The organism is Roseibium sp. AWQ4_290, from assembly GCF_056160985.1.
Window position 1 is genome coordinate 1 of record NZ_JBSWYG010000021.1, and the last position, 56,648, is coordinate 56,648.

Consider the following 56,648-nt stretch of genomic DNA (forward strand, 5'->3'; position numbering starts at 1 on the left):
TTGGACGAAAAAACTACCTCTTCATGGGTTCAAAAGGCGGCGGCAAATCCGCGGCTATCGCCTATACCCTGATCGAAACGGCCAAACTCAACGGCATCGACCCGCAAGCCTAGCTGACCTGGGTTCTGGCACAAATCGCCGACCACAAGATCAATCGCATCAACGAACTCATGCCTTGGTGTTACGCTGCAAAAGCAGCGTAACAGAGCGCGTCGCCGCCATGAAGACCGGCTTCACCGGGCGGACACTGTCGCGATGCATGTTCGCACGGAGGAGAACTGAACCACCAGAGGCTTAGTCTTGGGGCTCCTCAGAGCCTGCGTTGCAGGTGTAGTCCGGCGCTTCGATACTGTTTTTGAATGGATCGGTGAGAGCGTCGGTATACTCACCGCGCAACAACCGTTTCGGGGGCAGCAGGTGGGTCCTGAAAAATCTGCTCATCGCGGCAAGCCTGCGGCCACGGGCTGTCAAAACAACACAGCCGTTGTCGATCTCGATGGTGCCGGATTCCTCCTGTTCCGTCAGCCGGACGTCCACCAGTCTGTATTCGTGCATATATTCCTTGGTAAAGACATCTTCGAACCGGTCGGCTCTGATAGCCCCGCCTCTTTGATCCAGTTTTTCCAGAATGTAGAAGGACAGGGAACGGTCGACCACGGTTGGGATAGAAATCGCAAAGGCATATCCACCCAGCAGCCAGATTGCGACGAGCTGGCTTTTCTCAAATGTGCTGAGCCGGGCGCATAGGTGGCTTCCGAACAGGAGGAGTGCAGCCAAAAAGGCCGCTATCAGTGCGTCAACAAGCGCTGCATAGAAAACGACATTGACTGGAAAATACCAGACGTGCAGGCAATAGGCCCCCAGCAAGAACAGAATAAACGCCAAAGTAGCGATAAGGCTGGAGACAATTTTCAATATGAGTTGGCCTTGTTGCGGAGAATGCGGTCCGGAGTGTGGCTGGTTCAAAAATCACACGGCGACAGGCTGCGACGGTTGCTTTGCGATTTTTGACGGATTGGTGTTCTCTTCCAACAGGATTTCATCGATAAAGTCCCGGTAATCCAGCTCTGACGTTACAGTGCCGCTGCGAACGACGCCTGTAAGCATGAGGGTCATCAGGGCGAGAACACCCGTCTGCATGAACATGAGAACGAGGATACCAAAGGCCACGGAAAACCAGCCCGGTGTTGAGTACCCGATGGTTTTCAGAATGATCGCAGCCGCCCCACCGGCAACAGACAAGAGAGCTACCAATGCTGAGGCGATTCCAACGCGCACCAGCACGTCTTCTGCGAAGACCATCATTCCCTTGAAACCGTGAAGAGCCAGGCCGACGAAATTCATTTTCGATTTCCCGGCGTATCGCGGACCCCGGTCAAGAGGACATGTCTGAAGGCGCAGCTTCGAGGCCAGAACAGCAGAGGCAACATGAATGGAGGTTTCCGGCATTGAAGCAAGGCGTTTTACGCCTTGCGGCGCAACGGCCATGAAATTTCCGAAGCTGATGGTTCTGCCGGTGACCAAACGAAACAGCCGTTTGTAGATGGAGTAGAATGTTTTGAAACGGGCCGTCTCCACCCTGTTTTTTCTTCGTGCAACGACAACGTCGACAGTTTCGGAACGCAGTTGTGCCAGCAAACTCCCGATAGAACCGGGAAGGTCTTCCCCATCAGAATCCATCACAACGACGCGCTGGTGATCCTGAAGATGCGCTGAAACGTAGCCAAGACCTATGGCAATTGCTTTCTGATGGCCGACGTTGCGTCTTAGCTTCAGGATAGCGCCCCGCACACCAGCCTTCTCCAGTCCAGACCGATCAAGGGGCTGATGAACGGAACCGTCATCAACCGCAACAACATATACGCGGTCTTCGAACTCCGAGTGCAGCTCCATGAATAAGCGGCTGCTGGCGTCAAAGTCCTCGTAGACCGGCGTTACAATGACGACGTGTGCGTCGCTGGGGATCATGTCAAGCTACCTGTTCCTGAAATAGGCGATAGTGCGTTCCAAGCCTTCTTTGAGCTGGATTTCTGCGGTCCAGTCAAGATGCTGACGTGCAAGTGAGATGTCTGGTTGCCGTTGTTTTGGGTCATCGTGCGGCAACGGGTGGAACACCAGCTTTGAAGGCCCACCAATAAGCTCCAGAACCGTTTCCGCCAGTTCCCGAATTGTAAATTCAACTGGATTGCCAAGATTGACCGGGCCGGTTGTGTCTGCGGGGGTCGCCATAAGGCGAACGAAGCCCTCAATCAAATCGTCGACAAAGCAGAAACTGCGGGTTTGCTGCCCGTCTCCATACAGGGTGAGATCCTTGCCCTGCAGGGCCTGAACGATGAAATTGCTGACGACCCGTCCGTCATTTGGGTGCATTCGGGGGCCATACGTATTGAAGATTCGCGCGACCTTGATGTCCATGCCATGCTGGCGGTGATAATCGAAAAAAAGGGTTTCGGCACAGCGCTTCCCCTCGTCGTAGCATGAGCGGACGCCGATTGGATTGACCCGGCCCCAATAGTCCTCCCTTTGCGGATGAACTTCCGGATCACCATAAACTTCGCTCGTTGAAGCCTGGAAAATGCGCGCACCCGTTCGTTTGGCCAGTCCAAGCATGTTGATTGCGCCATGCACGCTTGTCTTTGTCGTCTGGACGGGATCGCGCTGATAGTGAACGGGAGAGGCGGGACATGCAAGATTGTAGATCTCATCGACTTCTACATAGATGGGAAACGTAACGTCATGCCTCTGAAACTCGAAATGCGGGTCGGAGAGCAAGTGAGATATATTGTCTTTGGTGCTGCTATAAAGATTGTCCAGGCACAAGACATCTGCCCCGTCTTTCAACAAGCGTTCGCACAGGTGAGATCCAAGAAAACCCGCTCCACCGGTTACAAGTGTTCTTTTGCGGTTAGATACTTTCATTTCGTCGATGCCTTAGTCGCATTGGCTTGGTTGGCGTGTGTATTGCCCAGGACCGCTAGTGTTAGTCAGAGACGGGAGCAAAAAACAAGTAGCCCGACTTTTCTTGCGGAGCAGGTCTGTCATATGGACTGCAGTGTTTTGCAGTCCAGCATCCGTCACCATCTCTGGGACGAACACCGTAGACTGCATCGGGAACCACCTCTGTGGAGGGCACTGTCAGCAGTTGGAACCGGGTTAGCCCTTTCAGTGAGAACCCGCCTTGATTGTTAGCCAGTCCAACAATGAGGAGTACACTGACCACCTTAAGAAGCAACCCTTGCTTGAAGATCGGTGCCCCGAATACAACAAGCGCGACTGCTGGTGCTGCGATCATGAAAATGCCGATGCCAAACCGGTCAGTTGGTGCTTTTATGAACCAGAGCGTTAACGCCGCCAAAACCAGACAAACAAGCGTTATGCTTTGAAGTGTTGGCAATCGCTTCGTCTTGAAGAAGTGATGCAGAGCGAAGCCCAGTACAAAAACGACTGCGGTACACAGCGCCATGTAGAGGAGAAAATGTGTGTGTGCCATGAGCCAGTAATTTTCGAGCCAGGACCAGCCCTCCAGCGAAGAGAGACCACTATGGGGGTGCCGGGCCCAGGCCGTAACCCAGTTTGCTTGCAAAGCGGCTTCTTGCTTTGACGCCCATGGAAGAACGAAGCAACTCCAAGAAGCGGGGAAGAGGAGGCACCCGCTAGTGACAATTCCGCGAAGTGTCCAGATCACTGCAAAAACAAGGGGAAGCCCTGAAATAGCCAAGGCGCGTGCCATGGTCATGGATGCTGGTGTCAGCGTTACAAGAACCACAAACACCACCCATAGCACGATCAAGATACTGCTCACTTTGAGTGCTACGCTCATTGCAGAAATGATCAGAAAAGCAAAAAGAAATGCGTCAAGCTTGTGTCGATTTTTGAGTGATGAGCGGTCCGCCTGCCCAACTTCCAAGATGTAGACCCCTAAAAGAATGGACAAGGCGAAAACAATACCGGCGGGACTGTCCGCATAGCCGTATTTCCAGTTGAAGTAACCATCGAATACAAGGACATTCACGGCTACTAGCAACGAGATCATACGTGTGGCGGGGTTGGACTGATTCACTGCAAAAAAAGTAAAAGACAGGAATGAAACGAAGAATATTGCACTCATGTAGGAGAGAAGTTTGAAACTCTCTCCGATCCAAAAGAGTGCATTTATGTATTCTAGAAAAGAGCTGAAACCAAAGCGGCCATGCAGATTGGCGAGCCCGAATACGACTTTGTGATCGCGCAGCCACAACTGGTGTGGCAGGTGGTAGAGGCCTGCGTCTGGTCCAGGCTGCATGTCAGCAGCGAGTGGGGTACAAAGTGCTGCCAGCAGGCTGAGATAAAGAATGGACTTTCTTTCAGAGTGGCTGCTTGTAATCAGGCCTGCAACCAACAGCGTGCCGAGCGTCGTGTAGGTTATCGAGACAGCGACAGGGCTGAAAAAATTTACAATTAAAGATGCAAAGCCTGCGGCAAAAGCTCCGAGAAGAGGAAGGAGGAACGGGGGTAGCGTTGCTCCGTGAAATCCGAATGCTTTTTTGGATGTGGCCCAAAATCCCAATCCAATGAGTGAGAGGGCTGCCGCGAAGAGCGGGAACAGGAAAAGATCGATCAACATTTTGGGGTCATTGGCAACAATTGTGTTTCCGTTGTTCCACTACCTTTTATCTTTCTCTTTAGCATGGTTCGTGAACAGGCTTCGCTGTATTAAACCACTTTTCGAAAATGAAAAGCTTTTCTGTCCGGTGCAGTGTCCTAGCCGTCGGGACCCTTTTTGCTGCAATTCCGCTGGAAGAAACTCAGCAGAAAATCCAAAAAAGCTCACAACTGCGTCCCGCACCGGTCAAACCAACCCTTTGATAGGGGAGAGGGGGCTGCCCCCCTGGTTTAGAGCCCGAGGCTTGGGTTTGTGGCGCCGCGGAGGATCTGGGTCAGGAAGCCGTAATCAGCGCCGCCGGTGCGGGTCTTGCGGGTGACGATGTCGACAATCTTGCCGTCTTCCAGTGTGTAGTTGCCGATGTCCTGAACATAGCCATCCTTGTCGAAATAGATCGCAACGACGCGCTGTTCGACAATGTCGGGGGCCAGAAAGGCGGTGGTCGCCGTTTTCTGGGAGATATAATAATAAGCATCGCCGCTGAGGCTGGACGTAGTCGACGGGGACCCGAGAACCAGTTCCACCTGCTCGCGGCTGGAGCCGACCTGCACCTGGTTGAGCATGGAAGTGGTGACCACATGTCCATGTGTATAGGTGGAGGTGAAGCAGCCACCAAGCGGCAGCGTGGCCAGAAGCGGAAGGAACAGGGCGCTTGCCTTGAGGTTCATCTAAGAAGTCCCGTTTCGCCAGACCTGTCTGGCTTATCTTGAATTTCGTTGCTTTTAAAAGTCACTATCTTGGGATAGGGCACAAGGCAACACCTGAGTTACAAGGAACCCGAGATGGTTTTTGGCTTGTTCCGCCGCCGGTCCCGAGACGCAGAGCACAAGATCTACTGTGAAATCGTGGCTCAAGCGCGGCAACCGGTGTTTTACACAGACTTTCTTGTGCCCGACACGATCGACGGGCGTTTCGACCTGATCGTGCTGCATGCGGTCATGTATTTCCGCCGGATGCGCGGTGAAGACGCAGAGGCATCCGGGTTTGCGCAGGAGGTGTTTGACCTGTTTTTCCAGGATATGGACGCCTCCTTGCGCGAAATGGGCGTAAGTGACACCCGGGTGCCGAAAAAGATCAAGGCGATGGGCGAGGCTTTTTATGGCCGTGCTGACGCCTATATGCCCGCCATTGACGCTCGGAACGCGGACGCCCTGGCAGCGGCAATCGGCCGGAACCTCTTTCCCGGGCAGGAAGAGCCCATCGCGCAAATGCGTCTGGCGCTTTATACCTTGGAGGTCGCAGACCGCTTGTCCAGCCAGCCGGCCGCAGACCTTTTGTCAGGGGGACTGGACTGGCCCGATCCGGCCCCTTTTTCCAAAGCGCCTGTTTAGATGCGGCTGCGCGCCCTTAATGCCCGCACATTGAAGGCGTCAGAAGACGCATGAAAGATGAAGCAGAAAGAACAAGAATGACAAACCCAGCAGAGAGCTTTCCCTATTCCTTTCCCGTCACGGCAAAGCGGGTGGTGGACAAGGACGAGACCTTGACGGTTCAGCCGGACGAAGCTGCCTTGAAGCATATCGCCAGCACCTATGACCTTCTGGGCCTTCCGGCTCTGGCAGCCCGCTTCACCTTGAAGCCCTACCGGAAGGAAGGGGTTCGGGTGGTTGGAACCCTCAAGGCCCGGATCCGGCAGACCTGTGTTGTCTCTCTGGAGCCGTTTGAAACGGACCTTGCGCTGGAAGTCGACCGCACGTTTGAACCCGTGTCCAGCCGTCCCCGCAAGATCAAAGATCTGAATGACGACGGTGAGATCGAAATTGACCTGGACTCTCTTGATCCGCCCGATGTGATGATGGATGGCGTTCTGGATCTCGGCGCTGTCATCTGCGAGGAATTGGCCCTGTCGCTCGACACCTTTCCCAGAAAGCCCGGAGCGGAATTCGGCGGGGGCACGGAAGCAGAGCTCGAGGTTGAAGACGACAGCGGAGCAGAGCCATCCCCCTTTGCGGCGCTGAAGGCGTTGAAAGACAAAGCCGAAGACTGATTTGGAAAGCGAATGACTAAGGAATATGTGTACAAGGTCAGTTTTGCAGACCGGTTTTGACATTCAGTTCTGCAAGACTTCATGAAAACGGTTGTCACCCGGACCAAAACCGTTATGTTCGCGCCCGATCCGGGCCCTCCGGAAAAGGCCGTACTTCCTGGGCGTCCCATCCGGTGAGGCCTGCAATAGCGAAACGTTAAAAGACCTTTTGAATGGCGAACACAATTCCGATTTCCTTGGATGCCATGGGCGGTGATAACGGGGCAGACGTCGTCATTCCCGGAGCGGAAATCGCACTCGTGCGCCACCCGGATATCCGGTTTCTGCTATATGGCAATGAGGAAGTCATCCGCCCGCTTCTTGATCAATATCCGCGTGTCCGGGAGGCTTCGGAGCTGCATCATTGCGACATCTCGATTGCAATGGACACCAAACCCAGCCAGGCGCTGCGGCAGGGCCGTTGGCGCTCCAGCATGTGGCGCTCGATCGAAGCGGTCAAAACCGGGGATGCCCGGGTTGCCGTGTCTGCCGGCAATACCGGTGCATTGATGGCGATGTCAAAATTTTGCCTTCGCACCATGGCCAATATCGAGCGCCCCGCCATTGCGGCCATCTGGCCGACCACGCGTGGGGAGTCGGTTGTTCTGGATGTGGGGGCGACCATTGGCGCCGATGCCCAGCAGCTGATCGATTTTGCGATTCTGGGCGGCGCCATGGCCCGGGCCCTGTTTGGCATTCAGCGCCCGAGCGTTGGCCTGTTGAATATTGGTGTGGAAGAGGTCAAAGGCTTGGAAGAAGTGCGCACGGCAGGCCGGTTGCTGCGCGAAACCCCGCTGCGTTCACTTGACTATGCGGGCTTCGTGGAAGGGGATGACCTTGGCAAGGGCACGGTCGATGTGGTGGTGACGGAAGGCTTTGCCGGGAACATTGCCCTGAAAACGGCAGAAGGCACGGCCAAACAGATCGGCAGTTACCTGCGTTCGGCCATGAACCGGACATTCATGTCCAAAATAGGCTATCTGTTCGCCAAGGGCGCCTTTGATTTGCTGCGGGAGAAAATGGACCCGCGCAAGGTCAATGGGGGCGTCTTTCTGGGGCTGAACGGCATCGTGATCAAAAGCCACGGCGGGACGGATGCGGAAGGCTATGCGTCTGCAATCGATCTGGCCTATGACATGGTGAAAAACGACCTGACACAAAAAATATCCCAGGATCTTGTGCATTACCATCGTGGCCGCTTCGCAGAAGCCGGGCCGGCAGTGGAAGGTGATTTGTGAGCGTAATTCGTTCAATCGTGACAGGCTGCGGCAGCTATTTGCCGGAGAAAATTCTGACAAACAGTGATCTGGCCCGGATGGTGGACACCTCCGATGACTGGATCGTTCAACGCACCGGAATTGGCCAGCGCCATGTGGCTGCCGATGGTGAAGTGACCTCCGATCTGGCTTTTGCGGCTGCGCAACGGGCGCTTGAGAGTGCCGGCCGCGAGGCGGGCGAGATCGACACCATCATTCTGGCGACGGCGACCCCGGACAACACCTTTCCGGCCACATCCGTCACCGTGCAGGCCCGGCTGGGCATCACCCAAGGCTTTGCTTTTGATGTGCAGGCGGTCTGCTCCGGGTTCGTCTATGCCATGACCACGGCGGATGCCTATATCCGGGCGGGTCTGTCCAGGCGCTGCCTGGTGATTGGCGCGGAGACCTTTTCGCGCATTCTGGACTGGGAAGACAGGACGACCTGTGTTCTCTTCGGCGATGGCGCTGGGGCCGTGGTTCTGGAGCGCAGCGAAGGGGCCGGCCTGAACAGCGACCGTGGCGTTCTGACGTCTCATCTGCGCTCCGACGGGCGCCACAAGGACAAGCTTTATGTAGATGGCGGGCCGTCCTCTACCCAGACTGTCGGGTACCTGCGCATGGAAGGCCGGGAAGTCTTCAAACATGCGGTGGGCATGATCACGGATGTGATTGAAGATGCCTATAAGGCCACGGGACTGACATCGGACGATCTGGACTGGTTCATCCCGCATCAGGCTAACAAGCGCATCATTGATGCCAGCGCAAAGAAGCTCGGAATTGCGTCAGAAAAGGTTGTGACGACGGTGCAACTGCATGGCAACACCTCGGCCGCATCCATTCCCCTTGCCCTTGATACGGCGGTGCGGGACGGACGTGTCAAAAAGAACGATCTTGTGATGCTGGAGGCCATGGGCGGCGGGTTTACCTGGGGCTCGGTTCTGTTGCGCTGGTAGCACGCCGGACGCGTTTTTCCGACAAATGTGATCTTGAGGCAGAGTTGCGGTTGACCGGCCCGCTTTGAGGCAATACCGTAAGCGCCTGCGTTGAAGTTCTCTTTCAAAATCAGCCAGATCAATGGCGTCATTGTGGAGGGGTTATGGGCAATCGGACTATTACCCGTGCGGATCTGTGCGAAGCCGTTTATCAAAAAGTCGGCTTGTCGCGCACAGAATCGTCAGAATTGGTCGAACGTGTACTTTCTGAAATTTCAGACTGTCTTGTGACTGGAGAATCGGTAAAATTGTCGAGCTTCGGGTCGTTTGTGGTCCGTTCCAAAGGGGAACGCATAGGCCGCAATCCGAAGACCGGCGAGGAAGTACCGATTTCACCGCGCCGTGTGATGGTTTTCAAGCCGTCCAACGTTTTGAAACAGCGGATCAATGATGCGCTGACAGGACAGGCAAGCAAGTAATCGGAACGGAATGAGCTCTCAGGACAAAAGCCCGGACGCCTTTCGAACAATCAGCGAAGTCGCAGAAGATCTGGACTTGCCGCAGCACGTGCTCCGGTTCTGGGAGACCAGATTTTCCCAGATCAAGCCTCTGAAACGGGGAGGCGGACGGCGCTATTACCGTCCTGATGATGTCGAGCTCCTGAAAGGCATTCGCCATTTGCTCTATGGCGAAGGCTATACGATCAAGGGTGTCCAGCGCATCCTGAAGGAGCAGGGCCAGCGATTTGTTATGCAGATCTGGCGGGAAGACGCCTCGCCGCTCCAGGCCGTGGCCAGTCAGGCAAATGATGCCCAGGAGGCCGTAGCCCCAGCGCCTTCACAGATGCCGGCTCACACAGACGCCTTGCCAAGCGGGGTGCTGGCGGATGACGGGCCGGACGCCGCCCAGGCGCATTCTCAAACTGGTGGGCTGAACATTCTCAACCGTTTGCGGGGCGATAAAGCCTCCCAGGGAGTGGGGCAGGCCGCCGTGTCCCGGGAAGATATCCGTCGGCTACAGGCAACCCTGTTCGAACTGCTGGAATGCAAGCGCACTCTGGACCAGGCGCGCTGACGCTTCTTAGGCGGGCAGAACGCTGGAGCCTGCCGCGTTATTGTGAAGACAAACAGTCTTGCCTTTCACTTTAACTCTTTGATCTCATACATAGCGTCATTCCGGGGTTCACTCTCCTTTAAGCCCTCTTGGGGCGTGTGCTACGACCCCGCATCATAGGCTCAGGAGAGTGGCCGCCGGAATTACGCTATGTATCAGGAGAGTGACCGCCGGAATGACGCTATGTATCAGGCCGCCAAGGGCAGCTTCGCTAAAACGCGATTTGCCACGATGGCGCTGATCCAGCGGTCAACCGGATTTTCTTGGAAAAATCTTACCCATGAGGCGGGAGCCATTGGCCCCGTTTGCTTTCGCGCGCCGGGATTTTTCTATCGGTAGGCTGACCTGAGCTTCCCGGGCGAAATCCCTGAGTTCGGCCATGGACATACGCCCATTCGCTCGTTTGACGGGCTGTGGCCGACTGCTCTCTGGTGAGGGCGGGGTGTCAGGAACAGGAGTGCCGGTGTTCGCCGGTTCTGTTACCGCCAGCCGGGCAGTCAGCGCAGCCGCATCTTCGGTGAAAGCCGTTTCCGGCTCCGGCAAGTCGTCAGGAGAGGGAGTGTGGTCATCCTCGCCGCTATGCGCCACCGGGGTGATCTCCGGCGCGGGGCCGGACATTTCCGGGACAGCATCTTCAGCGGCTTGCGGGGCTTCGTCCGCGCCGCGTTCCTCCGGGGGCGTAAATTTTATCGCCGCAAGCCGGTCCAAGATGGCTGCATCAATCGGGTCACCCGGATCAAGCTTCGGCTCGGGCGTGGTGTCCGGATTGCCAGGGCTTGTATCAGCGAACACCTCTTCCAGTTCGTCTTGCGGCTCTTTCAACCCGTCTTCTGCGAAGGCGCTCTCGTCCTCGTCCAGAGCAGGCGGCGTATAGATATGGCTGGGCGCTAAAGGCGGCTGAAAGGTGAGGGTGGTCCGTGCGGGCCGCACCCCTTCCGCGGGTTGCCGGGTGAGGGTCAGATCAAGAGCGCCGGTCTCCAACTGGCTTGCCTCCCGCACAACGTCCCCGGCCTTCAGGGACTGGGCGACAAAGTCATACGCCTGTTCCACCAGAACGTTCGCAGGTTCCGGACAGGGCGGAATGTCAATCATGTGACCCGTCAGCCATTGGGCGCCGGATGTGGCAACGCCGGTAAGGGCTTCACCCGTATGGGGGTCCTTGCGCACATGGATGAGGCAATGGAGATAGAGCAGCAACGGATTGCTGGCTTCGGCGATCCGTTTGAATGATGCGGCGTCCAGGTAAAATGTGCTTGGGCCCCAGAAGACAGCCTCGGCGTCTGTTTCTGCAAGAATCAGAAGCGCAACCGCCTTTGCCAGCGCCATGGCTTTGAAACTTTCAGCAGCGGTTTCAAACGCGGCTGTTGCTCCACTGGGCTGGCCGTCTTCACTGGAGGCCGTGGAGCGCGGCTGAACAGAAATATGGGTACAGGCGATGAGGTCCGGATCAATGGAGGGTGCATAGCTGACATTGCTTTCAAAGGAAAATGTGTCCAGCGCGATCTGGAGATAGTCATCTTCCTTGAACGGCACCGACTGGGTAATCTGAAGCTGCAGGCCGCCGCACAGAAAACAGAAATCCAGATTCGCAGAACTTGCGATCAGCGAACAGGTTTCGGGCTCAAGGCCGATGCCTGCTGCAGCTTCCTCGACGAGGGCCGTGAGGGCGGGACGGGGGAGTGGCTGGAGGTCCCGGAAAAGGACCTGACAGTCCACGCTTGCAAGCGGGTGCGTTTTCAACGGTTTGACCATAAATGTTCAACGAAATCGGACGAAGCGTAAACAGAATAGGTGAAGAAGTACTTATCAGACTTCGAAACAAATTGATTTGAATTTTAGAGGCCGCGAGGGCTGCAGGGGTGCTGATGGAACTTAAGTGACGCAGCGGCCGGACAGGGCGTGTGGAAACATCGAGCAGGGGGTGCGCATCTGTGCACGGTACAACCGGACAGGATGAGGTTCATCGCATCACCACAGATCAGCATTTCCACATCCGTATCATTGGCACTGGAAAGCAGGCGGCAGCTTTCCTCTGGAACGCCCACCATATGAACTGACTTGAGCACAAGGTGAGATGGGGTCCTGTTCATTGCGGTTGGTATTCCTATCTGACACAGTCAGAGGGGCGGTTTGCGAATGAAGAAGCTGGCCGTTTACGTTATGCAATGTAAATGTTTTCAAGTGTCTGACCGCACACAGGCTTGGAAATCTACGGGCAGACTAGAAATGAGCTGTAAAAACCGGCTGGCAACCGGCAGAAGTCTGCCAGCTTTGGAGCCGGACAGCGGCTGAGGCAGGCGGCAACGGGCGCCAGGGGCGCATCAGGGTAAGCCCATGCAGGAGGCGTAGAAACTGGTTGTTGCCGGCCAGTCCGAAAAGACCCCTTTGACACCCGCATCTCGGGCGAGCACGTCGAGCACTTCCAGCATCTTGCCATCACTGTTAATGGCCGCGCTCACCGTCTGATAGTACCAGCCGCCGCCGCTGGACAGAGGTCCGGAGCGTTCCAGGGTCCAGGTGATCAGGTTGAGCTCGGCGGCCTTGGCCTCCCGTGCGTAGACGGATGGCACGATTTTTCCATCCTCAAGGCTCAACAGAACAAAGAGCGGCGGGGCCAGATAGTTCACCCCCATGGCCTTCAACTCCGCCATGGAAGGTTGGAAGGTCGACGGATCTTGAGGGTCGAGATCCCTGCGCCCATCGAGATAAACGGCCTGTTTGCCGAAGTCCGGTTCGTTTTGGATCCAATAGAGAATGTCATCGAGATTAAAGGACTGGGCAAAGACATCTTCCGGCGGAATGCCCGCGTCTTTGTACGCATCGATCAGTTTCTGGGCATAGGCGGCCTGGGTGAAGCCGTCAAAGGGCATGGCCACTTTGGGCGCTTTCAGCTCGGGGGTGAACTTGACCCCCAGATGCTTGAATAGGGCAATGGACTCCGCGTGCGACAACAGAGTGCCAGTGCCGCCATAAAGCTCCGTGCGCCAGGGTGCCGTGCCTTTTTGGTAGTCGTCTGCCGTTTGGGCCGTCTTGTCGGCGCTGTCCATCTTGCCACGCAAGCTCTTAAACTCGGCAAGGGTGAGGTCCGACGTGCGGCACTCGGCAGAGGCCAGCGTACCATCTTTTGCAGGCGTGAAACCGGAGGTGCAATTCCCGGCAAGGTCCGTGGTCAGAATGTTGGTTGTGGTGTGCAGATCATTCTGGGAATGGCGGCAGACCAGTTCCTTGTCCTTGGTGAAGGTGACGTCGCATTCCAGAATGCCAGCCCCCATCATGGCTCCTGCGCGATAACCTTCTTCGGTGTGTTCGGGAAATTGTAGCGGCGCGCCGCGATGGCTGATGGAAAAAAGGCTCCGTTTTACTGGCTGGCCGATGCAGCTTGCCAGCTTCTCCTTCAAGGGTGTGTCCGCCATCTGGCTGACCAGATAGGCAGGGCGGGGCCCGAGAGAGATCGTGTCTGCAAGAAGAGCGGCTGGAAAGCTGCCGGTTGCAAAGGCAATGAGAAATGTCCAGAAGCGCATCAAAGTCAGCCTTTTGTCCGTTTGTGTATCTGCGCTCAGCTATGCCGTTGCCAGGCAATCCGAAGTCTCTCCGGCCCGCGCACAGAGAGCCCGCGTTTGTAGGGCACTGTGGCATCGGCCAGCTCGATTGTCTTGAACCGATTGAGGAGGAATGAGAAAATAATATCCATATCGAGCCGGGCCAGGTGGTTGCCAAGGCAGAAATGGGCGCCGCGGCCAAAGGCGATGTGCCAGTTGGGCGCGCGGCCGACGTCAAATCTGTCCGGGTCCGGAAACTGGGCCGGATCCCGGTTGGCAGATCCGTAAAGCACACCGAATTTGGTTCCGCGCGCAAACATGCGGCCGCAAATCTCCACCTCTTCGCTCGCGTAGCGGTGGAAAAAGGGCAGGGGTGATTCATATCGGAACATTTCCTGGACCGCTGTCTTGATCAGGGCGGGCTCCTCCCGCAGCCGCTGCATCTGGTCCGGGAAGGTCAGCAGTGCATGAAGGCCGCTACCCAGAACATCGATGGTCGAGCCGTGACCGGCCATCAGGATCAGCATGGCGGTGGAGAAAAACTCGTCATGGGAGATCTGCCCCTGGCGTTCCGCTTCGATCATCAGGGAGAGGAGATCGTCCTTCGGTGCGGCTTCTCGTTTGGCCTTCAGCTCTTGAAGATACAGGTAGAACTCGGTTGTGTTGCGCTCCGCCAGCTCCTTGCGGGCATCGGACCGGTCAATGTCGAAAAACTGGACGATGTTCTCCGACCAGATGCGCAATTGCGGGCAGTCTTCGTCGGGAACGCCCAGAACCCGGCCAATGATGTGGCCCGGGACATGGGCGGCGAGATCCTCGATGAAGTCAATCCCGTCCCGCTCCGCCAGCCCGTTGATCAGGCCGCTCACATAGGTCTGGATGTGCTCGCGAAGCGTGTTCACCATTTTTGGAGTGAACAATTTGAACACTTGTTTGCGCAAACGGTCATGGACCGGCCCGTCGCTATCGAGCAGGGAGAACTGCACAAAGCGTGCATGATGGGGCATGTCATGCCAGTTGCCAGCCCGCTTCTGGGCCGCAATTTCCTCCGCAGATGCGATGTCCTCCATGGACCGGACCATTTTGTCATGCACCACGATCTGACTGACATCCTCAAACCGGGAGGCGAGCCAGACATCGAACGCGTTGAAATAAGTCAAACCGGGCCGGGCGCGAAGATCTGCATAGAACCGGTAGGGGTCTTGCGCGAAGGCGGCCGACAGGGGATCGAATGAAAGGTCTGTGGACTGGCTCATTCCGGGCTCATCAGCGAGGCTTTAAGGGTTTATACTTGCGATTCTTATCACGGTCGAAGATTCGGCCGCGATATTGCAAGAGGTTTAAGGCTTTGTATCTGAGTTTTCGCCAATTTCTTGCGTTTTTCAGAGCTGCACTGTGCAGAACTGGGGATAGCGTGGAAAGGGAAAAACTGACGATACCGGCTTTGGCTGGAGGTTCTTAACGATGCCTTAACGGGTGTCGGTGGGGCGCCGGTGAGTGTGTGGCGACCAAATATGCGTGAGGCCGAAATGCAAGTGCCAAAGGCTTTGAGGGAAGAGTACAATACCTTTTTGAAGGAAACCGGCTTCGACAATCCGGATCCTCAAGCACTGCTCATGGAACTCGCCTCCCTCAGCATGGAAGTTTATCTCAAGGAAATCGCTTGGTTGTCCGAATTTATCGGCAAGGTGACCAGCAATGCCGAAGAAGCGGCTTGAGGAACGGGCTGATCGAAGTCCATCAGGCGCAAGCCGGGATTTGAGAGGCGGCTTGGAGGTTGTCGACCCGCGAACAGGCTGGCCTTTCGCTGCCTTTCCTTCAGATTTTTCAACGTGAAAGACAAAGTGGGTTCAATCCGGATGAATGCGGTACACACTGGAGCCCGGGTTGCTGGCGCTGCATCTGCGGCGTGACTTGCGGCGCAATGATCCGCAGCGGTGGGGAGCCTGTTTATTGCCTCCAGTTTTGAGCGCTCCCTGACCGATGTCTAGCAAGGCTGGTTGGGAGATATGCCGCTTTGCTCTTCATCTTCAGAATACGCTCAGCTGCCGGGCAGGAGAGTGATTGCGTCTTTCCAGGGAATGTTCATGTCATAGTTGTGGCTTTGACTGTATTTGAATACTTAAATAGATTTAGCATCTTGAATGCTCTTGAGGTGGTATATCTAAGGTTGCATCCTAACAAAATTCTGTATTAGGGTGCGAGTGTCGCGCGGATTTTTGATGGTTTCTTAAAATATATAAAATTTTACTGAAATTGAGGCGGCTCTGTTTTCCAAGAAATCTTCAATTTATGGTAAATTAGGTACTTTTTTCTAGTCAAAAAAAACGATACCGATTAAATGTGTCCCCTTGAAGTCAGGGGTTGCTTGGCGCTGTTTTGGGGCCGTGAGCAGCCGGTTTCTCAGGAAGACTGGAAAAAGATCGTCCCGTTTATTCTCACCGTCCGCATCCATTCGGATCAGTTTGTCAGCCAAATGGGGGGTTCCTTGGGACCTGAAGACGTCTCTACGTTGTTTAACGCTTATTCCGCCTGCCGGGCGCGGCTTTATACTCTTGGATGCTCCGTGAGGGTGCTGAGGGACTTCGGCGAGGTTGTGCCGCTGCTTGAGGCGTGCGGAAAGAATGTGACTCCTTTTTTCCACACCCGGTTTTTTGATTTCAACGGCCATAACGGGTTTTGCCATGTAGCGCTGGAGGGCGATGAGCCGGTGTCATTCTATTGCAGCCAGCTGTTCGATACCGGCAGCATGACTTATCTGGCGTATCACCGCACGCAATTGAGCCGGCTTTACGGGCCCGAACATCCGGTCGATCTGGACTGGGTCTGTCCACCGATGACGGACATTCAGGGCAAGGTGATTTATTCAGGAGATGCGCTCAACGTGTCCGGGCATGGCTCGGCCCGCAAGTCTCTGGAGCGTCTGGGGTTGATTGCGCGCATGAACCTTTATCTGGGACTGGCCACCTGGAAGGATGCAACTGCCTGCCTGGGGCTGGCGCGGGCGGACCGGGTGAGCAAGTCCCTCGGCGGCGTCTATGGGGCGTTCCACACCTATCCCTATGCAACGCGCTGGCTCAATCCGCCGGAGGACCGCAAACAGGATGATGTTTTTCTCTTCAATTTGCCAAGAGACGTGCTTTATCTCGCAAAAATAGATTGTCGTGAAACTGGGCCGACGTCGGAAGCGTCAGATTGACCAGAACCGGCTTTGGCGTTCCCAGCCAAAGCTTTTCGATATATCGGTAGTAGCTGACAGGCAGGTGGGTGAGGGCGCCGGGGGGCGCCACGTCCATTTCCACAAGCTCAAACACCCGGTCGCCCTGGGTGGCTCTGGCAAAGCCTCCGGCCACGGCCCGGTCGAATGCCGGGTCCTGATGGCGGATTGCACTGGCAATGTCGCTGCCGAAATGCCCTTCCATCACGTTCTTGATGTAGCTTTCCTTGCCCACATAGCCGATCTGCGGAATATGATCGCCATCGGCAGCGGCCGAAGTGAAGACCACCCGGTGGAATTGAGGCATGTGGGATTGAAAGACGCTGCCAGTATGGCGCAAGAACGCTTCCAGCTCCCGGATATAGTCTCCGGCCAAGCCTTGCATATTCGCAGGATCTACGCGTTTTATATGCATTAATGCGCCTCCGCCTGACGCAAGAGTTCGATCATTCTGTGGCAATTCAGCAGGATCTCGGTTCGCTCTTCGGGTGAAAAGTCCCGCCAGTCCGTACGGCCATCATAGCCTTCAATGACGGAACGCACAAAGCTGCGGATGACAAAACCGCCATCGAAGAGGTCCGCATAGGCTTCTGCCTCTCTGGAAAGAAAGCTGTGCGTATCCATCGCGCTTAGGCCTCTTTCAGGCTGCGGAAGGCCCGCAGCACAACAAAAGTGTAGACCTCCATGGAGAGGGTCTGCTGGCGGCGGCTCAAGAGCATGTCGAGCCGTTCGCGCAGGTCGCTCAAAAGCACGTCATCGCTCATGCGCGCATAGACCCCGGCACCTGACCCGCTGGGGCCGCTGGTCAGCTCATCAATCATGTCTTCAAACAGGGACATAGAGCACAGGTCCGGAATCACGTCTCGACTGGGAACGCGGGGCGCCGCTACTCTGCTGCATCACGACCCTTGGCCATGTGTGCAACAGGAAAACTAACAATTCTTTTCATTTGGGGTAGAGGCAAGGAAATTTGAACAAGAAACCCAGGGAAAATTCGTTAAATGGATAATATGTTGCGTAGATCGTCAAATTTTCTCCTTTTGTGGTGGTAATTTTCCCGAAAGTGACCTAGCGGAATCAAGCGTTGGAGCATGCGTCTCCCGCATCCGGGGCGATGGTGATTCTTGGCTCGTCTGCGACCATGCGTCTCCCTCTCGGGAATGCCGAAGCGCCAGCAGGACGGAATTTTGAAGGGCGACGCCCTGTTCAAACCGGCCCCTTCAAATTCGCCACCGTCCTGTGTCCGGCTTCTGTCTGGCGGGGGACATCCCCGAAATCCCTTTCTTCTGCGCGCAGGACGAGCCGGGTGTTTCCCCCGGATTTGCCCTTGGGAGATTCTGGAAGGGAAAAGCCTATTCAATACAGAAATTTGCCTCAAACGAGAAAGGCAAGAAAGGGAGCGGGCAGCTCCCCGCAGCGCTGGTCAGTGCGGATGGAAGCAATCGGCAAGGGGGCATTTCGCAAAGGAAATCGGTGTTTTGGCAGAGGGGGACGGTCTTGAGCCTTAAGGCCCGTCTCCGTAGCTTGCGCAAACCTGAAAAGAATACTCATGTTTATGCAGCTTGCGCTGCTTGGGGGCTGTCACGATGACATACGAAACCGCACACAGAACCGGCCGCAGAGCGCGCAGCTCTCTCATGACGGCGCTGATGGCGAGCACCATTCTGGGGGCGGCGCCGTCCGCGTCGCTGGCAGAAGACGAAGAGGCAACGGTGCTGGAAACAATCGTTGTAAAAGGGACCAGCTATGAGACGGAAGGCACGGAAAGCTATGCCAGCGAGCTGGTGAGCGTGGGGGAAAAGGAAGTGGTCCCGGTGCGTGAGATCCCGCAATCCACCCATGTGATCACCCGGGAGAAGCTGGAAGATGGCGGCTATACGTCCCTCGATACGGCCTTGAGGGAAACGCCTGGCGTGCTGGTGCTGGCCAATGATGATGGCCGCTCCAGCCTGTATTCCCGGGGCTTTGAATATGACGTGCTCTATTTCAACGGTCTGCCCGCGCCCCTTTCCAGCATTTACGGCACTCAGCCGGATATGGCGATCATCGACCATGTGGAGATCCTGCGCGGGCCGTCCGGTCTTTTTGGTGGCACGGGCGAGCCGACCGGGGCGATCAACATGCGCCTGAAACAGGCCCGGGATGTGTTCGGCGCCTCCGGATCCGTTTCCGGCGGGTCCTACGGCAATATCCGCGGGGATGTGGATGTGACCGGACCCCTGAACGGAAGCGGCACCTTGCGCGGCCGTTTTGTCGGTGCCCTGCAGCATCAGGACAGCTGGGTGGACGGCGTTGAGAACGGGGTCGGGGTGGCCTATGGCACGCTCCAGGCGGATCTGAATGACAGCACCAAGGCCACCCTCAGCGTCAGCCATATGCAAAAGGACATCACCCCTTTCAACGGCCTGCCAACCCTGGCGGATGGCACTTTGCTGGATGTCGATATTTCCACCACCACCATTGCCGACTGGAACCGGTTCAACAACAACGTGACCGATTACATCGCGGAGCTGGAGCACGAGTTTGACGGCGGCGGCCACGCCAAGGTTTCCGGCCGGTTTTCAGACCGCTATGTCGATTTTCTCTATGGCTATGCGGGCAGTTCAGCGGCCGCCAATGGCGACGTGTCGCGCATGTCTTATCTGGGGCGCAAGTTCCATGAGCAGTCACTGGCGCTGGATGCCCATGTCAGCAAGCCGTTCGAGCTGTTCGGCCAGGAGCACAATATCATTGTCGGTGCGGATTACCGAAAGGTGGTCAGCGACATGAAGCAGGCACGCGGCAATATCAGCGGCAGCTTCAATATCTACAACTGGAACACGGCCGTTGCCGAACCGGATCTCGACTATTCCACCGACACAAGCTCCGATCCCAGCCAGTTGGGTCTGTACAGCCAGCTGCGCATCCGGCCCATGGACCGGTTGACGCTGGTCGGCGGAGCCCGGCTCACCTGGTACAATTCGGAAACCACGGACAACACCACCGGCGATGTCTCCGACAAGATCGACATCGACAACCACTTCACCCCCTATGCCGGGGCGACGTTCGACCTGACCGACTATGCCACGGTCTATGGCTCCTACAGCGCCATCTTCCAGCCCCAGTCGGAGACTGACATCAACGGCAACATCATCGATCCGCGCGAGGGGTATCAGTATGAGACCGGGCTGAAGAGCCAGTTTCTGGATGACCGCCTGTTTGCAAGCGCGGCCCTGTTCTGGATCGAGGACACCAACCGGGCGATTTCCGATCCGGACAATCCGGGCGCCTATTTGTCGCAAGGCAAGGTCCGGGTGCGCGGGGTGGAGATGGAGGTGTCAGGCAGTCCGCTGGAGAATTGGGATGTCATGGCCGGCTACACTTATACGGACACCGAAGACCTGGACAGCGGTGAGGCGTTCAGCACCGTTACACCGCGCCACATGTTACAGCTCTGGACCAAATACACCTTTGACGACCGGTTCAACGCACATCTGGACGGGCTTTATGTCGGCGCAGGCTTGCGGGCATTCTCCGACTTTTACAATGTCAGCCGGGGCACGACCATCAAAGCGCCGGGCTATGCGGTCGTGGATGCCTTTGCCGGATATGACCTCAACGAGCACCTGAGCGCGCAATTCAATGTCGATAATGTCTTCGACAAGAAATATTACGAGCGGATCGGCGGCACCACCGTGTTCAATTTCTATGGCAAGCCGCGCACCTTCAATCTCAAGCTGGCGGTCAAGTTCTGACCGCCGCGCCCTGCCGCGCGCCAGCCCGGCGGAGCGTCGAACAGCACGGCCTTCTATCGATTCCAAATATGAGAAAAATGCTCAAAAAAGCTCTGGTCCCCATCACCATGATTTTCCTGTCGTCTGCCTGCGCGCCGCCAGCGGATGCTGGTTCCGGCACCCCGTCCAAGAGCACCACCACCATCACAGTCACCGAAGCGGCAGCGGCAAAAACCAAAGCCGAAGCACCGGCAGAGCCCCTGCCTGCGGCCGTCGCCGTGCCGGGGGCGGTGGCCTATCCCTTCACGCCAAAGGGGCTTGAAACCGGGCTGACCCTCTATGTGTCCAGGCCGGAGGGCCCTCCGCCGCCTCAGGGCTATCCGGTGCTCTATGTCTTTGACGCGGATCTGTCATTCATTCCCCTCACTGGCATTGCCCGCCTGACGGCGCTTTCCGCACGGCGCGCGCGTCTGACACCGCCACTGATTGTCGGCATCGGCTACATGGACCCGGCGGATTTCAAAACACGCCGCACCTATGACTTGACCCCGCCTGCTGACCGCTATGATCTTCCCGAGCGGCCCAATGGCCGCCCCTGGCCAAAACTGGGCGGAGGGGAGGCCTTTGCAAAGGTTCTGATTAACGAGATCAAACCCTTTGTTGCCGCGCGCTATCAAATCGATCCGGACAATGAGACCCTGGCCGGGCATTCTCTGGGCGGGCTCCTGACCCTCCATATTCTTCTGACCCGGCCGGAGGCCTTTGACCGCTATGTGGCGGCCAGTCCGTCGCTCTGGTTCAACGGCCGTGCGACCATGACCGCGCTGATGGCGCGCCAGGAGGAGGGGCCGAGCAAGGGGTCTGGCGGCGGCCAGAGGAAAATTCCCCTGCGCCTCAGTGTTGGTGGCCATGAGGAAAAAATCTCCAGCTGGGCGCTGAAGAGCGGCATGTCTGCGAAAGACCGGCAGGCCTGGCTTGACGCCAATCAGATGGTCACAAACGCGTCGGAGCTTGCCAGCCACCTCAAAAAGGTGGACGGGTTTGTTGATGTCTCCTTTGAAGTCTATTCCGGACTGGAGCACATGCCCGCCAGCCTGCCGGCGCTCTATCATGCGGTGCAATTTGCCGCCGACCCGGATGTGTTCAAAGCGGGCGGGGCTGACAGCGGCAAAGATTAACTTGACTTTTAAACTCAAGTATTAGAGGTAATCAGCAAAGATACACTTATGAGAGCAGCATGTTTGTGCCCGTCAGCCACGGCAATCACTATGTCACGCGCCAAAAACTCGACACTTTGACCCTGACGGCGCCCGGCTGGCAGGTCGTCGAACCGGCGCTGGCAGGGGAGACGAGGCTTTTGCGCGGCAATATCGGCTATTTGCAGCTTCAGCCTGGCTTGAGCGTACATTTCGCCGATACGGAAGAGCTGAAGGGCATGACGGTTGAAAATGTCTGCGATCCGCGGCTCGTCCTGTCGATTTTCCTGCAAGGCCATATCTCGGCCAGTTTTGGCGGCCTGCCGATCCCCATGCCGGTCTACTGCGCTGAGAAAAAGGCGTGGCAGCCAGTGGCGCTTCTCAGGTGGAACGCACAGCCCCAGCCCTTCAGGCGGCAGAGCCGGCGTGGCGACCGCCTGCGGAAAATCGTTATCACCATGACCGCCGGCTGGCTGGCAAAGCTGGCGGAGGCCAGCGGCACCGACCTTCAGGCTCTTGTCAACCTGTCAGGCCAGGAGACCGACGGTCAGACGGTCAGGGAGACGCATCTGAGCGGCACGGATCTGGCCATCCGGTCCTGGGAGCCCTCCGCCCACAGCATTGCCCAGGCCGAGCAGATCCTGAGCCTGCCAGAGGGGCCGGAGCATGTCCGCCGCCTCGCCCTGGAAAGCCGGGTTCTGGCGCTGATCAGCGAGGCGTTCAGCCAGCTGCGCACGCACGGTCAGGAGGGCCCTGCGTCTCGGCTGCGGCCCCATGACCACGAGCGGCTGAAGGCCATTGACCATTTCCTCAACAGTCACACCGGACAGACCGTGTCCGCCTTGGACCTGGCCAAGGGGGTGGGGCTCAGCCTCAACGCCCTGCGCCGCCTGATCCTGACGGCCCGTGGCATGTCGCCGGGCAAATATATCCGCGCCTTCATGCTGGCCTATGCCCGTCAGGCGCTTGAGATGGACGGCGTCTCCATAGCTGAAGCCGCCTATCTGGCGGGCTATTCCTCCCCCGGCAACTTCACCACCGCCTTCAAACGCCACTTCAACATCTGCCCAAGCGCGCTGTCGAAACGGTAGGCTCGGATATCGAAGACAAAGCTGTTTTACCTGCTTACCGGTCTGTTCTGGCCGCTGCGTTTATTGGGATTGATGCTTTGGTTCGACCGCAATGGGACGCTGGCGGCCGCAACGTTCTTGGACTTATCGTTTTTCCGCCTGTGCAGATTGATCGCCTGAGGCTCCACATCTAGCCGGAAATAATCTGCAAGTGGCCTTGAACTTGAGTTGTGAGGTTCCCGTATCCTGAAAAAGCAATTGTGTCCGTCGCAGCGCATGTGTTGATGGGGCGCGGATCGCGCCCAGCACGCTTTTGCTTCTTCAGCTAACGGCAAATGCAACCAGCTCCAGGCCGGATCAATTCGAATATTTCGGGGAATTTTTGAAAAATGGTCGGGCAGGCCGGATTTGAACCGACGACCCCTTCACCCCCAGTGAAGTGCGCTACCAGGCTGCGCTACTGCCCGAACGGGTCCTACCTAGCTTGTTCGCCCGCCAAGCGCAAGCCGCTTGTTCGGGGCGGGTGAGGATTGCGCGGCGCTTGTGCACAAGCTGGCGCGCGGAGGACTGGCAGGGCCTGCCAAGCGGAACACAGGAAAGGGCAAATTGCTGAGGGTAGCGCTCCACAGCCTCAAGACGGGCAAGCGGCTTTGCTGGAGATCTTCAATCCACGCTAGGTGTTTGGAGAGCAAGCCGTGATCGGGCGCCGGAAAGCCCGCATTCAGGTCGTTCCTGAAGCCCGTAGACGGGATGTTCGCGGAGAGGTGGGCCACCGTTTGCGCTCCAGACGGTCGGTGGCAATCAGGCCCCAGGCGAGGCCGTAGAGCATATACATGTGCCGCCAATGGTCCGTGTCGATGATGGCAGACAGGATCAGATGGGCGGTGAAAACCGCAAAGACGCTCTGGGTGAAGGCCGTCCAGGGGCGGGACTTGAACAAAAGCGGCACCAGGGCGCACAGTGTCCACAGGGCCATGATCAGATAGACCGTGCCGCCCAGCCAGCCATAGGTGGTGAAGCCCTTCAGATAGACATTGTGCTCATCCTCGGGAAAATAGTGGTGGAATTGCAGCGGGCCGATGCCGAGCGGGTGCTCCATCACCATCTGGAAGCCGAGGGAATAGCGGGCAAAGCGGCCCAGCCGCGAGCCGTCATAGTCCTGCACCAGCTTGGCCCGTTGGGCGAACATGTCGGCCACCGTGTCGATGGAGAGCGCCACGGCCATCAGACCGGCAAAAGCCAGCACACCGCCGATCCCTAAAACCACCAGCCGGAGGCGCCGGTGCGGGCGGCGCTCGGTGATGAGCGCCAGCGCATAGACAATCAGAACGCCTGCGCACAAGACGCCCCAGGCCCCGCGGGAAAAGCTCAGGAAAATGCCGAGCAGCAAGATGGCGAGTGGTACCAGAAGGATCAGATTCTTAAAGACAGATTCGCGCAGGAGCTTCTGGATCAGCAGCAGGGCGGGCAGCACCAGAAACGGTCCGAACACGTTCGGGTCCTGAAACGTGCCACGGGCCCGGTCATAAAGCGTGAAATAGTCCGCGCCGGGAAAGGCGTGAAAATAGCCGGCAATGCCGATGGCCGCCACCAGCACGGCGCTGATCGTATAGCCGTTCTGGATGATGCGGAAGCGGTCCGGGTTTTCGGCCAGAATGGCGGCATAGAAAATCGCGGTGATGGCCAGAAAACCGGAGACCGCGATATACATCGCCGCTTCCCCAAAATCATCTGCCAACGGCACGGAGGCGATACCGCCGGCAATATAGAGCATCATGCAGATGATCAGCGGTCCGAACTCTGCCCGCAGCTTCAGCCCGCAGGCGAGCCAGACGACGGAGAGCAGCGCCATATAAAGTTCATATGGGGCCGGTTCCTCGATCACAAAGCCGGAGAGAAACGCGGCGAGCCACAGGGCGCCATTGCCCAGGCTCTTGACCTTGAGGCCGATGGGGGCCCGCACCAGCGGCGCAGGACCGGCATGTCCGGCCGCAAGGGTCAATAAGCGTTCTCCGTGTCGAACAGGCGGAACGGGGTCAGGAACAGGATTTTCAGGTCAAACAGGATCGACCAGTTCTCGATGTAATTGACGTCAAATTCCACCCGTTTCTGGATTTTCTCCGGGGTATCAACCTCGCCGCGCCAGCCATTGATCTGGGCCCAGCCGGTGACACCGGGTTTCACCTTGTGCCGGGCGAAATAACCGTCCACCACCGCGTCCCAGCTCCGGTTGTCCGTATGGGCGTTGACCGCATGAGGGCGGGGGCCGACGAGGGAGAGGCTTCCGGCCAAAACGTTGAAGAGTTGGGGCAATTCGTCAATGGAGGTCTTGCGGATGAACCGGCCGACCTTTGTGACGCGCGGATCGCCCCTGGTCACCACTTTCTTCGCGTCCGGATCGGCCATGTCCGTATACATGGACCGGAATTTGAGAACTTCGATGATCTCATTGTTGAAGCCGTAACGCTTCTGGCGGAAGAGGACCGGCCCCTTGCTGTCCAGCAGGATGGCGATGGCCGTTGCAATCATCAGCGGGAACAGGGTGAGCAGGGCCAGGGAGGCAAACACCAGGTCGAACACCCGCTTGGCGACCATATCCCAGTCGGCAATGGGCTTTTCTACCACGTCAACAAAGGGCACCGTTCCGATGAACGAGGCACCGCGGTTGCGGAACTTGATCTTGTCTGTATGGGCAGACAGGCGGATATCGACCGGTAGCACCCAGAGCTTCTTCAAAAGCTCCAGCACCCGCTTTTCCGCGCGAAGGGGAATGCTGACGATCAGCATGTCGATCCGGGCAAGGCGAGCAAATTCCACCAGGGCGCTGATATTGCCAAGTTTCGGATAACCGGCGACCACTGCCGGGGAGCGCTCGTTGGAGCGGTCATCGAAAATGCCGCAAATGCGGATGTCATTGTCCGGCTGGGCTTCCAGCTCTCGGATCAGCTCGGCGGCCGCCTTGCCGCCGCCCACAATGATGGCGCGCCGTTCCAGCCGCCCGCTGGACATCCAGTGGCGCACCAGCAGATAAATGCCAAAACGGAAGGAGCACAGCCCGGCAAGGCCATAGACGAACCAGCCGCCGAGAAAACTGTCGGAGAGGGCGGTTCCGGCCCCAGTTGTGGAGCGCAGCAGGGCGAACATGGCAAAGACCAGCGTCCAGCCCGCCGCCACCCGGCCCAACTGAAACAGGCCCTGGCGCATGACCGGAACCTGATAAAGGTCGGCCGCCTGGAAGAAGGCAACCGTGACAAGCGTGGCGGCCAGAGCCGCAAAGCCGGACGCCCACAGGGGGGCGGCTGCGTCCACGGCGCCAAAGCTGCCAAGCGCCGCGCTGGCCACGATCAACAGAACATCGGTCAGGCGCACCAAGCCCGTCAAAACCGGCACCGAAGCGCCCTTGCCGCCGAGGCTTTGGGCAATCTCAAGCGCTTCTGGCGAGAGGCTGCTGCTGGAGACTGCGTCCTTTTTCAAATCACCGGGTGCGGCGGCCCCTTGCACACTGTGCCGGAACTGCTGTTCCAGGCTCTGGCTAAGGTCTGGTCTGCCGCCCGGCGGTTCGGGTGGAGAAATATCTTTGTCCTGAAATACCTGGGTGCTCATTATCTGTTGCTCGATCTGGCGTAAACAACTTGCGCCTCCGGAGACTTTACGGCCTCTTTGGGCGCGCTGGCCGGAACTGCGCTGGCCGGAACTGCGCTGGCTGGAGCCAGACCTTTAAGCTCCTTGTAGAATGTGGTGATGCGGTCGCTCATCAGGTCTGCGGAAAAGGTTTCGGAAAGGCAGGTGCGAAGTTCCTTTGCGTCCGCGTCCATTCGGTCCGGAGCGTGAAGGGCTGCTTCCATGGCACTGGTCAGTTTGCCGATATGGCCGGGCTCGATCAAGTGGCCGGAAAAGCGCCCGAAGATCTCCGGAACACCACCCACCCGGGTCGCAATGAGCGGGCGCTGCGCGGCAACCGTTTCCAAAATGATATAGGGCATGGCTTCGGCCCGGGAGGGCACGACCACGGTCCGTGCCAGTTTAAACGCCTCACGGGCCGGCAGGGCACCATGAAAGGTGATGGCCTTGTCCAGGCCGAGCAGTTCCGTCATCCTGCGGTAACGGGCCTCGTCCGGCCCTTCGCCGACAATATGAGCGCGTGGGGCCTCTCCGGTCTTCAGGCGTATATTATAAAGCGCCTCAATGAACAGGTCCGGCCCCTTCAGATCGCGCAGCATGCCGATATAAAGAAAGTCATCGGCGGTTTTGGGCATTTCGACGGGAACAAATTCCTCCGCCGCCAGGCCATTATAGACCATCTGTGTCTTGGCGGCCGGGCGTCCGACCTTGCTTTCATAGGCGGCCGCTTCATAGTCGGACACAAAGACAATGCCGTCGGTCAGCCGGCCCAGGGCATGTTCCAGCTTGTGATAGACCCGCCCCTCGAAGCGATTGGGATCGTAATGCAGGCTGCCGCCATGGGGGCAATAAACCCGGATGGTCTTGCTACCGCGCAGGCGCAGCAAGGTGCCGATCAGCCGTGCATAGGCGCCGCCCTTGGCGCCATGGCCATGGAGCACGTCCGGCTTCAGATCACGGATATGGCGGTAGAGCGCCAGCGTTGCGGACAGGTCCTGAACGGACAATTGCCGTTGCATTTGAAAGCGTGCCACCCCAAGGGCAAGCTTTGGTTTCAATTCGTCCAGAAGCCTGGTGTCAAATGCGCTGCCCGTGTTGCTGTCGCAGACCAGCCCGACATCATATCCGGCGGCCGCCTGTGCGGTCGCAAGGTCGCGTATATGGCGGAAAATTCCGCCAATAGGCGAGCGGACACAATGCACGATCCGCATCGGGTTCGTTGTCATGGTGCAATATCCCTGTTTGCATCCTCGGGTTTCTTTGCGAACCCGTAGGATTTCAAGAATGCACCCTAACAAAGGGAGATGAGTCCACCGTTAATTTGCGAGACGTCAGAAATACCGTTCCCGGACATAGATGGTGTCTCCGGGCCGGACCGGGTCCGAAATGGGCACACGGCCGTTTAGAATTTCCCCATTCAGCTGCCGGGTAATGTCCACATTGGACTGCTGGGCCCGAGAGGAAAATCCGCCAGCGGTGGCGATGGCATTCTGCACGGTCATGCCGGCCACGTAATTATACTGGCCTGCAGTTTGCACTTCACCCATGATGAAGATCGGTCGGTAGGTGTCGACTTCCACCGACACATCGGGATTGCGGATAAAGCCCTTGCGCAGCTTTGCGGCAATTTCGGCGGCAAGCCCCTGCTGGGTCTTTCCTCTGGCTGCAACGCTGCCAACAAGGGGGAAGGAAATATAGCCAGCCTGATCAACAACATAGGTGTTTGAAAGGTTGTCCTGGCCGAACACGATGATGCGCAGCCTGTCGCTGGAATCCAAGCGGTAGGGTTGCGTCAGCGTTTCATGAAACGCCGTCGGCGGTTGCCTGTATCCACTGCACGCAGCAAGGCCCAGGCACAGCCCCAGCACAAGAAGCGCTCTCGCTAACATCAAAGACTCTCCTACAATTCCGGCACAGCATCGCCTGTTATGGTTAATCGAGGGTGAAGAGGGATTTGACTTAAGAGCGCGCGCGCCGACGCAGCGCACCGAAAAGATTAACAGCCCGGATGGGTCATTTGCGCGGTGTTTAACCGATCGCTTACCCTAATTCGACATAGTTTGCCGGAATGTGGAGATGAATGACAATGAACGCTGAGCGGCAGGCTTATCCTGAAGACGATATGGCGCTTGACCTTGGGGGCCTCCTCCGGGCCATCGGCCGCTCGCTGCGCTGGCTTTTGCCCCTGACATTCTGCGTGGCCGCAGCCGTTTTTCTCGCGCTGCAATTTGTCGCGCCCAAATATCAAAGCCAGGCGCAGGTCCTGATCGAAAGCACGGACAACAAGTTCCCCGGCGCCTCGCGCGGGGCGGAGGAAGAGCGAGCCGTCCTGGATGCGGAAGGCGTGGCCAGCCAGGTGCAATTGCTGAAATCCGCTGATCTCGCCCGTCTGGTTGCCAAGAAGCTCGATCTTGCCGCCATCGCCGAATTCAATGCCCGGGGCGACCCGTCCTTGATCGGCAGTCTGCTGATCTTTGCCGGTCTGGCGTCCCCGCCGCCGGACAACAGCGTTGAGGAGCGGGTCCTCAAACATTTCTATAAAAATCTCGATGTCTACCAGATTGATGGCACCCGGGTGATCGCGGTTGGCTACACGGCTGAAAGCCCGGTTCTGGCTGCCAAGGTGGCCAATACGATCGTGGACGAGTTCCTGGAGCTCCAGTCGACTGCAAAGCGCCAGACAACGGAACAGGCCTCTGCAGCGCTGGAGCCGCAAATTCTGGAGCTGCGCAAGGAAGTGCAGGCGGCCCGGCAGGCGGTCGCCGATTTCCGGGCCCGGGCAGATCTCCTGATCGGTGCCGACAACATTCCGCTCAATCAGCAGCAACTGGCGGAAACCAGCAGCGACTATTCTGCCGCCCAGGCGTCCAAGGCGGAAGCCCAGGCCAAGGCGGACCTGTTGCGCGAGCTGTTGACCTCCGGCGGGTCGCTTGAAACTGCAAGCGAGGTGCTGAACTCGGCCCTGATCCAGCGGCTGCGCGAGCGGCAGGTCGAAATTCAGTCCAACATTGCCGAATTGTCGATCACCCTGTTGCCGAACCATCCGCAACTGCGCTCGCTTCAGTCGCAGCTGGCCGACTACGACCGCCAGATCCGTTCTGAAGCGCGCAAGATCCTGCAGGGGCTCGAAAATGACGCGAAAGTGGCCAATCAGCAGGCCCTGGCGCTGTCCGCACGGCTGGACGAGCTAAAGACGGCCGCCGCCAAGAGCAATGCGGATCAGGCCCGGCTGAGCGAACTGGAGCGGGAGGCCAATGCCAAAGCGGCGCAGCTGGACCAGCTGATGCTGAGCTTCCAGGAAGCGGATTCGCGTCTGCGGGCCCAGGTGCTGCCCGCTGACGCCAGAATCACCTCGCGCGCGAGTGTGCCGGTCGAGCCGGTGTCGCCGAAGATTTTGTCGAGTACGATTGTCGCCGCTCTGGTGACCTTCATTCTCGGATGCGCCTTTGTTCTGATGCGGGCCTTCTTAAGTGGCAATGCGCTTGTGAATGCAAATGGAAGTCTGGCGGCAGCGCCCGGCCAGGCTCCTCTTCAGCGTGTTTCAAGGGAGGGCCCGGATAGAGGCTTCCGGGAGCCGCTGGGCTGGTCCTCCAACTATGGTCAGGCCTCTGCACGGTACGGGTTTGCGCCCGGGGCAGCGCCGACCGAGGGGCAAACCGTGCCGCGCGCACAAGGCATGCCGGAGGACGGGGAGGTTCCGCTGGTGCCTGAAGAAGGAGCCGAACCGGCCCCGGAAGCGCCGCTCGTGGAACAGACAGAGCGCGAGCCGGAGGCGGCGGCGCCCAAGAGCCGCCTTGAGCTGTACGACCGCAATGTCGCGCCTGACTGGGTGACCCGTTTGCGGATCAACCGGGATCCGGACCTGACGGATATGGAAGCTGCCAACGAGGCCGGGCTGCCACCGGCCGGGGGACCGTCCGGCGCTAAAGACACCAGCACGCCCGGCGCCAGCACGCCCGGCACGAACGTCTCCGGGCAGGCGGAGCCGCAAGATCAAGACGCGAGACCAAGCCCTGACGCCCCAAAAATGTCCGAAGACGGCGCGCAGACGGCTGAGGATGCCGGGTTTGTGAAGAATATTGAGCCACGGGGCAGGATTGTTGTTCTGAGCGTTGACGACAACACGCTTTCCCACGAACTGGCCTTTGATCTTGTGCGCAAGGCGGCCGAAAGCGGCAAATCCGCACTGGTGGTCGAGGTTTTTCCCGAACAGGCCGACCGGAAGGCCGCCGAAGGTTTCTCCGATGTGGTGTCGGGCAAGATGCCCTTTGCCAAGGTTGTCTACCGGGATGCACGGTCCAAAGCCCATATCATTGAGGCGGGCCGACTGGCGATCACCGATGACATGGTGCAGTCCGACCGGTTCAAGCTGGCGCTGGATGCCATCCGGACAACCTATGAGGTTGTGGTGGTGGATCTCGGGGCAATTGACGGCACGCTGGCAAGCGCGCGCATGTTGAGCTTCGCCGACAGGGTGTTCATTGCCGCCAGCGCGCCCGACCACAGCCACGAGCTGCAAAGCGCGGCAAACCTTCTGGCCCACAATACCGGTGCCCGGGTGGATGTGCTAATTGTGGGGGACAGCAATCCCGATCCGCGCCGCAACGGCGACGGCCACGCGGCCTAGATGTGAAGCATCGGGCGATTAGTCTGCCCCATTTGATGTTGGGAAGCAGGCCATTCGGCAAGGCGCGTCGCGCAGCGCTGCAGACAGGTTCCTTTCCATCACCCGAAGCGCTGGTCTCCTTTGCCTGCTGACATCATTGGATCGCACTTGGGGCGGGAGCCACCACGGCACGCAATCCGCCGCCTCAGCAGACAAAGCAGGTCCGGTCAAATCGTGCAGACTTATCTCCCGAGGCTTCAGGTTTCCCAGTCCTAGCATAAGCCGTCAGTTTGAACCTTTGGAGGGGGCGGACTGGTATGTACCAAATCCAGCCGGACACATATCAGGTGCTCCGAAGCGCGGAGGTCAAGCGGCGCAGACGCCGGACAAGCGGCCAGAGCGTTCCGGAGTTGCGCACGGCCGTTTTGGCCTTCAGGCGCAGCATGCCCATCTGTTTCCTGGCGTGTCCTTTGAAAGACAGGGCCAGAAGGCTGTCTTTCAGCGGTACAGGGGCCGCCCAGGCGGTCTTGTAGCGCTCTTCTCCAAGGCCGAGGTCAATCTGCGTCAGCTCCGGCGCGGCACAGGCCGCTTCGATAATCTCCTTGATCAGCACAAGGCCGGGACTGTTGGGCAGGAAGTCGTCATGGGCGACACTGTTGCTAAAGGCATAAAGCGTGCCACTATGTTCGGCGCACAGATAGGTGGCCCGGATTTTTCCGTCCACTTCAAGCGTCCACAGATCCAGCACGGCCGGACCGGTGCCGTCGCCGGCAAGACCGAGCAGGTGCTTCAGAAACTGCCGGGCAGAAGAGGACGAAAACACGTTCGGGATGCCGGCCTCCTTGGCGCGCAGGGCGCGCTGCTCCAAGAAGGCGTCGAGCCCACGGGCAATTTCGACGTGCTCCGTTGCCCTTGCGGCCCGGTAGCCGCCGGCGGCCTGCAGATGCCGCTGCTTGCGAAGAAGGTTCTTGCGCGAAGACTTGCTGTGAGTGTCCTGAAACAGACGCTCGAACTCAAGGGGCAGGGCACGGGCAAAGTCCGGGCTGGGGCTCGGGGCGGCGCCTTCCAGGATCAGCGGATGCGGCCGCCCGTGCCAGGTTTCGGGCACATTGTGAAGAACAAGCATGTCGGCCTTCACATGCGCGCAAACATCCTTCAGGCAGTGTGTGATCTGGTCCGTGTCAACGGCTGCATAAAAATCCGGGGCCCAGAGGCCCGTGTTCTGGTTGCCGTTCTGGTGCCCGAGGAAGGACAGGCTGGTGCCGGCCGGCGTCTTTTGCAGACCGAATGGCAGGCAGAAGACAGCCTGTCCGCGCACCCGTCCCACGGCAAGAACGGGTGAAACCGCAAGGGCAGTGCCCAAGGTGGCGGACCAGGCCGAGAGCCAGGCCGGGGTCTGGTAAGGTGTGCCGAGAGCGCCAGGCGCAAGGGCCGCCCAGTCACGGTCCAGATCCTCAAATCTTGAAAAGATCTCGATCTCTATCGGTGCCTTGCTGGCGGGCATGGGACGGGCCTTCATTCAAAAAAGTTGAATGGTATTAACGAATTGGTGAGGATGACGAGACCCTGTGCTGGCTCTTCGGAACAACCCTCGATACATCTAGCAATAATTATTAAAGAATACGTGCCTACTCTGTGACTATGGCAGCGGCCGCACCAGAGGAGCGGGCCGGTTCGGATTTGATTGATAAGCGTTGCAGCTGCATGGGGATTCGTCAAAAACTTGTCTCGCGGACGTTCCGGCTTCTGAAAAGAACCGGACTCGGGCGCCTAATGGCACCGCTGACGCAGGGCTGTGGCGCGGTCTTCATGATGCATCATGTCCGCCCGGCGCGGGCAGAGGTGTTTCAGCCCAACAGGCACCTGGAAATCACCCCGGACTTTCTGCGTCTTGCCGTCGAGCGGATCCGGGCAAATGGCTATGAGATCATCTCTCTCGACGAAGCGGTGGATCTTCTGAAGACCGGCTATGGCCGTCAGCGCTATGCTGTGCTGACCTTTGACGACGGCTACAAGGACAATCTGGACACCGCCTATCCCGTGCTGAAGGAGCTGAATGCGCCGTTCACGGTTTTTGTCGCAACAGGCCTGATTGAGCGGAGCACGGAGCTCTGGTGGCTCGCCCTGGAGCGGATCATTGCTGAGAATGACGCAGTGACCTTCACCCAGGCCGGGGCCGAGAACGGGGTGTCCTGCCGCACGGCGGTAGAAAAAGAAGCCTGTTTCAGGCGCTTGGCCGACTATCTGACCCTGGATGTCGGCGAATTGGATCAGCGCCGGATCATCCGGGCGCTGGCGGAAAAATACGGTCTGGATCTGGCGGCGCTGGCTGACAGGGAAATGATGAGCTGGGACGAGATGCGACAGCTGGCTGGCGACCCGCTTGTGACGATCGGCGCCCATACGCACGATCACTTTGCTCTGGCGCGTCTGGACTGTGCCGCCGCCCGGGCCGACATTCTAACCGGCGTACACAAGCTTGAAGAGGAACTTGGGCGGCGGCCTAAGCATTTCGCCTATCCCTATGGCAAATCCCATGCGGTCAGCCTGCGCGATGCGGACCTTTTGCGCGAGACCGGCTTCGCCTCCTCGGTCACGACTTTGCCGGGTGTGCTGCAATCGGCCAATGCGCGCGATCCGATGATGCTGCCGAGAGTATCGCTGAATGGCAGGTTCCAGGACCCGGCCATCGTGGACCAGTATCTGACCGGAGCCCCGTTTGCGCTTTACAAAGCCGCCCGCTGGGCCACGTCCGGCTTCGGCATCAGGTCCGGTTCTTCCCGCTCTTTTCCATCCACCAGATGATCGCCCCGGCCGGGACGACCCACACCAGCCCGGCAATTGCGAAATAGATGAAGCGCACCAGATTGGACGACTTTTGCAAGGTCATGTCGCCGATCACCATGGCGGTGAAGGCGTAGACGACAACGAAGCTGACCAGCAGCACCATTCCAATGAATTTGCGAAATGAGGGCACCATGCTCCGCCGTCCGGTTGATTGGTTTTAAAGCCGGTCCGGCACGGCAAAATGTCTCACATCGCTTGCCGGACTGCCCTTGCACCTATATCTCCGCTGGACAAAGGTCAAATCCACGGCGGGACAATCCGGATCACACCCATGAATGCAGTTGCAGACAATGCCCTGGACGGGCAGGCGAAACCCTTGCCGGCGAAACTGGAGCGGATCAAGCGGAGCCGGGCGATGATCCGCTGGTGGCTCTATACTATCTGCGCGATGATCCTTGTGATGGTCGTTGTCGGCGGAGCGACACGATTGACCGAATCCGGTCTGTCGATCACCGAATGGAAACCGATCCATGGGGTGATCCCGCCGCTTAGCGTTGCGGAATGGGAGCAGGAACTGGAAAAATACCGCCAGATACCCGAATACCAGCTGATCAACAAGGGTATGAGCCTGGAGGAATTCAAGTTTATCTTCTGGTGGGAATGGGGGCACAGGCTGCTGGGCCGTCTCATTGGCGTGGCGTTTTTTGTGCCCATGGCCGGGTTCTGGTTGGCCGGGCGGATCGAACCCTGGCTTAAACCACGGCTTTTGCTCGGTCTGGGGCTTGGCGGGCTGCAGGGAGCCGTCGGCTGGTGGATGGTGAGCTCCGGGCTGGTGGACCGGGTGGATGTCAGCCAATACCGGCTGGCTATTCATCTGACGCTGGCTCTGGTCATTTTCGCCTATCTGTTTTGGCTCGCGCGCAGACTGTCGCCTCTGGACCCTCCGGTTCGCGACGAGGAAAGCCGTCTGTCTTTTCCGGGAAAATGTGTTCTGGGACTTGTGTTCGTGCAGATCTTCCTGGGTGGTCTGGTGGCCGGGCTCAATGCGGGGCTGACCTTCAACACCTGGCCGCTGATGGATGGAAAGATCATTCCGGGCAGCCTGCTGGTAATGGAGCCTGTCTGGCTGAATGTCTTTGAAAATGTCCAGACGGTTCAGTTTCAGCACCGCATGACGGCCTATCTGCTGGTCCTGTGCGGACTTGGGCTGATGGCGTTGACCTTTCACGTCAGCAAGCGAGGGCCTTTACGCCGCGCAGGTGCTCATGTAGGCGGATTTCTTCTGCTGCAGGCTGTGTTTGGCGTTTTAACCCTGATCTGGCACGTGCCCCTGTCTATCGCCTTGGTGCACCAGGGCTTTGCGGTATGTGTGCTGGCGGCGGCTGTCGACTATCTGGCAGTTTTGAAAGGGTCATTCCCGTTACGGGGGTAGGCAATAGATTTTGCAGCTTTTCGATGATCGTTCGAGTTTCCCGCGCTGGAAGACTTGATCGCCGTCCGTCTTGTCCGGTTCCTCTTCACAAAACTGGTATCAATCTGAAGGTGTTGTTTGCCGAAACGGCTCCCTTCAACGGTCTCCTGGCGTGGATCTGCACCCGTGAGGGACGAGGCATGTCCAGAAAACGCAAAATTTTACCGAACAAAATATCTATTGAATCCAGAAGTTTACAGCAATATCTCGTTAGTAGTGACATGGTGTAATTCAATAAATTGCACGCATTTATAAATTTTTGATTCATGAATTTCAGTACCTTAGTAGATAACCTTGCGTAATTGGGAGATCTTTTCTGATGATGAAGAACTGGCCGATCAGCCGAAAATTATGGGCCGGATTCGGGTCAATCCTCCTGGTTCTGATCGCGATGGCAACCTTCAGCGTTTTTACAACGCAAGAGTCGTTCAGCCGGTTCGCGGAGTACAGGCAGGCCGCGCACGCAAGTGTTGCGTTTGAAGAGATCGCTCAGAAAATCACGGTACTGCGCCTGGAGACAATGAAGTTCCGGGCAAGTGGTAATCCGCAGGCGCTTGCCAATGTCCGGCAAAGGGTCTCCGATGTTGAAAAGCAGATCACCAGCATTCGGCCTCAGGTCAGGGACGAAGAGCTGGCGCAGCTGGACGCGCTCAAGCGTGATCTGGAAAGCTATCGCAACGGGTTCGAACAGGCTTGGGCGCTTCAGGAGCAGCGCAACGAGCTTGTCAACAAATCCTTCCTCCCGCTTGGCGTTGCTGCCCGGAAGAAACTTTCACAGGTGATGGAAAGTGCTTACAAGGATAAGGATGCAATTGCGGCTTTTTATGCTGGCCGCACACAGCAGCGTGTCCTTCTGGCCCGCTACTATGCGCAGCAATTTCTGCTCGTAAATGCGGAAGAGGCGCTGGCCCGTTTCCAGAAAGAAATGAAAAAAGCCAATGTGCAGACAAAGATCCTGCTGAGTGTTCTGGAGGATCCGACCCGGCGGGATTTGACCAAACAAGTTCAGGACGATCTGAAGGCCATGAAAACCATTTTCGGCCAGATTTTTGAGGCGGTTCAGTCCCGTAACAGCATCTATGCCGAGACGCTTGATGTGGCCGGTCCACGCGCCACAAGCCAATCCGAGGCAATGGTTGCTGCATACGTTTCCAGGCAGAACACCATCGGACCGGACATCAGCGCTGCCTTTGAACGCCAGGAACTGATTGTCGCCCTTGCCGGTGTTGTTGCCTTTGGCTTTGGACTGTTTGTTGCGATTTCCCTCTCGCGCAGCCTGTCCAGCTCCATTTCTTCCATGACCGTCGCCATGCGCAGTCTTGCTGAAAACGATCTGGGGGTTGGCGTACCCTGCCTCGACCGGGGAGATGAAATCGGCGACATGGCCCAGGCGGTCGAGGTGTTCAAGGAAAATGCCATCGCCCGGGAGCGGCTGGAAGCGGAGAACAAGCAGCAGGAGGAGGCCCGTCATGCGACCCACAAAATTACGGAAGAAGCGATCGAGAAATTCAAGGAATCTGCCGATGCGATCATGAAGATTCTGATGCAGGACAGTAAATCCATGCAGCAGTCGGCAAGCGACCTTGGCACTTTGTCGGAACAGGCAAAAGGCAAGGCAAGTGGCGCCGACCAGGCAGCGCATAGCACAAACACGAACATGCAGACTGTTGCCGCTGCCACGGAAGAACTGGCCAGTTCGGTTCAGGAGATTGCCCGCCAGGTGACGACCGCGACCGATGTTGTGCAGCAGACAAGTGAAAAGACCCGGTCTTCCGTTGAGGAAATGAGCAGCCTGGCAGCAGCGGGCGAGAAGGTCGGGGCGGTTGTCAACCTGATCCGGGACATTGCGGAGCAAACCAACCTGCTGGCTCTGAATGCCACCATTGAAGCGGCACGGGCCGGTGAGGCGGGACGAGGGTTTGCCGTCGTGGCCGCCGAGGTCAAGGAACTGGCCGATCAGACATCCAAAGCCACCGGAGAGATTTCTGATCAGATCTCGGGCATTCAGGGGGCAACCCACCGTGCCGTGGAGAGCATTCGCGACATTGAAAAGATGGGGCAGCAACTGGATGCCGTGACCTCCACAATCGCGGCTGCGGTTGAAGAGCAAGGTGCCTCAACCCGGGAGATCTCACAGACCACGGGCGTGGCGTCCGAAGCGATGCAAACGCTTGCTTCAAATGTCACCGATGTCAGCGATACGATCAATGTGGCCAGCGAAACGGCCAGCACCGTACAGACGGCGTCTGAGCGCTTGTCTCAACAGGCAAGTGCCATGGAAAATGCAGTCAAGGAATTCTACATCGCGCTGCGCACCGGGCCTTTTGACCGCCGGGATCCTGACAGCCCGAGCTATACCGGTGTCGAACGCCGCCAGAACAGCCATCTCAGCCAGACCGCAGCCTGATTAGGGCTGCGCATGTCGCGCACACGCCGTCGCATTGAGTGGCCTGAAAAAAACGCCCTCCGGATCAAGCTCCGGTGGGCGTTTTGTTCTTTGAAGGGCTGGCGCGGCAGCCGTGATCTGCAGCTGGAGAGGGCCGTAGCCTTGTCAGCCGGCCAGAGCCTGGTTCAGGTCGGCGATGATGTCGTCCACATCTTCCAGGCCAATGGAAATACGCACCACATCCGGGCCAGCGCCTGCCGCCACTTTCTGTTCGTCGTTCAACTGGCGGTGGGTGGTCGACGCAGGGTGGATGATCAGGCTGCGCGTGTCGCCGATATTGGCCAGATGCGAGAACAGCTCGACCTTGGAGACCAGCGACACCCCAGCGTCATAGCCGCCCTCAACCCCGAAGGTGAACACGGCGCCTGCGCCGTTGGGCATGTATTTCTGCTGCAGCGCGTGGTGCTTGTCCTCCGGCAGGGCGGCATAGGACACCCAGCTGACCTTGTCATGGCCGGACAGGTGCAAGGCAACTTTTTTGGCGTTGTCAGCATGGCGCTGCATGCGCAGGGGCAGGGTCTCGATGCCGGTCAGAATCATGAACGCGTTGAAGGGGGAAATGGCCGGTCCAAGATCGCGCAGCCCAAGCACCCGGCAGGCAATGGCAAAGGCGAAATTGCCGAAGGTCTCGTGCAGCACAACGCCCTGATATTCCGGGCGAGGTTCTGACAGAAGCGGATATTTGCCACCGGCCGACCAGTCGAAGCTGCCGCCATCCACGATGATGCCGCCCATGGAATTGCCGTGACCGCCCATGAATTTTGTCAGTGAGTGCAGAACGATATCCGCGCCATGCTCAATCGGGCGGCACAGATAGGGCGTTGCCATGGTGTTGTCGACCACGAGCGGGATGCCCTTGGCCTTGGCGATCCGCGAAATGGCTTCGATATCAACGACAATGCCGCCGGGATTGGCGAGGCTCTCGATAAAGATCGCCTTTGTATTGGCGTCAATGGCCGCTTCAAACGTGCCGATATTGGCCGGATCTGCCCATTTCACATCCCAGCCGAAACTCTTGAACGAGTGGTTCAGCTGGTTGATGGACCCGCCATAAAGCTTGTTGGCCGCGACAATATTGTCGCCCGGCTGCATTAAAGTGTGGAAACAAAGGAGTTGGGCGGAGTGACCGGACGCAGTCGCCAGGGCCGCCGTACCCCCTTCAAGGGCCGCGACCCGCTCTTCCAGCACCGCAGTCGTTGGGTTGGTGATCCGGGTATAGATGTTACCGAAAGCCTGCAGGCCGAACAGGGACGCAGCATGGTCGACATCGTCAAAGACAAAAGACGTGGTCTGGTAGATGGGGGTTGCGCGCGCGCCGGTGGACGGGTCGGGGGACGCGCCCGCATGGATGGCCAGCGTGGAAAATCCTGGAATAGTGTCGCTCATGAAGAACCTCCCTGTTGAATTTGGCGGCCAGTCTGGCCGAAGGCGGAGGGCCGGTCAAAGCAGGATTTTTCCATTTGAGCGGCCCTATTGGAATATTGATTTCGAGGCAGTGCCGGGAACGGCCTCAAGGGGCAGTCCGGTCTCAGTCTGTCTTGCGGCTGACAAGGCCCCGGTGCTGAAAGCCTGATTTCAAGGCCGGGCGTTTGGAGGACAGGGTTTTGGAATTGACCCCGGCCCAGCCGATCTCGCCGGACAGGCGGCCATACTCGATTTTCGGACAGCGGTTCATGACCACCTTGATCCCGGCCGCTTCTGCCCGCTCCGCCGCGTTCTCATGGCGGACGGTGAGCTGCATCCAGATCACCTTGGGCAGTTTTCCGCTGGCCAGAACCGCATCCACAATGCCTCCGGCCGCCTCCGAATTGCGGAAGATATCGATCATGTCCGGGGTGCCGGGCAGGTCGTCCAGCCCCGCATAGACCTTCTGGCCCAGGATCTCCTTGCCCGCCTGGCCCGGATTGACCGGCCAGACCTCGTAGCCCTTGGCGAGCATGTATTTCAGCACGAAATAGGACGGGCGCACATTGTTGGCGCTGGCGCCGACCATGGCGACGGTCTTCACCTCGTCCAGAATGCCCTTGATATAGGCGTCGGAGTAGCTGTCATGGTTCATGAAGGCAAGATCCCTGGCTGTGCGGCGCTATCCAAGGCGAAATGAAAACCCGTGGCAAGGCCTCAAAACGCGGTTCCCGTTCTTTCTGCCGGAGCCGTCAGCTGTCCGTCCAGTCTGGAGACCGTTTCTGCAGGAAGGCGGAAATCCCTTCTTCCGCGTCCCTTGCCATCATATTCTCGACCATGGTCTGCGCGGCGAAGTCATAGGCCTGCGCAAGGGGCATTTCCAGCTGCCGGTAAAAGGCTTCCTTGCCGATCTGAAGGGTCTTGGAAGACTTTGAGGCGATCACGGCGGCGTATTTCTGGACGACCTGCTCCAGATAGTCGCCGGGCACGATCCGGTTGATCAGGCCGAATTCCTTGGCGGTGGACGCATCGATGCTTTCCCCGGTCAAGAGCATCTCCATGGCCTGTTTCGGCGCCACATTGCGGGAGAGAGCCACCATGGGCGTGGAACAGAACAGGCCGATATTGACGCCCGGAGTGCAGAAGGTGGCCGTATCGGTGGCAATTGCCAGGTCGCAGGAGGCGACCAGCTGACACCCGGCGGCCGTTGCAACACCGGTCACGACCGCAATCACCGGCTTGGGCAGGCGCACGATCTGCTGCATCAGATCGGAGCACTGGCGCATGATACGCTCATAGGCGGCCTTGCCGCCATCCGCATCCGCGCGGGCCGCCGTCAGTTCCTTCAGATCATGTCCGGCGCAGAAGACCTTGCCCTCCGCCCCAAGCAGCACAACCCGCACCGCCGGATCGCCGGCCGCCCTGGTGAGTTCTTCGGACAGTGCGGCCATCATCTGCGTGGAGAGCGCATTCATGCGCTCGGGCCGTTGCATCACGATCCGGTAAACGCCCTCATGCAGAAGCGTGGACAGCATCGGTTTTTCACTCTGGTCGTTGGCGGCGGTGTCGGACATGGTCGCTCCCTGAGATGTGCGGTTTTTCTGCTCTTATAGCGGACCGGACAGGGCGCGCGATAGGAATTGTCGCGGCAAGCCCTGGGACCGTTCACCGAGGGGTGAAGAGAGAAGGGGCTGAAAGCGCTTTAGCGCGGCGGATTTTCAGCTATCCTTTGCCCATGTGGAGGCGTTTCTTTCAGTCTTTGTGTTCTTGCGTTGTGACGATGGTCTGCCTCGCGGCCCTGGCTCTGAGTGCCCGGGCGCAGGAAACGGTGGATGTTGCCCTCGTGCTGGCCGTTGACGTGTCCAGATCCATGTCTCCGGAAGAATTGCAGATCCAGCGGCGCGGTTATGCGGCGGCCATTTCCAGCCCCCAGGTGATGCGCGCAATTGAGCAGGGCGCTCATGGGAGGATTGCCCTGATCATGTTCGAATGGGCAAACGACACCCATGCCCGGGTTATTGCTGATTGGACCCTGATCGAAAAAACCGAAGATGCGCAAGGCTTTGCTGACCGGATCCTGCTCAAGGAGGCCTATAGCCAGCGCCGGACCTCGATCTCCGGCGCGATTGCAACGGCGGCCGGGATGTTGGAGGCAGTGCCGTTCCTTGCGGACCGGCGGGTGATCGATATTTCCGGAGACGGCCCCAACAACCACGGCGCCCCGGTCACCCTGGCCCGGGATGCGGCCGTTGAGCGGGGCATTACCATCAATGGGTTGCCCCTGATGACGACAGGCGGTCCGGGCGCGCAGTTCAACATTGCGGATCTGGATGTCTATTATCGCCACTGTGTGACCGGCGGTCCGGCCAGCTTTGTCCTGCCGGTCACCGACTGGGCCCAGTTTCCCGAAGCGGTCCGGCGCAAGCTCATCCTGGAAATCGGCGGCCGCCAGCCGGCCCCGCCACAGGTGATCCGCGCCCAATTTTCTGAACGGCAGCGCTATGACTGTCTGGTGGGCGAAAAGATCTGGCAGCGGCTGAGGGACCAGTTTTTCTGGGATCAGTAGTTGCGTTTGCATTTGTGGTGGCAAGCCGGGCTGATCCAGCGCTTGCTGGAGCTCTGCTTTTGCTGTGAGTGCCAGGGGAAGTCTGGTTCCGGCCCCGGCACGCGGAGAACGCCTGCGGAATGTGCCGACTATCCGCGTCTGCGCCGCCTGCGCCTGCCGCTGCCGGTAGCTTCAGACAGGGCTGAGGTCTTGCGCTCCGGCAGTTGAACAGCCTCCCGCAAATGGGGGAAGGGATCGGTCTTGTTCGGAAGGGCCATGGCGTTGACGAAATGCTCCTGAAACTTCGCCTCCAGAGCCGTTTCGATCTTTTCGATCTCCCGGACCGCCTGTTCGATCTCGCGCCTGTATCCCCGGTTGATCAGGGCCATGCGTGCGCCGGTTCCAGCCGCATTGCCGACACCGGACACCCCGTCCAGAGGACAGTCGGGGAGGAGGCCGAGGATCATGGCGTATTTCGGGTCGATATAGCTGCCGAACGCCCCGGCGAGGCGGATTGAGTCGATCCGGGTGGTGCCGAGCTTGTCCTGGAGCAGCTTGATGCCCGCGTAAAGTGCGCCTTTGGCCAGCTGGATCGCCCGGATATCCGTCTGGCGGATGGAGATTTCAACCCCGTCTTTGGCCACCAGATAGGAAAAGGTGCGCCCATCTGCTTTCAGGCGCGGCGTGCGGGCGGCCAGGGAACCGTCTATGACCCCGTCTTCGGTGATCAGGCCTGCCAGATACATCTCTGCAACCGCCTCGATGATGCCGGACCCGCACAGGCCGGTGACGCCGACGGCCTCAACCTTTTCCGCAAAGCCGTCCTCATCGGACCATTCCTCCACGCCGATGACCTTGAAGCGGGGCTCCAGCGTCTCCTTGTCGATGCGGATGCGCTCAATAGCGCCGGGGGCAGCCCGCTGGCCGGAGGAAATCTCGGCCCCTTCAAAGGCCGGGCCGGTGGGGGAGGAGGCGGCCAGAAGCCGCTCCCGGTTGCCCAGAACAATCTCCGCATTGGTGCCCACATCCACCAGAAGTGTGATCCCGTCCTGCCGGTGCGGGCCTTCGGCAAGGGTCGCTGCCGCAGCATCGGCGCCCACATGGCCTGCGATGCAGGGCAGCATATAGGCCCGCGCGCCCGGATGAAGCTCCAGATCCAGATCCCGGGCCTGAAGCACCATGGCGTCGGAAGCTGCAAGGGCAAAGGGCGCGCCGCCCAGTTCCACCGGGTCGATGCCGAGGAAAAGATGATGCATCACCGGGTTGCCGACAAAGGCGGCGTCAAGGATGTCGCCGCGTTCCGCACCGACGATCCGGACCAGCTTGCCGGTGAGCGCATTCACCGCCTCGCGCACGGATCTGGTGAGATCGGGCAGTCTGGACGGGTTCATCTGTACATAGGAGACCCGGGACATTAGGTCTTCGCCGAAGCGGATCTGCGGGTTGGAAGTGCCTGCGGACGACACGGTGCGCCCGGTGTGAAGATCACATAAATGGGCGGCGATGGTGGTGGAGCCGATATCCACCGCAAGCCCGTAAAGGGTCGTTTTTTTGCCCGGCCAAAGCGCGGTGACTGCGGGCGGCACGTGACCATCGGCATAAAGGGCGGCGGTCACCGTCCAGTTGCCTGCGCGCAAGGTCTTCTGGACGCCGGGCAGCAAGGCCGGATCGATGGTGAGGGAGGAAAACCCGGTTTTTTTCGCCAAGGCCTCACGCAGACGGTCCACATCGCCGCGCGGGGTCTCCATATCCGGTTCCTCCAGGGTGAGCGTGACCAGCGTGACTGCGCTGTCCGGGGTTATATGCCGGGCCTCGGCCCGTTTGCGCACGATCTGCCGGTTGGTCTGGGCATCGGCCGGGATATCGACCACCAGATCCCCCAGGATCCTGGCCTGGCAGGACAGGCGCCGGCCGCTTTCCAGGCCGCGCAGGCCCGCATATCGGGTCTCGGCGTCTGTGGCAGCGTCCAGATGACCGGCTTCGCTGACCAGGTTTTCCTTGGCAAAAACACCTTCTGACACGGAGACCTGGCAGCGCCCGCAAATGCCCCGTCCGCCACAAACAGATTCCACATAGACCCCAAGCGAGCGGGCTGCATCCAGCAGCGGCGTTCCCACCTCGAAGGTGCCGCGTTTGCCGCTTGGTTGGAAAACGACTTTGGCAATGGACGGAGTGTCGCTCATTCTTGTGGGGTCTGATCCGGTTTGGCTGATCTCTTGGGTGGCGGCGTTACCCGGCCGAACGCCGGGCCGCGCGTCCGCCTCTGCGGCGGGGGCCGGAGGGCGCACCACCTTCTGCAGGGGCGGCGGACGGAACGGCGCCGGGACCGGAAGTGGCCGGACGGTGATCCCGGTAGGTCATGATCCAGCTCTGGCAATTTGGATCCGTGCCGTTCAGAACATTCGCGGCCCGAACCGCTTCCATTTCCTGGGGACGGCAGGGATTCATGATGGCCGATGTCATGCCCGCGCCGATCACCATGGGAATAAAGCCCGCATTGATGCCGTGGCGGTGGGGCAGGCCGAAGGAAATGTTGGAAAGGCCGCAGGTGGTGTTGACCTTCAACTCATCCCGCAAACGCCGGACCAGCTTGAACACCTGCTGTCCGGCCGTGCCCATGGCGCCGATTGGCATGACCAGCGGGTCCACGACAATATCGTGCGCGGGGATTCCGTAATCCGCCGCGCGTTCCACGATCTTCCGGGCCACCTCAAAACGCACATCCGGGTCTTCGGAAATGCCGCTTTCGTCATTGGAAATGGCAACCACCGGCACATCATATTTCTTGATGAGCGGCAGGATCGCTTCCAGTTTTTCCTCTTCGCCCGTCACGGAGTTGACCAGCGGACGGCCCTTGGCCACGTCTAGTCCGGCCTTGATAGCCTCTGTGACGGAGGAGTCGATCGACAGGGGCACATCGGTTAGCTCCTGGACGATTTCCAGTGTCCTGACGAGAAGCGGCGGCTCGGTCTCATTCGGATTGACGGCGGTCACACCTGCGTTCACATCCAGCATGGTGGCACCGGCAGCGACCTGGGCGAGGACGTCGGCCTTGACCGTTTCGAAATTGCCCTCGATCATTTCAGCGGCCAGCTTTTTGCGGCCGGTCGGATTGATCCGTTCCCCAATCACGCAAAAGGGTTGATCGAAGCCGATGACGGCTTCCCGGGTGGCGGAGGCGACAAGGGTACGGGTCATTCAGGCGCTCTCATTCGCAGTCATGGACGGGACAGGGGGGAAGGACCAGCTCCCGCGGGCGTGGAGCCAGTCGGCGGTTTTCTGGACGCCGCCAAACGGATAGACATGGATCTGGTCAAGCTGGCTGCCGCGTTCCAGGGCAGCCCGGGATTCCAGCGGCTCGACCATGCTTTCCGGGTCATAGCCCGACAGCATGGAGACCACCGCGCCGCCGCGCTTTTTCAAAAACGCGAGGGAATTCTCGACCCCGGCAAAGGCGGCATATTTCAAGAGCGTGGTCATCTTCGCGGGCCCTGCGACCCCCAGATGCACCGGGAAACGGTTGCCCCAGCTTTCCAGCTCGTCCAGCCAGAGGCTGACCCGGTGGGGATCAAAGCCGAATTGCGTCACGATCCGGAACGCCGCATCGCTGTCTGCGGCCAGCTCGTGTTTGCGCATCAAAAAGCGGCGCAGCACCTCGGGCGGAATGCCTGGGGCGCCTTCCGGGTGCCCGGCAACGGCGATCCCGGTGATGCCCAGCTTGTCGAACAAGCCGGTTTCCAGAAGCGCGACAGAGGAGAGCAGCGGGCCAGGCGCGTCGGTTTCGCCGGCAATGGCCAGCACCTCGCGGGCCCCGCCTTCCTGGGTCAGGCGGAGGATGCGGCGCTCGAAGGCCGCCAGAGAGGGATAGCGCCGTGCGGCCATGTGGGGCACGGCGACCAGGCTATGGTCGCTCAGGCAGCGGGTGGCCGCAACGATCAGATCCTCAGGGGCGTTGCCCAAATCGGTGACATAGACCCGTGTTCCGGCTGGAATGGACGCCAGCAAGCCGGTCTTTTCGACCACTTGCCTGGGGGACATTTCCGTCGAGGCAGGCAGGCGCCCGTGCGCCATGCGCGGCTGGTCACTCATGCTCGGAGCCTCCTTTGGCAAGCAGCTCTTTCAGCCGGTCTTTCGGGTAGGCTGTGACAAGGGCGCTCAAGGCCGTGTCGGCTTCCGCCTCCAGATCATCGGAGACGTCGACCGGGTCGGTCCGGCGCCATTCGGTCATATAGGCCTCGCTGTCTTTGGCACCGATGCGCATGGCGCAGGCATCAATCGCCTCCATGAACATGGCCGGAAGTTCCCGGCGCGCGGCTTTGCGCCCTTTCCGGATCAGGATCTGGGCCGGAATATCACGCCAGAACACGATGATCTTCTGTGCCATGCGGTGCCTTTCCTTTCCGCTCATGATCGCCACAAGGGGCAGAAACCGGCCGCCTGATAGCGGCATTGGACCGTGGAAATCCGACCTGACCCAGGGGCTTTTGCCGATGGGTCAGCTCTTGAGGAAGCCGGTTAGCAGGCCATAGCCGGTATGGTGATGCTCGTAGCGCAGGCTTAGCCGGGCGGCAGCGGCGCGGGCAGCTTCTTCCAATGCCGGATCCTCGGTCTGGGACAGATAGACCAGCCGCGTGTAGTGCGCGAAATACATGTCCTTCAAATGGGGGTGCCAGTCGAGGCCGAGCGGCTCAATCACCATGGTCTGGAAATGGCGGGCCAGGAAGTCGGTCAGATAGAAGGTGCCGGGCTCTTCCTCTGCTATCCGGTCAAAGCCGGACAGGCCTGTCAAAAAAGCATAACAATGGGCGCCGTCCAGGCGGCGGCTGCCGGTGTCTGCCAAAACCTTGTCGAGGCGGCCGCCGGTGCCGCAATCGCCATAGCCCACAAGAATGTCGTCATAGGCCTCCTTGTTCTCAAGGATGGCGCGGCGGACTTCACCCGGGATCTTTTCAGGGGTGTTGTGAAGCTGGGCGGGCAGGCAGGTCAGATCGATATGATCCAGTCCGTTGAGATCGCGCACGGCCATGATTTCCCGCGCCAGTGCGCCGCAGGCAATAACCAGCACGCGCCCGGTCTTTTGGGGCGCATCTTTGTCGTGCGCGCTCTTGTCGCTCTCAATGGGAAAAAGAGGCTCGCCGTTTTGCATGCCGGGCGCCTCTTCAAACATGGCAGGGTCAGCCCTGGGATGCGAGCTGGTTGTGGCGGCGGGCAATCAGATCCTTGGCCATCTCAACGGCCACGGCCGCATCCCGGCAATAGCCGTCCGCGCCAACGGCTTCGCCGAATTCTTCGTTCAGCGGAGCGCCGCCGACAAGCACGATATAATCGTCCCGGATGCCCTTGGCCTTCATCTCGTCAATGACGACTTTCATATAGGGCATGGTGGTGGTCAAAAGTGCCGACATGCCGAGGATTTCCGGTTGATGCTCTTCCAGCGCAGCCAGATAGTTCTCGACCGGATTGTTGATGCCGATATCGATCACTTCAAAGCCAGCGCCTTCCATCATCATGGACACAAGGTTCTTGCCGATGTCGTGAATGTCGCCCTTGACGGTGCCGATCACCATCTTGCCGACCTTGGGAGCTCCGGTTTCCGCCAGCAGCGGGCGCAGAATGCCCATGCCCGCCTTCATGGCATTGGCCGACAGCAGCACTTCGGGCACAAACAGGATGCCATCACGGAAGTCGATCCCGACGATCCGCATGCCTTCCACAAGTGCCTTGGTCAGGATGTCATATGGGGCCCAGCCCCGCTCCAGCAGAATGTTGACCGCCTCGGCGATTTCATCCTGAAGTCCGTCATAAAGATCATCATGCATCTGCTCGACCAGCTCGTCATCGGACAGGGCGGCGAGATCGATGTCTTCTTCCTCGGACATGGGCAGCTCCAGCAAGGCAAAAGCGCAGAAACGCGATGAAAAAGCTTAAGCTGCAAGCCGGAAATACCGGTATCTTCAAAACGACACGGCCAGTCGTTTACGCGACAGAAGCAGGGGCGGGTGATGGAGATCCGGATGGCAAAAAAGCGGATCAGGACCCGCTCTTTCGCATGCTGGGTCTGGCGCGCCTCAGAACAGGCCTTCGATCTGGCCATTGTCGTCCAGCTTGATGTGGTTGGCTGAAGGCAGGCGCGGCAATCCCGGCATGGTCATGATTTCCCCGCAGATCACCACGATGAAACCGGCCCCTGCCGACAGACGCACTTCGCGGACAGGCAGGCTGTGGCCGGTCGGGGCTCCACGAAGCTGCGGGTCGGTCGTGAAGGAATACTGGGTCTTGGCCATGCAGACGGGCAGATGACCGAAACCGTCGGTTTCCCAGCGCTTGAGCTGATCGCGCACGGATTTGTCCGCCAGGACCTCGTCAGCTCGGTAGATCCGCTTGGCAATGGTCTCGATTTTTTCGAAGAGCGGCAGGCTGTCGTCATAGAGCGGCGCGAACTGAGAGGCTCCGCTTTCGGCAAGGGCCACAACCCGTTCCGCCAGCTCCCGGGTGCCGTTCGAGCCATTGGCCCAGTGGGTGGCCAGGACGGCGTCGGCGCCAAGTTCTGCGCAGTAATCCTTCACGGCCTGCACTTCCGCTTCCGTATCCGCCGTGAAGTGATTGATGGCGACAACAGCCGGAACGCCGAACTGTTTCACATTTTCGATATGGCGGCCGAGGTTGACGCACCCCTTGGCAACGGCGTCAACATTTTCCGTGCCCAGATCTTCCCTGGCAATGCCCCCATTCATTTTGAGGGCCTTGATGGTTGCCACGATCACCACCGCATCAGGGGAGATCCCGGCCTTGCGGCATTTGATGTCGAAGAATTTTTCAGCGCCCAGATCTGCCCCGAACCCGGCTTCAGTCACCACATAGTCCGCCAGTTTGAGCGCGGTACGGGTGGCAACAACCGAATTGCAGCCATGGGCGATGTTGGCAAAGGGCCCTCCGTGAACGAAAGCCGGGTTGTTTTCCAGGGTCTGAACGAGATTTGGCTGCAAGGCCTCTTTCAAAAGAACGGTCATGGCCCCGTCGGCCTCAAGTTCCCGCGCCCGCACAGGTGTTCGGTCATGCCGGTAAGCGACAATGATGTCGCCCAGACGCGTCTGCAGATCGTCAAGATCTGTTGCGAGGCAGAGAATGGCCATGATTTCAGATGCGACCGTGATATCGAAGCCGCCCTCGCGCGGATAGCCGTTGGACACCCCGCCCAACGAACAGACGATGGAGCGCAGGGCCCGGTCATTCATGTCCATGACCCGGCGCCAGGTCACCCGGCGCGGATCGATGCCAAGCGCATTGCCCCAATGGATGTGATTGTCGATCAGGGCAGACAGGAGATTGTGCGCGGACGTGATCGCGTGGAAGTCGCCGGTGAAATGCAGGTTGATATCTTCCATGGGCACGACCTGGGCGTGGCCCCCTCCGGCCGCACCGCCCTTCATGCCGAAGCAGGGGCCGAGAGAGGGTTCCCGCAGGCAGATCATTGCGTTCTTGCCGATCCGGTTCAGCCCGTCTCCCAGACCAACGGTGGTGGTGGTTTTGCCTTCCCCGGCCGGGGTCGGGTTGATTGCGGTGACCAGGATCAGTTTACCGGACCGGCGTCCCTCAAGGCCTTTGATGAACTCCGCCGAAACCTTGGCCTTGGTGCGTCCATAGGGCAACAGCGCCTCTTCGGGAATTTCCAGCCGGGCACCGATCTCCGCAACCGGTTTCATCTTTGCGGCGCGGGCAATTTCGATGTCGCTGGCCATACTGGTCTCCCCGGGCGCTTCCATCCAATCCGGCACCGGGCTTTCCTCAAAGCCTCGGGTATCCGTGCCGAAACGCTAAGGGAGGGCGCACCGCAGCAAATGTTCCAATTGCGACTTCAATGAGGTGAAATGCGACCGCGTCCTGTTGCAACGGGAGGGAGGATGCGGCGCTTGCGGAAGGAAAATTGTTTGAGTTGTTTGTTATTGACCTAAAGTAACTTTTAATAGAGGCTGTATTGATTGAAATTTATACGATTATTTTTTAGGGGTGAAAAGATGGTCAAGCAGATTGACATATTGTGCATTCACGGTCTTGGAAATCACACAGACGGCACTTGGGAGGGGCGCTGGGAGGCCGCGATCAGAGATGCGTTTCCGCTGCCACCGAATGCAAGGCTGAAATTCAAGTTCGTGAATTACGATCCGATTTTTGAAGAGACAAAACTGTCCTTCCTGGAGACCATGAAAGCGCTGGTCAAACTGGGCTGGAGCGGTATTTCCTCCGGGTTCAGGCGCCGGGGTGGTCTGCTGTCCGGGGTTACGGACAGGATTCGCTGGACGGCTGGCTATGTGGTGGCCTGGTGCGCGGATGATGACTTCAAGACCAAAACCCGCGCCTTCATCCTCTCGGAGGTGGCCAAGCACAAGCCCGACATCATTCTGGCGCATAGCTTGGGGTCGCTGTTGTCCTATGACGCTTTTGCCCATGAGGATGCTCAGGCGGCGGCTGTGAAAAAGGCGCTCAAGGGCGCTGTCTACGTGACGTTCGGGTCCCAGCTCAACAACCCGTTTGTCCTGAAAAACCTGACCAACGGACGGATCGGGGCGCTGGGCGTTGAATTCTGGCACCACCTTTACAACGAGCATGATGATGTCTTCACCCGGCCGATCGTGAATATTGATGCCAGCAACTTCCGCCAAACCCTGACACCGTTCGATATTGACGGCATCGCGGACCATGCGGCTACGGAATATCTGAGCCATGAGCAGACCGTTGCCGATGTCTGGATGCCTTATGTCACGCTGCTGGGCCAGACCAAGACCCTGGTCAAATCCATGCGCGGCATGAAGACATCGCGGGCCAAGGAGCAAAAGGCGCTGCTTGTGGGCATCAACGACTATCCGAGTGCGTCGGATGCGCTGGAAGGCTGCGTCAATGACGTGTTCACCATGAGCGAAGTGCTGCAGCGTGGCGGCATGCCGGCCTCGTCCATCCGCACCTGTCTGGACGGGCGCGCGACCGCAAAGGGCATTCTGGAGCGGCTCGACTGGCTGCTGGATGATCCGAAACCGGGCGATGAACTGGTATTCTATTACAGCGGCCACGGTGCGCGCTATCCGGAATACAATGCTGAAGGGGAGCCGGATCATTTTGTCGAAACCCTGGTGCCGTGGGACTTCGACTGGAGCGCGGAAACCTCCATTGCCGATCGGCAGATCTTCGAGCTCTACAGCCAGCTGCCCTATGACTGCCGACTGGTGATGATCTTTGACTGCTGCAATTCCGGCGGCTTGCACAAGAATGGCGGCGCCAGGATCCGTGGGGTTTCGCCACCGGATGATATCCGCCACCGGGAATTGAAATGGGATTTGAAAACCGACACCTGGGTTCCACGCGGCTTTCAGCATCTGAACGCTGCCTTCACCGATGACAAACAAGTGGCGGCGGAGTTCTTTGGGCCGGAAGGAGCGACAGAACGGATCGGCCGGGCCTCCATGTTGCGCGGCCTGACAGCCAAACAATATGAGGCGATGAAAAAGAAGGATCCGGACAAGGCCAAGGGGGCCTATCTACCGGTGATCATCGAAGCGTGCCGGGCTGAGCAATTTTCCTATGAATACCGCCACGGGGTGACAAGCCACGGCGCGTTCACGTTCAACATGGCCAAGATCCTGAGAGCGCGGAAGCGGATTTCTTTCGAAGAGCTTGTCCACGACACCCGGGACGAGTTGGCACTTTTGAAGTTTGATCAGGAGCCCTGCATTCTGGGGCCGGGCGACATTCTCAAGAGCCATGTGCCCTGGGCCAGTTGAGGGCTGATTTCTTAAGGACACAACTGCGGTCGAGAGACTGACACGGCTCTGGGCCGGATCTATCTGTTGCCCGGATTGAAGGCTCCGGTGCGACATGGACCGCAAGAGGGGATCAGAGGCCGGTGCAGGCCTCTCCGGTTTCAGGCAGGACGGGGTCCGGCTCGTGGACATGGCACAGGCCTGCGTGCCTGTGTTATGCGTTCCGTTATGACAGATTCCGAAATCCTTGCCCGTCTTCCGGACCGATTGAAAAAAGCCCGCCGTGCTCAAGGCCTGTCTCTGGAGGCGGTTGAAAAACTGTCCGGCGTCTCCCGGTCGATGGTCAGCCAGATCGAGCGGGGTGAATCGAACCCGACCGTTGCAACGCTTTTGAACCTGACCCGGGCGCTGAATGTGGACTTCGCGGGCCTGCTCGGCGAGGAAGCTGCCGAGGACAGGGTCGAAATCCTCCATGAACATCAGACCCCGGCTCTCGACCGGGCCGGGGATGGCTGCAAGATCCGGATCCTGTCGCCGCCTCAGGACGCGGGCAAGCTGGAAGTCTATGAGCTGATTTTCACCGAAGGCGGCAAGCTGGACAGCAAGCCTCATGAGCGGGGCACCCGTGAACAGCTGATTGCTGGCGCAGGGCGGCTGGAAGTCACCTCCGGTGTTGCCAAAGGGGTGATCAACGAAGGCGATACCGCCCGCTATGCCGCCGATGTGCCCCATTGCATCGAGGCCATTGGCGGCCCGGCCCGGGCCATTCTGATGGTGGTGAAACTATAAAAAGAAAAGATGCGTCGGGCGGGAGGCGCTTTTTGAGAGACGGTGTGCCTTCTCAGGGGGCAGGGTCTATTTCCGTCATGTTGGATTTGCTCTCTTTTGCTGCTGCTTAAATTCCGGTATAATGGAAAAAATATCCAATTTGCCGGAGTGATGGCCGTGTCCCATGCCTTTCTGTCCCAAATTACTGCAACGCTCCAAGAGATTGAGGCCGAGGGCCTTTTCAAGCAGGAGCGGCTGATCACCTCGCCCCAGGGCGGGTGGATCAAGGTTGGCGGGCGCGAGCTCATCAATCTGTGCGCCAACAATTATCTCGGCCTTGCCGATGATCCCGTTCTTGAAGAGGCGGCAAGAAGTGCCCTGTCCCCCAAAGGTTTCGGTATGGCGTCCGTGCGCTTTATCTGCGGCACCCAGGACATTCACCGCCAGCTGGAACAGCGTCTTGCTGGCTTTCTCGGTAAGGATGATGCCATTCTGTTTGCAGCCTGTTTTGATGCCAATGGCGGTCTGTTCGAGCCGCTTTTGGGTCCGGAGGACGCGATCATATCGGACGCGCTCAATCACGCCTCGATCATTGACGGCATCCGCCTGTGCAAGGCCAAGCGGTACCGTTATGCCAATTCCGATATGGCAGATCTGGAGGCCAAGCTGAAAGAGGCGCGGGCGGCTGGCACCCGGCATATCATGATTGCGACAGATGGCGTTTTTTCCATGGATGGCTACCTGGCGAAGCTTCCGGAGATTACCGCCCTGGCCAAAACCTATGACGCGGTTGTGATGGTGGATGACTGCCATGCCACCGGTTTCATGGGACCAAAGGGGGAGGGCACGCCTGCCCATTTCGGCGTTGATGTGGATATTCTCACCGGTACGCTGGGCAAGGCGCTGGGTGGCGGCATTGGCGGTTACATTGCAGGCCCTCAGCCGGTTGTCGATCTGCTGCGCCAGCGGGCGCGGCCCTATCTCTTTTCCAACTCTCTGCCGCCCGCCATTGTCATGAGCGGTCTTGAGGCCATCCGGCTGGTGGAAGAAGGCGATGGGCTGCGACAGCGCCTGTTTGACAATTCCCGCTATTGGCGGGCCGGACTGGAAGCGCTCGGCTTCAGCCTTCTCCCGGGGGAACACCCGATCATCCCCGTCATGCTGGGGGAGGCAAAACTGGCCCAGGCGATGGCAGCAGCCTTGTTTGAAGAGGGGGTCTATGTCTCCGGTTTCTTCTTTCCCGTTGTGCCACGCGGCCAGGCCCGCATCCGCACTCAGATGACTGCAGCATTGAGCCAGGCGGATCTGGACCGGGCGCTCTCCGCTTTTGAAAAAGCAGGCAAGAACACGGGGGTTCTGTCATGAGCAGCAATCAGATGAAGGCCCTTAGCAAGCTGGAGCCCAGGGAGGGCCTTTGGATCACCCGGGCCCCGGTGCCGGAGATCGGGCCGGATGATGTTCTGATCAAGATCCACAAGACCGGCATTTGCGGTACGGATATCCATATCTGGAACTGGGACGAGTGGGCCGCCAGAACGGTTCCGGTGCCGCTGATCACCGGCCATGAATTCGCCGGCGAGATTGTAGAACTTGGCCGCAATGTGAGCGAATTCGCCATCGGCCAACGCTGCTCTGGCGAAGGGCATCTGATTGGCAAACAGTCCCGCCAGTCCCGGGCGGGCAAGTTTCACCTGGACCCGGAAACACGGGGCATTGGCGTGAACGAGCCGGGCGCTTTTGCCGAATATCTGCGCCTGCCGGCCTTCAATGTGGTGCCACTGCCCGATGACATAGATGACGAAATCGGGGCCATTCTCGATCCGCTCGGCAATGCGGTGCACACGGCGCTGAGTTTTGATCTGGTTGGCGAGGATGTGTTGATCACGGGCGCCGGGCCGATTGGAATCATGGCGGCGGCGGTCGCCCGGCATGCTGGGGCCCGCAACGTGGTCATCACCGATATCAACCAGGCCCGCCTGGATTTGGCAACCCGGGTTACCGATGTGGTCCCTGTCAATGTGGCCGAGGCGGATCTGAAAAGCGTTGAGCACAGCCTTGGCATGCGAGAAGGATTTGATGTTGGCCTTGAAATGTCGGGCAATCAGGCCGCGCTGGATCAGATGGTGGAACATCTTGTCATGGGCGGCCGGATCGCACTTCTGGGCATCCCGCCGGGCAAATCGCCCGTCGACTGGTCCCAGATCGTCTTCAAGGCGATCACCTTGAAAGGGGTCTATGGCCGGGAGATTTTCGAAACCTGGTACAAGATGATCGCCATGCTGCAGAACGGTCTCAATGTGCGCAGCGTGATCACCCACCGGTTTGATGTGGAGGATTTCGAGAGCGGGTTTGCCGCGATGAAGTCGGGCGAGGCGGGCAAGGTGGTGCTGACCTGGTCTGGCTGACCGGCAGGGCCGTCTTGTCAGCTAAAGGCAAGCTGGCGGAAGAAATTGCCTTTCGAACTGGCGCGCAGCTCGTGAAAAAACTGTTCAATCACCGGTTCTGAAACCTTGATCGGTGAGGGGCCGTAATCCTTGTATTTGTCTGACAGGGCCTTGTTGACCGCATTTGAGAAATTCACGAAATCAATATGCTCGGTCGGAAACCCGTCCGCTGCCGATTTCACGCGGGTGCGAATTTCCGCATCATTGGCAATCGTCATGGCCGTGATAGCCGTGCCATGCTCCCTGGCCAGCCTGCGATAGGCTTTGGAGAGGTCCTCAATGAAACTGGCGGAGACCGTGTCGCAGACATATTTTGTGAGAACCTGCAAAAACTCGATTTCCCAGTCGGAATCCGCACGCTTGATCTGGGGCGCGCAGGTTTTGCGCAGGACATCGAAACACAGGAACCGCAGCACGGACATGGCAAAGAAGTCCTTGTTCGCGCCGACAAAGGGTTGTCTGCGGTGGATCTGGCCGCAGGCTTCATAATTCGAGCGGTAAATGTCGAAGAGATCCTGGGAGGCGGCCAGAAAGTCGAACACCGCGGCGATGTCCGTTTGCGTGAGACTGCCGCCCTTCAGCTCCGCCGCATTCAAAAGCCCCTTTCGGGCAAGCTCCATCGCCCGCTGTCCGGCAGCCATGCAAATATGCGGTCCGCTCAGTTTGGGCCAGGACTTCAGAGCAGTAGACGCCATTGGGTTCCTCCAAAAGGGAAGAATAGCCGCATTTGGCGGGCCTGGATTTGATCAAACGCAATATGTCCGTGCAGAAATGTGCGCCCTGGATGACCGGCGGCCTAAGCTTCAGGCGGGACGGATGCCGTCCGGTTCTCCCAAGCTCGCTTGAGATTGCTATGAGCCCGCTGGACGTTGAGGTTCCCGCAGCCAGCCATTTTCAAAGTCAAGGTCTGTGCAGCCGCTGAACCGGGCCACCCGGTCCAGCTCGGCCTGCAGGCGGGCAAGGCGTCCCTTGCCCGGCCGCACCCCTGGTTCGGGCCAGAAGGCGCGCACCTGCAGCCGGTCTGCGCTCCGTTCTGCTTTCATGTCGATGCGCCCGATCAGCCGTTCTCCCTCCAGAATGGGAAAAACGTAATAGCCATATTGCCGCTTGGGTTCGGGCACGAAAACCTCGATCCGGTAGAAAAATCCAAACAGGCGTTCAGCACGCTTGCGGTCGCGCAGGGCCGGATCGAAGGGAGACAAGACCCGCACTCGGGATGGGGCTTCCGGGAGGCTGTCAAGCGCGTCGAGCGTATGCGGATCGCAAAGCACCTTTCGCAGCGCGCCGTTGCTGCATTCAATCTCCGCTTCAATCAGTTCTCTGCTGCGCAGCGCCTGCTGGCACCAGGTCTTGGCCTCCTGCGGGGCAATCAGATCCCAAAAGGCTGCCAGTTCGCCTGACGTGGCAAAGCCGAGCCGGCCGAGAGCGGACCTGGCGGCCCAGTCAATGGTCTCTTGCAGATCGTGCTGCCGTGTGCGGTGCTCGGCCGGAATGACACGCTCGGTCAGGTCATACACCTTGTGAAAGCCATTGCGCCGGCAAACGGACAACGCACCGGTCCGCCACAGATATTCCAGGGCGGTTTTGGACGGATGCCAGTCCCACCAGCCGCCGGAGCTGCGCTTTTCCTCTTTCCCCACCGTGGCAGAGGTTACGGGGCCATGATCACTGACCTGTTGCAGAACCTCATCGAGTTTTTGTTCAAATTCATTCCGGCGCCATTTGCGCCACCGGCCAAGCAACTTGGCGCGGTCCCGCTCAAACCGCAGGTGCCAGTGGGGAAAGAATTGTGTTGGGATCACGGCCGCATCATGGGTCCAGTGCTCAAACAGCTGCCGGTCCCGTTCCAGAAGCGGTTTCAAGTTTTTCTCGCGGTAGGCTGGGCGCCGGGCGGACAGGATCATGTGATGCGCCCGCGAGACGGTGTTGATGCTGTCAACCTGCACGAAGCCGAGCCGGTCGACAAGGTCTGCAAGATCGGCGCCTTTGCCGCTGCCTTTTGGCGCAGCGCAAAGCCCGTGTCTGTGAAGAAAGAGGCGCCGCGCCAGTGCATTCGACACCCTGGGGGGGGAGGCAGTCATGCGACCACCTTATACC

At 58.8% G+C, this 56,648-nt stretch carries 49 protein-coding genes, 1 tRNA gene and 1 pseudogene; 21 read left to right on the forward strand and 30 right to left on the reverse strand.

Annotated elements, in window-relative coordinates:
• Nucleotides 1–203 (forward strand): annotated as a pseudogene (locus tag ACXAH0_RS19790) (transposase domain-containing protein); the annotation flags it as partial.
• A gap of 91 nt (nucleotides 204–294) precedes the next feature.
• Here ACXAH0_RS19790 and ACXAH0_RS19795 read toward each other — a convergent pair.
• The 5 genes from ACXAH0_RS19795 to ACXAH0_RS19815 all read right to left on the reverse strand — a co-directional run bounded on the left by ACXAH0_RS19795 (nucleotide 295) and on the right by ACXAH0_RS19815 (nucleotide 5,310).
• Nucleotides 295–915, reverse strand: a complete 621-nt coding sequence (locus ACXAH0_RS19795; RefSeq protein WP_475194414.1) for a hypothetical protein — start codon at nucleotides 913–915, stop codon at nucleotides 295–297.
• 54 nt (nucleotides 916–969) lie between these two features.
• Nucleotides 970–1,968, reverse strand: coding sequence for a glycosyltransferase (locus ACXAH0_RS19800; protein WP_475194419.1), 999 nt, complete (start codon nucleotides 1,966–1,968; stop codon nucleotides 970–972).
• A gap of 6 nt (nucleotides 1,969–1,974) precedes the next feature.
• Nucleotides 1,975–2,919 (reverse strand): UDP-glucuronic acid decarboxylase family protein, encoded by a 945-nt coding sequence (locus ACXAH0_RS19805; RefSeq protein WP_475194422.1) that lies wholly within the window; start codon nucleotides 2,917–2,919, stop codon nucleotides 1,975–1,977.
• A gap of 61 nt (nucleotides 2,920–2,980) precedes the next feature.
• Nucleotides 2,981–4,603: an LIC_10190 family membrane protein gene (locus ACXAH0_RS19810; RefSeq protein ID WP_475194425.1), complete on the reverse strand. Its 1,623-nt coding sequence runs from the start codon at nucleotides 4,601–4,603 to the stop codon at nucleotides 2,981–2,983.
• Between the two features lie 269 nt (nucleotides 4,604–4,872).
• The gene (locus ACXAH0_RS19815; protein ID WP_475178728.1) at nucleotides 4,873–5,310 is read right to left on the reverse strand and encodes an outer membrane protein assembly factor BamE; all 438 of its coding nucleotides are present in this window, start codon (nucleotides 5,308–5,310) and stop codon (nucleotides 4,873–4,875) included.
• A gap of 114 nt (nucleotides 5,311–5,424) precedes the next feature.
• On the opposite strand from ACXAH0_RS19815, the gene ACXAH0_RS19820 reads away from it, so the two are divergent.
• The 6 genes from ACXAH0_RS19820 (at nucleotide 5,425) to ACXAH0_RS19845 (ending at nucleotide 9,933) form a co-directional block, all read left to right on the forward strand.
• On the forward strand, nucleotides 5,425–5,973 hold the full coding sequence (locus ACXAH0_RS19820; protein WP_475178730.1) for a ubiquinol-cytochrome C chaperone family protein: 549 nt from the start codon (nucleotides 5,425–5,427) through the stop codon (nucleotides 5,971–5,973).
• 77 nt (nucleotides 5,974–6,050) lie between these two features.
• Complete coding sequence (locus ACXAH0_RS19825) at nucleotides 6,051–6,629, forward strand: YceD family protein (protein ID WP_475178732.1); 579 nt, start codon at nucleotides 6,051–6,053, stop codon at nucleotides 6,627–6,629.
• 212 nt (nucleotides 6,630–6,841) lie between these two features.
• Entirely contained in the window at nucleotides 6,842–7,906 is a 1,065-nt protein-coding gene (gene plsX / locus ACXAH0_RS19830; RefSeq protein WP_475178736.1) for a phosphate acyltransferase PlsX, read from the forward strand.
• Nucleotides 7,903–8,880 carry a beta-ketoacyl-ACP synthase III gene (locus tag ACXAH0_RS19835; RefSeq protein ID WP_475178738.1) on the forward strand — a complete coding sequence of 326 codons (978 nt, stop codon included), beginning with the start codon at nucleotides 7,903–7,905 and terminating at the stop codon, nucleotides 8,878–8,880. Before plsX ends, ACXAH0_RS19835 begins: the two co-directional genes overlap by 4 nt.
• Before the next feature lie 143 nt (nucleotides 8,881–9,023).
• Nucleotides 9,024–9,338 carry an integration host factor subunit alpha gene (locus ACXAH0_RS19840; RefSeq protein WP_023003819.1) on the forward strand — a complete coding sequence of 105 codons (315 nt, stop codon included), beginning with the start codon at nucleotides 9,024–9,026 and terminating at the stop codon, nucleotides 9,336–9,338.
• Nucleotides 9,339–9,348: 10 nt separating this feature from the next.
• Nucleotides 9,349–9,933: a MerR family transcriptional regulator gene (locus tag ACXAH0_RS19845; protein ID WP_475178741.1), complete on the forward strand. Its 585-nt coding sequence runs from the start codon at nucleotides 9,349–9,351 to the stop codon at nucleotides 9,931–9,933.
• 288 nt (nucleotides 9,934–10,221) lie between these two features.
• On the opposite strand, the gene ACXAH0_RS19850 is transcribed toward ACXAH0_RS19845, so the two are convergent.
• From ACXAH0_RS19850 to ACXAH0_RS19860, 3 genes are all read right to left on the reverse strand, one after another.
• Nucleotides 10,222–11,712, reverse strand: coding sequence for a hypothetical protein (locus ACXAH0_RS19850; protein WP_475194428.1), 1,491 nt, complete (start codon nucleotides 11,710–11,712; stop codon nucleotides 10,222–10,224).
• A 581-nt stretch (nucleotides 11,713–12,293) separates the two neighbouring features.
• The gene (locus ACXAH0_RS19855) at nucleotides 12,294–13,493 is read right to left on the reverse strand and encodes a glycerophosphodiester phosphodiesterase family protein (protein WP_475194431.1); all 1,200 of its coding nucleotides are present in this window, start codon (nucleotides 13,491–13,493) and stop codon (nucleotides 12,294–12,296) included.
• A 35-nt stretch (nucleotides 13,494–13,528) separates the two neighbouring features.
• A complete protein-coding gene (locus tag ACXAH0_RS19860; protein WP_475194433.1) occupies nucleotides 13,529–14,767 on the reverse strand; it encodes a cytochrome P450 in 1,239 nt (412 codons plus the stop codon).
• A 258-nt stretch (nucleotides 14,768–15,025) separates the two neighbouring features.
• Between ACXAH0_RS19860 and ACXAH0_RS19865 the strand changes: the two genes are divergently transcribed.
• Together ACXAH0_RS19865 and ACXAH0_RS19870 are read left to right on the forward strand one after the other, a co-directional pair.
• A complete protein-coding gene (locus ACXAH0_RS19865) occupies nucleotides 15,026–15,229 on the forward strand; it encodes a hypothetical protein (protein ID WP_475178753.1) in 204 nt (67 codons plus the stop codon).
• Nucleotides 15,230–16,137: 908 nt separating this feature from the next.
• A complete protein-coding gene (locus ACXAH0_RS19870) occupies nucleotides 16,138–16,710 on the forward strand; it encodes a hypothetical protein (RefSeq protein WP_475194436.1) in 573 nt (190 codons plus the stop codon).
• Here ACXAH0_RS19870 and ACXAH0_RS19875 read toward each other — a convergent pair.
• Genes ACXAH0_RS19875 through ACXAH0_RS19885 form a run of 3 tightly spaced genes read right to left on the reverse strand, consistent with a single transcriptional unit; the run spans nucleotide 16,631 to nucleotide 17,567 of the window.
• Nucleotides 16,631–17,143 (reverse strand): hypothetical protein, encoded by a 513-nt coding sequence (locus ACXAH0_RS19875; RefSeq protein ID WP_475178759.1) that lies wholly within the window; start codon nucleotides 17,141–17,143, stop codon nucleotides 16,631–16,633. The two genes, ACXAH0_RS19870 and ACXAH0_RS19875, sit on opposite strands and share 80 nt — an antisense overlap.
• Entirely contained in the window at nucleotides 17,143–17,352 is a 210-nt protein-coding gene (locus ACXAH0_RS19880) for a hypothetical protein (protein ID WP_475178763.1), read from the reverse strand. Before ACXAH0_RS19880 ends, ACXAH0_RS19875 begins: the two co-directional genes overlap by 1 nt.
• Nucleotides 17,353–17,357: 5 nt before the next feature.
• Nucleotides 17,358–17,567 carry a hypothetical protein gene (locus ACXAH0_RS19885; protein ID WP_475194438.1) on the reverse strand — a complete coding sequence of 70 codons (210 nt, stop codon included), beginning with the start codon at nucleotides 17,565–17,567 and terminating at the stop codon, nucleotides 17,358–17,360.
• A 747-nt stretch (nucleotides 17,568–18,314) separates the two neighbouring features.
• Here ACXAH0_RS19885 and ACXAH0_RS19890 point away from each other — a divergent pair.
• The 3 genes from ACXAH0_RS19890 (at nucleotide 18,315) to ACXAH0_RS19900 (ending at nucleotide 22,728) form a co-directional block, all read left to right on the forward strand.
• A complete protein-coding gene (locus ACXAH0_RS19890) occupies nucleotides 18,315–20,462 on the forward strand; it encodes a TonB-dependent siderophore receptor (protein ID WP_475194441.1) in 2,148 nt (715 codons plus the stop codon).
• Nucleotides 20,463–20,539: 77 nt separating this feature from the next.
• Nucleotides 20,540–21,619, forward strand: a complete 1,080-nt coding sequence (locus ACXAH0_RS19895) for an alpha/beta hydrolase (protein WP_475194446.1) — start codon at nucleotides 20,540–20,542, stop codon at nucleotides 21,617–21,619.
• A 59-nt stretch (nucleotides 21,620–21,678) separates the two neighbouring features.
• Nucleotides 21,679–22,728 (forward strand): helix-turn-helix transcriptional regulator, encoded by a 1,050-nt coding sequence (locus ACXAH0_RS19900; protein WP_475178776.1) that lies wholly within the window; start codon nucleotides 21,679–21,681, stop codon nucleotides 22,726–22,728.
• Between the two features lie 369 nt (nucleotides 22,729–23,097).
• Here the strand turns inward: ACXAH0_RS19900 and ACXAH0_RS19905 are convergent.
• The 5 genes from ACXAH0_RS19905 to ACXAH0_RS19925 form a co-directional block, all read right to left on the reverse strand.
• Nucleotides 23,098–23,174, reverse strand: a tRNA-Pro gene (locus tag ACXAH0_RS19905).
• Between the two features lie 254 nt (nucleotides 23,175–23,428).
• Nucleotides 23,429–24,709: an O-antigen ligase family protein gene (locus tag ACXAH0_RS19910; protein WP_475186954.1), complete on the reverse strand. Its 1,281-nt coding sequence runs from the start codon at nucleotides 24,707–24,709 to the stop codon at nucleotides 23,429–23,431.
• Nucleotides 24,706–26,310 carry an undecaprenyl-phosphate glucose phosphotransferase gene (locus tag ACXAH0_RS19915; protein WP_475194450.1) on the reverse strand — a complete coding sequence of 535 codons (1,605 nt, stop codon included), beginning with the start codon at nucleotides 26,308–26,310 and terminating at the stop codon, nucleotides 24,706–24,708. Before ACXAH0_RS19915 ends, ACXAH0_RS19910 begins: the two co-directional genes overlap by 4 nt.
• Nucleotides 26,310–27,554 (reverse strand): glycosyltransferase family 4 protein, encoded by a 1,245-nt coding sequence (locus ACXAH0_RS19920; protein WP_475194456.1) that lies wholly within the window; start codon nucleotides 27,552–27,554, stop codon nucleotides 26,310–26,312. The genes ACXAH0_RS19915 and ACXAH0_RS19920 overlap by 1 nt, the downstream gene beginning before the upstream one ends.
• 105 nt (nucleotides 27,555–27,659) lie before the next feature.
• Nucleotides 27,660–28,217 (reverse strand): polysaccharide biosynthesis/export family protein, encoded by a 558-nt coding sequence (locus ACXAH0_RS19925; protein ID WP_475186962.1) that lies wholly within the window; start codon nucleotides 28,215–28,217, stop codon nucleotides 27,660–27,662.
• Between the two features lie 191 nt (nucleotides 28,218–28,408).
• Between ACXAH0_RS19925 and ACXAH0_RS19930 the strand changes: the two genes are divergently transcribed.
• Nucleotides 28,409–30,955, forward strand: coding sequence for an exopolysaccharide transport family protein (locus ACXAH0_RS19930; protein ID WP_475194458.1), 2,547 nt, complete (start codon nucleotides 28,409–28,411; stop codon nucleotides 30,953–30,955).
• Nucleotides 30,956–31,277: 322 nt separating this feature from the next.
• Here the strand turns inward: ACXAH0_RS19930 and ACXAH0_RS19935 are convergent, their stop codons facing one another.
• Nucleotides 31,278–32,438 carry a GNAT family N-acetyltransferase gene (locus ACXAH0_RS19935; RefSeq protein WP_475194461.1) on the reverse strand — a complete coding sequence of 387 codons (1,161 nt, stop codon included), beginning with the start codon at nucleotides 32,436–32,438 and terminating at the stop codon, nucleotides 31,278–31,280.
• Between the two features lie 269 nt (nucleotides 32,439–32,707).
• On the opposite strand from ACXAH0_RS19935, the gene ACXAH0_RS19940 reads away from it, so the two are divergent.
• Complete coding sequence (locus ACXAH0_RS19940) at nucleotides 32,708–33,739, forward strand: polysaccharide deacetylase family protein (RefSeq protein WP_475194464.1); 1,032 nt, start codon at nucleotides 32,708–32,710, stop codon at nucleotides 33,737–33,739.
• Here the strand turns inward: ACXAH0_RS19940 and ACXAH0_RS19945 are convergent.
• Entirely contained in the window at nucleotides 33,699–33,914 is a 216-nt protein-coding gene (locus ACXAH0_RS19945) for a DUF2842 domain-containing protein (protein WP_475185674.1), read from the reverse strand. The two genes, ACXAH0_RS19940 and ACXAH0_RS19945, sit on opposite strands and share 41 nt — an antisense overlap.
• Before the next feature lie 138 nt (nucleotides 33,915–34,052).
• Here ACXAH0_RS19945 and ACXAH0_RS19950 point away from each other — a divergent pair, with 138 nt between their 5' ends.
• Both ACXAH0_RS19950 and ACXAH0_RS19955 read left to right on the forward strand, forming a co-directional pair.
• Entirely contained in the window at nucleotides 34,053–35,153 is a 1,101-nt protein-coding gene (locus ACXAH0_RS19950) for a COX15/CtaA family protein (protein WP_475194467.1), read from the forward strand.
• Nucleotides 35,154–35,511: 358 nt separating this feature from the next.
• Entirely contained in the window at nucleotides 35,512–37,599 is a 2,088-nt protein-coding gene (locus ACXAH0_RS19955; protein WP_475185681.1) for a methyl-accepting chemotaxis protein, read from the forward strand.
• A gap of 144 nt (nucleotides 37,600–37,743) precedes the next feature.
• On the opposite strand, the gene ACXAH0_RS19960 is transcribed toward ACXAH0_RS19955, so the two are convergent.
• The 3 genes from ACXAH0_RS19960 to ACXAH0_RS19970 form a co-directional block, all read right to left on the reverse strand.
• Entirely contained in the window at nucleotides 37,744–39,024 is a 1,281-nt protein-coding gene (locus ACXAH0_RS19960) for an O-acetylhomoserine aminocarboxypropyltransferase (protein ID WP_475185686.1), read from the reverse strand.
• Between the two features lie 142 nt (nucleotides 39,025–39,166).
• Nucleotides 39,167–39,697, reverse strand: a complete 531-nt coding sequence (locus tag ACXAH0_RS19965) for a CoA-binding protein (RefSeq protein ID WP_475194469.1) — start codon at nucleotides 39,695–39,697, stop codon at nucleotides 39,167–39,169.
• A 97-nt stretch (nucleotides 39,698–39,794) separates the two neighbouring features.
• On the reverse strand, nucleotides 39,795–40,616 hold the full coding sequence (locus tag ACXAH0_RS19970; RefSeq protein WP_475185693.1) for an enoyl-CoA hydratase: 822 nt from the start codon (nucleotides 40,614–40,616) through the stop codon (nucleotides 39,795–39,797).
• Nucleotides 40,617–40,822: 206 nt separating this feature from the next.
• Here ACXAH0_RS19970 and ACXAH0_RS19975 point away from each other — a divergent pair, with 206 nt between their 5' ends.
• Nucleotides 40,823–41,608, forward strand: a complete 786-nt coding sequence (locus ACXAH0_RS19975) for a DUF1194 domain-containing protein (RefSeq protein WP_475185695.1) — start codon at nucleotides 40,823–40,825, stop codon at nucleotides 41,606–41,608.
• 128 nt (nucleotides 41,609–41,736) lie between these two features.
• Here the strand turns inward: ACXAH0_RS19975 and ACXAH0_RS19980 are convergent, their stop codons facing one another.
• The 7 genes from ACXAH0_RS19980 to ACXAH0_RS20010 form a co-directional block, all read right to left on the reverse strand.
• Complete coding sequence (locus tag ACXAH0_RS19980; protein ID WP_475194472.1) at nucleotides 41,737–43,770, reverse strand: ASKHA domain-containing protein; 2,034 nt, start codon at nucleotides 43,768–43,770, stop codon at nucleotides 41,737–41,739.
• 46 nt (nucleotides 43,771–43,816) lie between these two features.
• The gene (locus ACXAH0_RS19985; protein WP_475194473.1) at nucleotides 43,817–44,785 is read right to left on the reverse strand and encodes a methyltetrahydrofolate cobalamin methyltransferase; all 969 of its coding nucleotides are present in this window, start codon (nucleotides 44,783–44,785) and stop codon (nucleotides 43,817–43,819) included.
• Nucleotides 44,786–45,676, reverse strand: coding sequence for a methylenetetrahydrofolate reductase (locus tag ACXAH0_RS19990; RefSeq protein ID WP_475194474.1), 891 nt, complete (start codon nucleotides 45,674–45,676; stop codon nucleotides 44,786–44,788). It abuts the gene before it with no gap.
• Complete coding sequence (locus ACXAH0_RS19995; RefSeq protein WP_475194476.1) at nucleotides 45,669–45,971, reverse strand: virulence factor; 303 nt, start codon at nucleotides 45,969–45,971, stop codon at nucleotides 45,669–45,671. The genes ACXAH0_RS19990 and ACXAH0_RS19995 overlap by 8 nt, the downstream gene beginning before the upstream one ends.
• Nucleotides 45,972–46,082: 111 nt before the next feature.
• Nucleotides 46,083–46,754, reverse strand: a complete 672-nt coding sequence (locus tag ACXAH0_RS20000) for a DUF1638 domain-containing protein (RefSeq protein ID WP_475185719.1) — start codon at nucleotides 46,752–46,754, stop codon at nucleotides 46,083–46,085.
• Nucleotides 46,755–46,761: 7 nt separating this feature from the next.
• Nucleotides 46,762–47,466 carry a corrinoid protein gene (locus ACXAH0_RS20005; RefSeq protein WP_475185723.1) on the reverse strand — a complete coding sequence of 235 codons (705 nt, stop codon included), beginning with the start codon at nucleotides 47,464–47,466 and terminating at the stop codon, nucleotides 46,762–46,764.
• A gap of 189 nt (nucleotides 47,467–47,655) precedes the next feature.
• Entirely contained in the window at nucleotides 47,656–49,326 is a 1,671-nt protein-coding gene (locus ACXAH0_RS20010; RefSeq protein ID WP_475185728.1) for a formate--tetrahydrofolate ligase, read from the reverse strand.
• Between the two features lie 276 nt (nucleotides 49,327–49,602).
• On the opposite strand from ACXAH0_RS20010, the gene ACXAH0_RS20015 reads away from it, so the two are divergent.
• From ACXAH0_RS20015 to tdh, 4 genes are all read left to right on the forward strand, one after another.
• On the forward strand, nucleotides 49,603–51,360 hold the full coding sequence (locus ACXAH0_RS20015; RefSeq protein ID WP_475185731.1) for a caspase family protein: 1,758 nt from the start codon (nucleotides 49,603–49,605) through the stop codon (nucleotides 51,358–51,360).
• 207 nt (nucleotides 51,361–51,567) lie between these two features.
• Entirely contained in the window at nucleotides 51,568–52,128 is a 561-nt protein-coding gene (locus tag ACXAH0_RS20020; RefSeq protein WP_475194477.1) for a helix-turn-helix domain-containing protein, read from the forward strand.
• A gap of 156 nt (nucleotides 52,129–52,284) precedes the next feature.
• Nucleotides 52,285–53,472, forward strand: coding sequence for a glycine C-acetyltransferase (locus ACXAH0_RS20025; protein ID WP_475194479.1), 1,188 nt, complete (start codon nucleotides 52,285–52,287; stop codon nucleotides 53,470–53,472).
• Nucleotides 53,469–54,512, forward strand: a complete 1,044-nt coding sequence (gene tdh / locus ACXAH0_RS20030; RefSeq protein ID WP_475194480.1) for an L-threonine 3-dehydrogenase — start codon at nucleotides 53,469–53,471, stop codon at nucleotides 54,510–54,512. The genes ACXAH0_RS20025 and tdh overlap by 4 nt, the downstream gene beginning before the upstream one ends.
• Before the next feature lie 17 nt (nucleotides 54,513–54,529).
• On the opposite strand, the gene ACXAH0_RS20035 is transcribed toward tdh, so the two are convergent.
• Entirely contained in the window at nucleotides 54,530–55,246 is a 717-nt protein-coding gene (locus tag ACXAH0_RS20035) for a hypothetical protein (protein WP_475194483.1), read from the reverse strand.
• 156 nt (nucleotides 55,247–55,402) lie between these two features.
• Nucleotides 55,403–56,632: a winged helix-turn-helix domain-containing protein gene (locus ACXAH0_RS20040; protein ID WP_475194485.1), complete on the reverse strand. Its 1,230-nt coding sequence runs from the start codon at nucleotides 56,630–56,632 to the stop codon at nucleotides 55,403–55,405.
• Between the last annotated feature and the right edge of the window lie 16 nt (nucleotides 56,633–56,648).

What these genes read in the sequence shown, in the direction of transcription:
- ACXAH0_RS19880 (WP_475178763.1), bottom strand. Translation starts at nt 17,352, where the DNA reads ATGGATACGCACAGCTTTCTTTCCAGAGAGGCAGAAGCCTATGCGGAC.
- ACXAH0_RS19995 (WP_475194476.1), bottom strand. Translation starts at nt 45,971, where the DNA reads ATGGCACAGAAGATCATCGTGTTCTGGCGTGATATTCCGGCCCAGATC.
- ACXAH0_RS20000 (WP_475185719.1), bottom strand. Translation starts at nt 46,754, where the DNA reads ATGTTTGAAGAGGCGCCCGGCATGCAAAACGGCGAGCCTCTTTTTCCC.
- ACXAH0_RS19885 (WP_475194438.1), bottom strand. Translation starts at nt 17,567, where the DNA reads ATGTCCCTGTTTGAAGACATGATTGATGAGCTGACCAGCGGCCCCAGC.
- ACXAH0_RS19985 (WP_475194473.1), bottom strand. Translation starts at nt 44,785, where the DNA reads ATGACCCGTACCCTTGTCGCCTCCGCCACCCGGGAAGCCGTCATCGGC.
- tdh (WP_475194480.1), top strand. Translation starts at nt 53,469, where the DNA reads ATGAGCAGCAATCAGATGAAGGCCCTTAGCAAGCTGGAGCCCAGGGAG.
- ACXAH0_RS20035 (WP_475194483.1), bottom strand. Translation starts at nt 55,246, where the DNA reads ATGGCGTCTACTGCTCTGAAGTCCTGGCCCAAACTGAGCGGACCGCAT.
- ACXAH0_RS20010 (WP_475185728.1), bottom strand. Translation starts at nt 49,326, where the DNA reads ATGGCCAGCGACATCGAAATTGCCCGCGCCGCAAAGATGAAACCGGTT.
- ACXAH0_RS19955 (WP_475185681.1), top strand. Translation starts at nt 35,512, where the DNA reads ATGATGAAGAACTGGCCGATCAGCCGAAAATTATGGGCCGGATTCGGG.
- ACXAH0_RS19945 (WP_475185674.1), bottom strand. Translation starts at nt 33,914, where the DNA reads ATGGTGCCCTCATTTCGCAAATTCATTGGAATGGTGCTGCTGGTCAGC.
- ACXAH0_RS19965 (WP_475194469.1), bottom strand. Translation starts at nt 39,697, where the DNA reads ATGAACCATGACAGCTACTCCGACGCCTATATCAAGGGCATTCTGGAC.
- ACXAH0_RS19800 (WP_475194419.1), bottom strand. Translation starts at nt 1,968, where the DNA reads ATGATCCCCAGCGACGCACACGTCGTCATTGTAACGCCGGTCTACGAG.
- ACXAH0_RS19845 (WP_475178741.1), top strand. Translation starts at nt 9,349, where the DNA reads ATGAGCTCTCAGGACAAAAGCCCGGACGCCTTTCGAACAATCAGCGAA.
- ACXAH0_RS19920 (WP_475194456.1), bottom strand. Translation starts at nt 27,554, where the DNA reads ATGACAACGAACCCGATGCGGATCGTGCATTGTGTCCGCTCGCCTATT.
- ACXAH0_RS19805 (WP_475194422.1), bottom strand. Translation starts at nt 2,919, where the DNA reads ATGAAAGTATCTAACCGCAAAAGAACACTTGTAACCGGTGGAGCGGGT.
- ACXAH0_RS19840 (WP_023003819.1), top strand. Translation starts at nt 9,024, where the DNA reads ATGGGCAATCGGACTATTACCCGTGCGGATCTGTGCGAAGCCGTTTAT.
- ACXAH0_RS19815 (WP_475178728.1), bottom strand. Translation starts at nt 5,310, where the DNA reads ATGAACCTCAAGGCAAGCGCCCTGTTCCTTCCGCTTCTGGCCACGCTG.
- ACXAH0_RS19825 (WP_475178732.1), top strand. Translation starts at nt 6,051, where the DNA reads ATGACAAACCCAGCAGAGAGCTTTCCCTATTCCTTTCCCGTCACGGCA.
- ACXAH0_RS20005 (WP_475185723.1), bottom strand. Translation starts at nt 47,466, where the DNA reads ATGTCCGAGGAAGAAGACATCGATCTCGCCGCCCTGTCCGATGACGAG.
- ACXAH0_RS19810 (WP_475194425.1), bottom strand. Translation starts at nt 4,603, where the DNA reads ATGTTGATCGATCTTTTCCTGTTCCCGCTCTTCGCGGCAGCCCTCTCA.
- ACXAH0_RS19925 (WP_475186962.1), bottom strand. Translation starts at nt 28,217, where the DNA reads ATGTTAGCGAGAGCGCTTCTTGTGCTGGGGCTGTGCCTGGGCCTTGCT.
- ACXAH0_RS20020 (WP_475194477.1), top strand. Translation starts at nt 51,568, where the DNA reads ATGACAGATTCCGAAATCCTTGCCCGTCTTCCGGACCGATTGAAAAAA.
- ACXAH0_RS19865 (WP_475178753.1), top strand. Translation starts at nt 15,026, where the DNA reads ATGCGTGAGGCCGAAATGCAAGTGCCAAAGGCTTTGAGGGAAGAGTAC.
- ACXAH0_RS19935 (WP_475194461.1), bottom strand. Translation starts at nt 32,438, where the DNA reads ATGCCCGCCAGCAAGGCACCGATAGAGATCGAGATCTTTTCAAGATTT.
- ACXAH0_RS19990 (WP_475194474.1), bottom strand. Translation starts at nt 45,676, where the DNA reads ATGAGTGACCAGCCGCGCATGGCGCACGGGCGCCTGCCTGCCTCGACG.
- ACXAH0_RS19915 (WP_475194450.1), bottom strand. Translation starts at nt 26,310, where the DNA reads ATGAGCACCCAGGTATTTCAGGACAAAGATATTTCTCCACCCGAACCG.
- ACXAH0_RS19860 (WP_475194433.1), bottom strand. Translation starts at nt 14,767, where the DNA reads ATGAGCCAGTCCACAGACCTTTCATTCGATCCCCTGTCGGCCGCCTTC.
- ACXAH0_RS19875 (WP_475178759.1), bottom strand. Translation starts at nt 17,143, where the DNA reads ATGCATATAAAACGCGTAGATCCTGCGAATATGCAAGGCTTGGCCGGA.
- ACXAH0_RS19930 (WP_475194458.1), top strand. Translation starts at nt 28,409, where the DNA reads ATGACAATGAACGCTGAGCGGCAGGCTTATCCTGAAGACGATATGGCG.
- ACXAH0_RS19895 (WP_475194446.1), top strand. Translation starts at nt 20,540, where the DNA reads ATGCTCAAAAAAGCTCTGGTCCCCATCACCATGATTTTCCTGTCGTCT.
- ACXAH0_RS19855 (WP_475194431.1), bottom strand. Translation starts at nt 13,493, where the DNA reads ATGCGCTTCTGGACATTTCTCATTGCCTTTGCAACCGGCAGCTTTCCA.
- ACXAH0_RS19900 (WP_475178776.1), top strand. Translation starts at nt 21,679, where the DNA reads ATGTTTGTGCCCGTCAGCCACGGCAATCACTATGTCACGCGCCAAAAA.
- ACXAH0_RS19975 (WP_475185695.1), top strand. Translation starts at nt 40,823, where the DNA reads ATGGTCTGCCTCGCGGCCCTGGCTCTGAGTGCCCGGGCGCAGGAAACG.
- ACXAH0_RS20040 (WP_475194485.1), bottom strand. Translation starts at nt 56,632, where the DNA reads ATGACTGCCTCCCCCCCCAGGGTGTCGAATGCACTGGCGCGGCGCCTC.
- ACXAH0_RS19970 (WP_475185693.1), bottom strand. Translation starts at nt 40,616, where the DNA reads ATGTCCGACACCGCCGCCAACGACCAGAGTGAAAAACCGATGCTGTCC.
- ACXAH0_RS19940 (WP_475194464.1), top strand. Translation starts at nt 32,708, where the DNA reads ATGGCACCGCTGACGCAGGGCTGTGGCGCGGTCTTCATGATGCATCAT.
- ACXAH0_RS19980 (WP_475194472.1), bottom strand. Translation starts at nt 43,770, where the DNA reads ATGAGCGACACTCCGTCCATTGCCAAAGTCGTTTTCCAACCAAGCGGC.
- ACXAH0_RS20015 (WP_475185731.1), top strand. Translation starts at nt 49,603, where the DNA reads ATGGTCAAGCAGATTGACATATTGTGCATTCACGGTCTTGGAAATCAC.
- ACXAH0_RS19960 (WP_475185686.1), bottom strand. Translation starts at nt 39,024, where the DNA reads ATGAGCGACACTATTCCAGGATTTTCCACGCTGGCCATCCATGCGGGC.
- ACXAH0_RS19950 (WP_475194467.1), top strand. Translation starts at nt 34,053, where the DNA reads ATGAATGCAGTTGCAGACAATGCCCTGGACGGGCAGGCGAAACCCTTG.
- plsX (WP_475178736.1), top strand. Translation starts at nt 6,842, where the DNA reads ATGGCGAACACAATTCCGATTTCCTTGGATGCCATGGGCGGTGATAAC.
- ACXAH0_RS19820 (WP_475178730.1), top strand. Translation starts at nt 5,425, where the DNA reads ATGGTTTTTGGCTTGTTCCGCCGCCGGTCCCGAGACGCAGAGCACAAG.
- ACXAH0_RS19890 (WP_475194441.1), top strand. Translation starts at nt 18,315, where the DNA reads ATGACATACGAAACCGCACACAGAACCGGCCGCAGAGCGCGCAGCTCT.